The organism is Shewanella sp. MBTL60-007 (genome assembly GCF_019654915.1).
Taxonomy (GTDB): Bacteria; Pseudomonadota; Gammaproteobacteria; order Enterobacterales; family Shewanellaceae; genus Shewanella.
In genome coordinates this window covers 1-55,182 of sequence record NZ_BPET01000028.1, presented here as the reverse complement: position 1 = coordinate 55,182, position 55,182 = coordinate 1, and the positions used below count along the sequence as shown (strand labels likewise).

69 protein-coding genes (1 of these 69 only partly in view) are annotated in these 55,182 nt (G+C 45.7%); 19 read left to right on the top strand and 50 right to left on the bottom strand.

All coding sequences use genetic code 11. The annotated features are described in order from the left end of the window. The 28 genes from K5Q92_RS12350 to K5Q92_RS12215 all read right to left on the bottom strand — a co-directional run. A protein-coding gene (locus K5Q92_RS12350) for a tape measure protein (protein ID WP_220769301.1) crosses the window boundary here: on the bottom strand, positions 1–299 show its 5' end (the start). The gene continues 3,160 nt to the left of window position 1, outside the view; 299 of the gene's 3,459 nt are visible here — the first part of the coding sequence; its start codon is at positions 297–299; its stop codon lies beyond the left edge, outside the window. A gap of 98 nt (positions 300–397) precedes the next feature. After that, the gene (locus K5Q92_RS12345; protein WP_220769300.1) at positions 398–1,117 is read right to left on the bottom strand and encodes a hypothetical protein; all 720 of its coding nucleotides are present in this window, start codon (positions 1,115–1,117) and stop codon (positions 398–400) included. Next, positions 1,114–1,545, bottom strand: a complete 432-nt coding sequence (locus K5Q92_RS12340; RefSeq protein ID WP_220769299.1) for a hypothetical protein — start codon at positions 1,543–1,545, stop codon at positions 1,114–1,116. The genes K5Q92_RS12345 and K5Q92_RS12340 overlap by 4 nt, the downstream gene beginning before the upstream one ends. 29 nt (positions 1,546–1,574) lie before the next feature. Further along, on the bottom strand, positions 1,575–2,141 hold the full coding sequence (locus tag K5Q92_RS12335; RefSeq protein ID WP_220769298.1) for a hypothetical protein: 567 nt from the start codon (positions 2,139–2,141) through the stop codon (positions 1,575–1,577). 18 nt (positions 2,142–2,159) lie between these two features. Beyond that, positions 2,160–2,492 carry a hypothetical protein gene (locus K5Q92_RS12330; protein WP_220769297.1) on the bottom strand — a complete coding sequence of 111 codons (333 nt, stop codon included), beginning with the start codon at positions 2,490–2,492 and terminating at the stop codon, positions 2,160–2,162. Next, positions 2,485–2,805 (bottom strand): DUF2190 family protein, encoded by a 321-nt coding sequence (locus K5Q92_RS12325; RefSeq protein WP_220769296.1) that lies wholly within the window; start codon positions 2,803–2,805, stop codon positions 2,485–2,487. The genes K5Q92_RS12330 and K5Q92_RS12325 overlap by 8 nt, the downstream gene beginning before the upstream one ends. Before the next feature lie 110 nt (positions 2,806–2,915). After that, positions 2,916–5,006, bottom strand: a complete 2,091-nt coding sequence (locus K5Q92_RS12320) for a ClpP-like prohead protease/major capsid protein fusion protein (RefSeq protein WP_259649563.1) — start codon at positions 5,004–5,006, stop codon at positions 2,916–2,918. Further along, entirely contained in the window at positions 4,912–6,474 is a 1,563-nt protein-coding gene (locus tag K5Q92_RS12315; protein WP_220769295.1) for a phage portal protein, read from the bottom strand. Before K5Q92_RS12315 ends, K5Q92_RS12320 begins: the two co-directional genes overlap by 95 nt. Before the next feature lie 25 nt (positions 6,475–6,499). After that, a complete protein-coding gene (locus tag K5Q92_RS12310) occupies positions 6,500–6,703 on the bottom strand; it encodes a hypothetical protein (protein WP_220769294.1) in 204 nt (67 codons plus the stop codon). Next, the gene (locus tag K5Q92_RS12305) at positions 6,700–8,715 is read right to left on the bottom strand and encodes a phage terminase large subunit family protein (protein ID WP_220769293.1); all 2,016 of its coding nucleotides are present in this window, start codon (positions 8,713–8,715) and stop codon (positions 6,700–6,702) included. The genes K5Q92_RS12310 and K5Q92_RS12305 overlap by 4 nt, the downstream gene beginning before the upstream one ends. Beyond that, positions 8,690–9,223: a terminase small subunit gene (locus K5Q92_RS12300; protein ID WP_220769292.1), complete on the bottom strand. Its 534-nt coding sequence runs from the start codon at positions 9,221–9,223 to the stop codon at positions 8,690–8,692. Before K5Q92_RS12300 ends, K5Q92_RS12305 begins: the two co-directional genes overlap by 26 nt. 25 nt (positions 9,224–9,248) lie before the next feature. After that, positions 9,249–9,512, bottom strand: coding sequence for a holin (locus K5Q92_RS12295; protein WP_220769291.1), 264 nt, complete (start codon positions 9,510–9,512; stop codon positions 9,249–9,251). Positions 9,513–9,614: 102 nt separating this feature from the next. Then, positions 9,615–10,118, bottom strand: a complete 504-nt coding sequence (locus K5Q92_RS12290; protein WP_220769290.1) for a hypothetical protein — start codon at positions 10,116–10,118, stop codon at positions 9,615–9,617. Continuing rightward, complete coding sequence (locus K5Q92_RS12285; RefSeq protein WP_220769310.1) at positions 10,096–10,596, bottom strand: lysozyme; 501 nt, start codon at positions 10,594–10,596, stop codon at positions 10,096–10,098. The genes K5Q92_RS12290 and K5Q92_RS12285 overlap by 23 nt, the downstream gene beginning before the upstream one ends. Before the next feature lie 303 nt (positions 10,597–10,899). After that, entirely contained in the window at positions 10,900–11,229 is a 330-nt protein-coding gene (locus K5Q92_RS12280) for a DUF4406 domain-containing protein (RefSeq protein ID WP_220769289.1), read from the bottom strand. A gap of 240 nt (positions 11,230–11,469) precedes the next feature. Further along, complete coding sequence (locus K5Q92_RS12275; RefSeq protein ID WP_220769288.1) at positions 11,470–11,889, bottom strand: hypothetical protein; 420 nt, start codon at positions 11,887–11,889, stop codon at positions 11,470–11,472. 283 nt (positions 11,890–12,172) lie between these two features. Next, on the bottom strand, positions 12,173–12,652 hold the full coding sequence (locus K5Q92_RS12270; RefSeq protein ID WP_220769287.1) for a hypothetical protein: 480 nt from the start codon (positions 12,650–12,652) through the stop codon (positions 12,173–12,175). Further along, positions 12,640–13,110 (bottom strand): ATP-binding protein, encoded by a 471-nt coding sequence (locus K5Q92_RS12265; protein WP_220769286.1) that lies wholly within the window; start codon positions 13,108–13,110, stop codon positions 12,640–12,642. The genes K5Q92_RS12270 and K5Q92_RS12265 overlap by 13 nt, the downstream gene beginning before the upstream one ends. A gap of 306 nt (positions 13,111–13,416) precedes the next feature. Beyond that, positions 13,417–13,716 carry a hypothetical protein gene (locus K5Q92_RS12260; protein ID WP_259649562.1) on the bottom strand — a complete coding sequence of 100 codons (300 nt, stop codon included), beginning with the start codon at positions 13,714–13,716 and terminating at the stop codon, positions 13,417–13,419. Between the two features lie 13 nt (positions 13,717–13,729). Further along, the gene (locus K5Q92_RS12255; protein WP_220769284.1) at positions 13,730–14,089 is read right to left on the bottom strand and encodes a hypothetical protein; all 360 of its coding nucleotides are present in this window, start codon (positions 14,087–14,089) and stop codon (positions 13,730–13,732) included. Further along, positions 14,079–14,297, bottom strand: a complete 219-nt coding sequence (locus K5Q92_RS12250) for a helix-turn-helix domain-containing protein (RefSeq protein WP_220769283.1) — start codon at positions 14,295–14,297, stop codon at positions 14,079–14,081. The genes K5Q92_RS12255 and K5Q92_RS12250 overlap by 11 nt, the downstream gene beginning before the upstream one ends. 55 nt (positions 14,298–14,352) lie before the next feature. Continuing rightward, positions 14,353–15,603: a tyrosine-type recombinase/integrase gene (locus K5Q92_RS12245; RefSeq protein ID WP_220769282.1), complete on the bottom strand. Its 1,251-nt coding sequence runs from the start codon at positions 15,601–15,603 to the stop codon at positions 14,353–14,355. A gap of 2 nt (positions 15,604–15,605) precedes the next feature. Further along, positions 15,606–15,836, bottom strand: a complete 231-nt coding sequence (locus tag K5Q92_RS12240; RefSeq protein WP_220769281.1) for a hypothetical protein — start codon at positions 15,834–15,836, stop codon at positions 15,606–15,608. Further along, positions 15,826–16,497, bottom strand: a complete 672-nt coding sequence (locus K5Q92_RS12235; protein WP_220769280.1) for a replication protein P — start codon at positions 16,495–16,497, stop codon at positions 15,826–15,828. The genes K5Q92_RS12240 and K5Q92_RS12235 overlap by 11 nt, the downstream gene beginning before the upstream one ends. Further along, positions 16,494–17,237 carry a helix-turn-helix domain-containing protein gene (locus K5Q92_RS12230; RefSeq protein ID WP_220769279.1) on the bottom strand — a complete coding sequence of 248 codons (744 nt, stop codon included), beginning with the start codon at positions 17,235–17,237 and terminating at the stop codon, positions 16,494–16,496. The genes K5Q92_RS12235 and K5Q92_RS12230 overlap by 4 nt, the downstream gene beginning before the upstream one ends. A gap of 111 nt (positions 17,238–17,348) precedes the next feature. Further along, positions 17,349–17,531: a hypothetical protein gene (locus tag K5Q92_RS12225; RefSeq protein WP_220769278.1), complete on the bottom strand. Its 183-nt coding sequence runs from the start codon at positions 17,529–17,531 to the stop codon at positions 17,349–17,351. Next, a complete protein-coding gene (locus K5Q92_RS12220; protein ID WP_220769277.1) occupies positions 17,515–17,730 on the bottom strand; it encodes a hypothetical protein in 216 nt (71 codons plus the stop codon). The genes K5Q92_RS12225 and K5Q92_RS12220 overlap by 17 nt, the downstream gene beginning before the upstream one ends. Beyond that, positions 17,723–17,932 (bottom strand): Cro/CI family transcriptional regulator, encoded by a 210-nt coding sequence (locus K5Q92_RS12215; RefSeq protein WP_220769276.1) that lies wholly within the window; start codon positions 17,930–17,932, stop codon positions 17,723–17,725. Before K5Q92_RS12215 ends, K5Q92_RS12220 begins: the two co-directional genes overlap by 8 nt. A gap of 121 nt (positions 17,933–18,053) precedes the next feature. Here K5Q92_RS12215 and K5Q92_RS12210 point away from each other — a divergent pair, with 121 nt between their 5' ends. Then, entirely contained in the window at positions 18,054–18,521 is a 468-nt protein-coding gene (locus K5Q92_RS12210) for a helix-turn-helix domain-containing protein (RefSeq protein ID WP_220769275.1), read from the top strand. A gap of 49 nt (positions 18,522–18,570) precedes the next feature. Here the strand turns inward: K5Q92_RS12210 and K5Q92_RS12205 are convergent, their stop codons facing one another. Genes K5Q92_RS12205 through K5Q92_RS12195 form a run of 3 tightly spaced genes read right to left on the bottom strand, consistent with a single transcriptional unit; the run spans position 18,571 to position 19,806 of the window. Further along, a complete protein-coding gene (locus K5Q92_RS12205) occupies positions 18,571–18,888 on the bottom strand; it encodes a hypothetical protein (RefSeq protein ID WP_220769274.1) in 318 nt (105 codons plus the stop codon). 16 nt (positions 18,889–18,904) lie between these two features. Then, positions 18,905–19,381, bottom strand: coding sequence for a hypothetical protein (locus tag K5Q92_RS12200; RefSeq protein ID WP_220769273.1), 477 nt, complete (start codon positions 19,379–19,381; stop codon positions 18,905–18,907). Positions 19,382–19,431: 50 nt separating this feature from the next. Continuing rightward, complete coding sequence (locus K5Q92_RS12195) at positions 19,432–19,806, bottom strand: hypothetical protein (RefSeq protein ID WP_220769272.1); 375 nt, start codon at positions 19,804–19,806, stop codon at positions 19,432–19,434. 57 nt (positions 19,807–19,863) lie between these two features. Between K5Q92_RS12195 and K5Q92_RS12190 the strand changes: the two genes are divergently transcribed. From K5Q92_RS12190 to K5Q92_RS12135, 12 genes are read left to right on the top strand one after another with little or no spacing between them, the layout of a single operon-like run. Next, positions 19,864–20,172 (top strand): hypothetical protein, encoded by a 309-nt coding sequence (locus K5Q92_RS12190; protein WP_220769271.1) that lies wholly within the window; start codon positions 19,864–19,866, stop codon positions 20,170–20,172. Between the two features lie 29 nt (positions 20,173–20,201). After that, positions 20,202–20,450, top strand: coding sequence for a hypothetical protein (locus K5Q92_RS12185; RefSeq protein ID WP_220769270.1), 249 nt, complete (start codon positions 20,202–20,204; stop codon positions 20,448–20,450). Between the two features lie 3 nt (positions 20,451–20,453). Further along, on the top strand, positions 20,454–20,705 hold the full coding sequence (locus K5Q92_RS12180) for a pyocin activator PrtN family protein (RefSeq protein WP_220769269.1): 252 nt from the start codon (positions 20,454–20,456) through the stop codon (positions 20,703–20,705). A gap of 33 nt (positions 20,706–20,738) precedes the next feature. Continuing rightward, positions 20,739–21,050, top strand: a complete 312-nt coding sequence (locus K5Q92_RS12175) for a hypothetical protein (protein WP_259649561.1) — start codon at positions 20,739–20,741, stop codon at positions 21,048–21,050. Positions 21,051–21,055: 5 nt separating this feature from the next. Then, positions 21,056–21,586: a hypothetical protein gene (locus tag K5Q92_RS12170; protein WP_220769267.1), complete on the top strand. Its 531-nt coding sequence runs from the start codon at positions 21,056–21,058 to the stop codon at positions 21,584–21,586. Next, complete coding sequence (locus K5Q92_RS12165) at positions 21,583–22,116, top strand: hypothetical protein (protein ID WP_220769266.1); 534 nt, start codon at positions 21,583–21,585, stop codon at positions 22,114–22,116. Before K5Q92_RS12170 ends, K5Q92_RS12165 begins: the two co-directional genes overlap by 4 nt. Next, positions 22,113–22,415 (top strand): hypothetical protein, encoded by a 303-nt coding sequence (locus K5Q92_RS12160; RefSeq protein WP_220769265.1) that lies wholly within the window; start codon positions 22,113–22,115, stop codon positions 22,413–22,415. The genes K5Q92_RS12165 and K5Q92_RS12160 overlap by 4 nt, the downstream gene beginning before the upstream one ends. An 11-nt stretch (positions 22,416–22,426) precedes the next feature. Then, entirely contained in the window at positions 22,427–23,707 is a 1,281-nt protein-coding gene (locus K5Q92_RS12155) for a phage N-6-adenine-methyltransferase (protein ID WP_220769264.1), read from the top strand. After that, complete coding sequence (locus K5Q92_RS12150) at positions 23,704–23,934, top strand: hypothetical protein (RefSeq protein WP_220769263.1); 231 nt, start codon at positions 23,704–23,706, stop codon at positions 23,932–23,934. Before K5Q92_RS12155 ends, K5Q92_RS12150 begins: the two co-directional genes overlap by 4 nt. Next, positions 23,931–24,203 (top strand): hypothetical protein, encoded by a 273-nt coding sequence (locus K5Q92_RS12145; RefSeq protein WP_220769262.1) that lies wholly within the window; start codon positions 23,931–23,933, stop codon positions 24,201–24,203. Before K5Q92_RS12150 ends, K5Q92_RS12145 begins: the two co-directional genes overlap by 4 nt. Then, positions 24,203–25,750 carry a DNA cytosine methyltransferase gene (locus K5Q92_RS12140; RefSeq protein ID WP_220769261.1) on the top strand — a complete coding sequence of 516 codons (1,548 nt, stop codon included), beginning with the start codon at positions 24,203–24,205 and terminating at the stop codon, positions 25,748–25,750. The genes K5Q92_RS12145 and K5Q92_RS12140 overlap by 1 nt, the downstream gene beginning before the upstream one ends. A 10-nt stretch (positions 25,751–25,760) precedes the next feature. Next, on the top strand, positions 25,761–26,045 hold the full coding sequence (locus tag K5Q92_RS12135; RefSeq protein ID WP_220769260.1) for a hypothetical protein: 285 nt from the start codon (positions 25,761–25,763) through the stop codon (positions 26,043–26,045). 37 nt (positions 26,046–26,082) lie between these two features. Here K5Q92_RS12135 and K5Q92_RS12130 read toward each other — a convergent pair whose 3' ends face one another. The 3 genes from K5Q92_RS12130 to K5Q92_RS12120 all read right to left on the bottom strand — a co-directional run bounded on the left by K5Q92_RS12130 (position 26,083) and on the right by K5Q92_RS12120 (position 28,858). Continuing rightward, positions 26,083–26,364: a hypothetical protein gene (locus tag K5Q92_RS12130; protein WP_220769259.1), complete on the bottom strand. Its 282-nt coding sequence runs from the start codon at positions 26,362–26,364 to the stop codon at positions 26,083–26,085. Positions 26,365–26,946: 582 nt separating this feature from the next. Then, positions 26,947–27,897 carry a LysR family transcriptional regulator gene (locus K5Q92_RS12125; protein WP_220769258.1) on the bottom strand — a complete coding sequence of 317 codons (951 nt, stop codon included), beginning with the start codon at positions 27,895–27,897 and terminating at the stop codon, positions 26,947–26,949. Beyond that, complete coding sequence (locus K5Q92_RS12120) at positions 27,881–28,858, bottom strand: LysR family transcriptional regulator (protein WP_220769257.1); 978 nt, start codon at positions 28,856–28,858, stop codon at positions 27,881–27,883. Before K5Q92_RS12120 ends, K5Q92_RS12125 begins: the two co-directional genes overlap by 17 nt. A gap of 435 nt (positions 28,859–29,293) precedes the next feature. On the opposite strand from K5Q92_RS12120, the gene K5Q92_RS12115 reads away from it, so the two are divergent. Beyond that, a complete protein-coding gene (locus tag K5Q92_RS12115) occupies positions 29,294–31,465 on the top strand; it encodes an OmcA/MtrC family decaheme c-type cytochrome (protein WP_259649560.1) in 2,172 nt (723 codons plus the stop codon). 134 nt (positions 31,466–31,599) lie between these two features. Here the strand turns inward: K5Q92_RS12115 and K5Q92_RS12110 are convergent, their stop codons facing one another. The 3 genes from K5Q92_RS12110 to dnaB form a co-directional block, all read right to left on the bottom strand. Continuing rightward, positions 31,600–32,898, bottom strand: coding sequence for a hypothetical protein (locus tag K5Q92_RS12110; RefSeq protein WP_308443586.1), 1,299 nt, complete (start codon positions 32,896–32,898; stop codon positions 31,600–31,602). Positions 32,899–32,969: 71 nt separating this feature from the next. Then, positions 32,970–34,046, bottom strand: coding sequence for an alanine racemase (gene alr, locus K5Q92_RS12105; protein ID WP_220769255.1), 1,077 nt, complete (start codon positions 34,044–34,046; stop codon positions 32,970–32,972). Between the two features lie 92 nt (positions 34,047–34,138). Then, a complete protein-coding gene (gene dnaB / locus K5Q92_RS12100) occupies positions 34,139–35,545 on the bottom strand; it encodes a replicative DNA helicase (RefSeq protein WP_220769254.1) in 1,407 nt (468 codons plus the stop codon). 123 nt (positions 35,546–35,668) lie between these two features. Between dnaB and K5Q92_RS12095 the strand changes: the two genes are divergently transcribed. Next, positions 35,669–37,888, top strand: a complete 2,220-nt coding sequence (locus K5Q92_RS12095; RefSeq protein WP_220769253.1) for a S46 family peptidase — start codon at positions 35,669–35,671, stop codon at positions 37,886–37,888. A gap of 283 nt (positions 37,889–38,171) precedes the next feature. Here K5Q92_RS12095 and rplI read toward each other — a convergent pair whose 3' ends face one another. Genes rplI through rpsF form a run of 4 tightly spaced genes read right to left on the bottom strand, consistent with a single transcriptional unit; the run spans position 38,172 to position 39,616 of the window. Continuing rightward, complete coding sequence (rplI, locus tag K5Q92_RS12090) at positions 38,172–38,624, bottom strand: 50S ribosomal protein L9 (RefSeq protein ID WP_220769252.1); 453 nt, start codon at positions 38,622–38,624, stop codon at positions 38,172–38,174. 27 nt (positions 38,625–38,651) lie between these two features. Next, a complete protein-coding gene (gene rpsR / locus K5Q92_RS12085; protein ID WP_005497284.1) occupies positions 38,652–38,879 on the bottom strand; it encodes a 30S ribosomal protein S18 in 228 nt (75 codons plus the stop codon). Between the two features lie 11 nt (positions 38,880–38,890). Then, a complete protein-coding gene (priB, locus tag K5Q92_RS12080) occupies positions 38,891–39,196 on the bottom strand; it encodes a primosomal replication protein N (RefSeq protein WP_202721069.1) in 306 nt (101 codons plus the stop codon). 6 nt (positions 39,197–39,202) lie between these two features. Next, entirely contained in the window at positions 39,203–39,616 is a 414-nt protein-coding gene (gene rpsF, locus K5Q92_RS12075) for a 30S ribosomal protein S6 (protein ID WP_028766438.1), read from the bottom strand. A gap of 335 nt (positions 39,617–39,951) precedes the next feature. Between rpsF and K5Q92_RS12070 the strand changes: the two genes are divergently transcribed. Then, positions 39,952–40,695, top strand: a complete 744-nt coding sequence (locus tag K5Q92_RS12070) for a YdiY family protein (RefSeq protein WP_220769251.1) — start codon at positions 39,952–39,954, stop codon at positions 40,693–40,695. A gap of 69 nt (positions 40,696–40,764) precedes the next feature. Here the strand turns inward: K5Q92_RS12070 and K5Q92_RS12065 are convergent, their stop codons facing one another. The 9 genes from K5Q92_RS12065 to zapE form a co-directional block, all read right to left on the bottom strand. Continuing rightward, on the bottom strand, positions 40,765–42,852 hold the full coding sequence (locus K5Q92_RS12065; protein ID WP_220769250.1) for a prolyl oligopeptidase family protein: 2,088 nt from the start codon (positions 42,850–42,852) through the stop codon (positions 40,765–40,767). Between the two features lie 222 nt (positions 42,853–43,074). Then, on the bottom strand, positions 43,075–43,815 hold the full coding sequence (rlmB, locus tag K5Q92_RS12060; RefSeq protein WP_220769249.1) for a 23S rRNA (guanosine(2251)-2'-O)-methyltransferase RlmB: 741 nt from the start codon (positions 43,813–43,815) through the stop codon (positions 43,075–43,077). Beyond that, complete coding sequence (gene rnr, locus K5Q92_RS12055) at positions 43,816–46,296, bottom strand: ribonuclease R (protein WP_220769248.1); 2,481 nt, start codon at positions 46,294–46,296, stop codon at positions 43,816–43,818. A gap of 41 nt (positions 46,297–46,337) precedes the next feature. Beyond that, positions 46,338–46,961: a tetratricopeptide repeat protein gene (locus K5Q92_RS12050; protein ID WP_220769247.1), complete on the bottom strand. Its 624-nt coding sequence runs from the start codon at positions 46,959–46,961 to the stop codon at positions 46,338–46,340. Positions 46,962–47,148: 187 nt separating this feature from the next. Continuing rightward, the gene (locus K5Q92_RS12045; RefSeq protein ID WP_220769246.1) at positions 47,149–48,444 is read right to left on the bottom strand and encodes an adenylosuccinate synthase; all 1,296 of its coding nucleotides are present in this window, start codon (positions 48,442–48,444) and stop codon (positions 47,149–47,151) included. Between the two features lie 66 nt (positions 48,445–48,510). Further along, the gene (locus K5Q92_RS12040; RefSeq protein ID WP_220769245.1) at positions 48,511–48,699 is read right to left on the bottom strand and encodes a DUF2065 domain-containing protein; all 189 of its coding nucleotides are present in this window, start codon (positions 48,697–48,699) and stop codon (positions 48,511–48,513) included. A 402-nt stretch (positions 48,700–49,101) separates the two neighbouring features. Next, positions 49,102–49,494, bottom strand: coding sequence for a 30S ribosomal protein S9 (gene rpsI, locus K5Q92_RS12035; RefSeq protein WP_012156791.1), 393 nt, complete (start codon positions 49,492–49,494; stop codon positions 49,102–49,104). Positions 49,495–49,508: 14 nt separating this feature from the next. Next, entirely contained in the window at positions 49,509–49,940 is a 432-nt protein-coding gene (rplM, locus tag K5Q92_RS12030) for a 50S ribosomal protein L13 (RefSeq protein WP_028766446.1), read from the bottom strand. Positions 49,941–50,305: 365 nt separating this feature from the next. Beyond that, entirely contained in the window at positions 50,306–51,415 is a 1,110-nt protein-coding gene (gene zapE / locus K5Q92_RS12025; protein WP_220769244.1) for a cell division protein ZapE, read from the bottom strand. A 161-nt stretch (positions 51,416–51,576) separates the two neighbouring features. Between zapE and K5Q92_RS12020 the strand changes: the two genes are divergently transcribed. From K5Q92_RS12020 to degS, 3 genes are all read left to right on the top strand, one after another. Next, positions 51,577–51,933 (top strand): ZapG family protein, encoded by a 357-nt coding sequence (locus K5Q92_RS12020; protein ID WP_220769243.1) that lies wholly within the window; start codon positions 51,577–51,579, stop codon positions 51,931–51,933. 179 nt (positions 51,934–52,112) lie between these two features. Then, positions 52,113–53,468: a DegQ family serine endoprotease gene (locus tag K5Q92_RS12015; protein ID WP_220769242.1), complete on the top strand. Its 1,356-nt coding sequence runs from the start codon at positions 52,113–52,115 to the stop codon at positions 53,466–53,468. 133 nt (positions 53,469–53,601) lie between these two features. After that, positions 53,602–54,684, top strand: coding sequence for an outer membrane-stress sensor serine endopeptidase DegS (gene degS / locus K5Q92_RS12010; RefSeq protein WP_220769241.1), 1,083 nt, complete (start codon positions 53,602–53,604; stop codon positions 54,682–54,684). Positions 54,685–55,182 lie beyond the last annotated feature (498 nt).

Sequence of the window (55,182 nt, the reverse complement as noted above, 5' to 3'; positions counted from 1 at the left end):
TCTTTGTGTGCATTATCGAGTTGTTTAACGGCGGCAACGGCTTGCTTTTGTTCTTTTACTAACTTATCGAGCGCAACACTGTTAGCGGTATAGGCTGACTCACCTTTACTGATCGAGCGGGTAAGCTCATCGACAGCACCAATTGAGCCTTGCAGATCTTCAAGCTCTTGCAGGCGTTCGGTTAAGGTTTCACTTTGCTGGGCAAGTCCTGCTAATGCCTTTTCTGATTTTTTGGCCTCAGATGAAAATAGGTCTTTGCCCTTGATGATCAGGTTAATGACTTGATCTTTAAAGCTCATCTAAACACTCCAATACCGCGAAAACAGGAAATAAAAAAGCCGTCACCACCTAAGCAGTAACGGCTTTACATTGCAGAGCAATCACTAATAGCTAGTGATTAAGCTGCACTACGAACAAAGAACTTAGATTTACCCGTGGCAACGATTGACGGGTCAGCAAGCACACCGCCCTCGATATCGAACGAGCCGAAATCATCACCAATCAGATCAAGGCCTGATGTTGGGCTGGGTTTCCACTTGTAAAACTTAAGCACCCAAGGTTTACCCGTGGCATCGTTAACGCCATCAATAACAACCTTAAGCTCTTTACCCGATTCGACCAGCGCTTGCAGTGCATTACCAGCCTTTGAGGTGTAACTCACCTTTAGCGCTTGATCGGCAGTAATAGCGCCCGAACTTAACGGGCGAATACCGCCAGCACTGACAATGTAATCAGCATCAACATCAAAGGTTGTCGCACCATCGGCAGTCTTAACCACTGGCGGCACAGTCAAATCAATCATCTTAGCCGTATCACATAAGCCATCAAGCACAGCTGTGATTGGCTCATCAACAATTGGCTCCGCAGTCAACACATCAACTTTACCGCGCAAGGCCAGTGCCATATTGGAGTTGTTAAAGTCGTTTAGCGTCATCGACAGCTTAACCGCTTTAACCTTGGTGATTTCAGCAGCGTTGCCACCGCCGCCACGGTTATTAGGCAAAGACTTAGTTTCTTGCTCAATATCAATTTTCACGCCTGAGGCGTTACCCACATCGCGCCCATCGGCGTAAACGATGCCCGAGCCGATATAGCTCTCGGTTGTTATTTCACTCATACTTTTTCTCCAAATTCCACGGTTTGAGTTATTGAGAGGGTGATCACCGCTAAGCCATGTTTCTCATTAGCTTCGGGCATAATGTATTTACAGGGTTCGACTTCTTTAAGGAGCACAAGCGGCTTATCTTTAAGCCAGCTAGGCTTGCTGGCATCGCGCTCGCCTTTATAAAAAGCTGTTCTAATCTCATGCACCAGGTTAAGCAGATCACTTGTTGGTGTTTCTGCTCGGGTCAACTGAATACCTGCAACCACCTGCAAAACTAAGTCGTCGCGATATTTGCCATTGCCATTGGTAGCGCCAAACTCATCGGTATAGGGCTGCAAGAATATGAACTTTTGCTCTTTAGCAACTGACTGCGCATAAAAGCCCTCGCGCACAACTGCACCATCAACCATTTTTAAACGGTCTAATATTTTTTTAATCATGGTGTTACTCGCTGATATATTGAGTGGCGTTATTTGGCGTGTTGCCCGTAACGCTTACGCAGGTGAGCGATAATTGGCGCCTCTAGATCATCACGCATAAATGCAAAGCTGCCGCCAACAGAGGGACCATACAAGGCTTTAACCCCTTGCGCCTTAGCCTCTTTAAAGCTGCGCCAACTGTTATCACCTTTACTGCGTGAATACATAACTTGGTTGCCGTTCTTACCGATAAAGGTAAACGCGCCTTTAAGCCAAGTGGGCTTATTGCGCAGCGACTTAACCACCTGCCCGCTTGCCACTCGCTGCGAACGCTTACCAACCTTGTGTTTAGGCGTGGCAAAACGAGTCAATGAGCTAGGGCGATAACGGGCGCTAATATGGGCGGTTAAGGTCTTAGGGTTAATGCTTAGGCTGAAATTTTGCTCAATATAGGACTTAGACTTAAAGCCATATTTATTGTAAATCTCATCAATCGCTAACTGCTTACCAAACTTAGCCGCATCATTTACCGCGCTGGCAATGGCTGGGGCCTGAGCCTCACGCATTCGCTTAAGCTCTTTGGCTACCGCATCAAAGCCAGAAGTGTCGAGCCACATAGCGCCACCTTTAAACAGTTAATACGCGATATAGATATAGCTAACGCTCACTTGGTCCGACTCATAGAGCTGAGTCAGTTGGTATTGCTGAGCTGGGTTTTCAGCCAATGGCAGTTCAAACAGATCACCAGTATTAACCGCGCCATCAGCCTTTAAAAACTCAGCCACTTGCACAGGTTCAGGCACATATTCTGCACTGCCATCACGCTCGGTTTGCTGCAGACTAACGCCGCGCTGATATGGGGCCGCACCCGAGGCGCTAATAAACTGGCATGGTTCTGCCAGTTTATTAAAGGCTCGCCCAAGCTTGCGGGCGAACCTTTCATTGGCGGCTGATGCCACGTTAGGCATTCACTTTTACCCAAACAGTATCAGATGGGTTGCCAGCCGCAGCCCATGCTTTACCTGCTAGGGCGTTACCCGATGCCGTGGTGGTAATATTACCGTCAGCCTTTAAGTAAACTTGTGTGCCTTGGCCGATATCATCAGCCGCCACTTTAGGCAGATCAAACACCCCCGTGGGCACAAAGGTTCCCTCAGTGTTAGCCGCTACATCTCCCAGCGCCACACCAACCAAATTACCAATTAAAATCGCTTCACCACTTTTCACATCAACAGTCGGCGTATGGTTAATGGTGTTACCATCACAAATCTGATTTTTCATCGCTTGATTCCTAAACTAATAGTCAAAATTCGAAAATAAAAAGCCGCCCTCACTGCACTAATTCAATGTAATAGTGCAGTGTAAGAGCGGCGCTATACGTTACCGACAGTTTACGCAGGCTTACCCGTAGACTTAGCCAAGCCACGGTGATCAAGCGGTGCCACACCTGCATCGATGCGCACTTTAGTTGCCACACCATCGATATTAAAGCCGTCTTGCTGCTCAATATAAGGCGTGTCGATACCATCAAGGTATGCCACTTCGATAGTGTCACGACCTTGACCGGCTGCAAGGTAAAATTCCTCCTTGCTGTGCTGACCAAGACGCGCCTCGGAGATCACCTCTGCAAAGTCTTGAATTGGGTTAGCAATACCAGAGTTAGCATCAGCGCCGCGTACCGAGCTAGACTTGATGATCTGCGTAACAGAACGCTTAAGGTTTGGCGGCACAAGGGCGAATTCAGGCATGATGTTAAGCGCTCGTGGGCTCTTGCCGCCTGTTGTTTGGCTTTCCATCAGCTCAGCCAATGCACCTAATGATTCAACGCTTGGTACACCAGTGCCTAAGTTGCCATGATTAGCATGGAACAGCGCCTTGCCATCACTCATGTTTGGATTCTTGGTTAGAATCGCATACACCAGATCAGCAATAGTCGCTTTTGCCGCTGCGCCCATCTTCATAGGAATAGAGGTGAGCATATCCATATCATCATTGATGATGCATTGGCGAGTAATAGAGAAAATCTCACCGTAGGTTGCCAGCGCAATATCAGAGCCGCGATCACCTAGAGTCACATACTTATACTCGGCACCTGCACGAACTTCACGCAAGCTACCAAGCTCATCTAAACCAACACGTTTAGAGACTTTAAAGTCACTAAGTTGGCCTTTCTTGGTCCAACGCTCAAAGGTTTCTGTCGCGGTTTCCCAGCCAGCCAATACCGACTTATTAGCCACATCTAGCAAGATGTTACCAAAGTCAGATGAATCATGGGTAAAGGCTAAGCCCACCATCTGCATCTGGTTTAGGCCAGCAATACCGATACCGCGATCTTGCAGTGATGCGCGAGCTAGCTCTTTAAGGTTATAACTTGCATAACCGTTATCCGCTTGGCGCTCTGCATGACCTGCTTTTGCCATTAGGTGCGCGCTAATTGAATCACCCACCAAGTTACCGTTACCCACATGAATAATCGGGCTAGCTGGCTGAGAGCCTGCAGGCTCAGTGCCTTGTCCTAGCGAGGCTAAAATCTTATCTTTAGCAGATTCAGCGTTAACGCTGGCATCGGCAATACAGCTATTTCTTAGCTCACCTAATTGCGGGAACGCAGCGAAAGCGGCATTAATGCCATCGATACGCTCTTTGTTCATTGCTGTTGCAGCTGCGGCAATGTCAGCCTGTGACGGCTGATTAAGTGCTGCAGGTGCCGAGGCTGGCGCAGGCGTAGCAGGTGGATTAGTTACACCAGGATTATTACCCTGCGGTGTGAACAGGTTTTTTAGAGATTCAGGCATATTGGTAAAGTCCTTAAGCCGTTTTGAGCAAAGTGATGCTGCCATTTGCAGCGGTTCGGTTACAGTGTCAGCAAAGCCTTTCTCAAGCGCTTCACGACCAGTGAGCCAAGTTTCACTGGCGAGTAGTGAGTGAAGTTCATCATCGCTAAGGCCCGTTTTTTGGGCGTAAGCGCCAACAAGATTACCCTCAACTTTATCTAGCAGATCGGCATATTTGCGCATGTCATCGGCATCACCCAAGGTGCCACCCCAAGGCTTATGCACCATCATCATCGCGTTCTCAGGCATAACAACCTCATCAAACGCCATGGCGATAACTGAGGCCATTGAGGCGGCAAGCCCATCGATATGACAAACTTTTTGAGCAGGGTGGCCCTTAATGATGTTGTAAATTGCCATCCCCTCGAATACATCACCACCAGGGCTATGAATACGAGCTGTGATCGATGAAACCTTACCAAGCGCTTGCAGATCACGAGCAAACTGTTTGGCGGTCACTCCCCAACCTCCAATCTCATCGTAAATCATGATCTCGGCGTGGCCGTTCTGCGCTTTTAGCTCATACCAGTTTTTATTTGGGGCAGACTCGTTATCAATCGCCTGACTCGCCATCCCTTGCGGCGCGGTCAGCGCGGTGCTGACGGCGAGCGCGGCGAGCGTTGTTGCTGCTAGCGTTGTTTTTTTCACTGTTGGATTCTCCATTAGTGGGTTCGGGGTCGTTATCTGTGACCATTTGATTATCGCGGTTGTATTCCACCTCGCGCTTACGCTGGCGTTTTACTTCCGCAGGGTTACGGCCACGAGCGCGAGCCCACTCGGCCTCGGTTGCAGCATTACCCGATATCATTGCTTGCCACCCTTTAGCCTCTTTATGGGGGTCAATCCATGGCATAGTTGGACCGTAATACACGGCATCAAACAGGGTGTTGATATCAAGGTTTTCAGGCAGCACCAGCGGATCAACTTTGTTAAGCTGCTCCATAGTGAGCCAGTTGCGATAAACAGGCCGCGACCACCCAGCACAAAACCATTGCTGCATAATGCGGTTAGATTCATCTTGCTCAACTAGCTCTTGGCGCTGACTTGAATAACTGCCTTTGTAATCACGAGAGATTGAGGAGTAGCTGCCACGGGTACCGGCTGCGGCGGCTTTTAGTTGACCGTTACGAAAATCAACCAGATGCACATTAGGGCGGTTAGATTCTAGGGTGTCGATAGACTCACCAGGCGCTAACGTGGTGGTCATGCCCGGGCTAAATTTAATATCTTGGTCTTTGCCACCAGAGGTGTAATCCTCTGGGCCACCACGCTTAATCACAAACGCCAAGGCGGCTGATATACGCGCCGCGACTCGCTCAGATTCTTCATAATCTTTGATGTCACCGAGGCGGGTCATAATGCCGTGAAACAAGCTAATACCGCGCAACTGATGCAGGCGTTTAAACAGGCCTAAGTGCAGCATTTTGCTTTTAGCAATGGGCTTAGTCTTATGGCGAAAGCCTTGCTGATCAGCAGGGTGATCAAGTAGCACATGCACGTTAACCACTTGGCCCCAAGCGTTAACCTCTAGACCTTGGCGAATACGCTTAGCCACATCGTTAAGCTCAAACGGCACAAAATCAGGCTCTAATGCCTCGATTGAGTACGGGGTGCCTTGCTCGTTTGGGTGAATAAGCTTTGGCACTCGACCAAGCACATGCTGACCGAAACACTCACCATCGCGCAGCGCCGTTCGCAGCACTAAGCGCTCAAGCTCGGGGCGTGAATAGCGCCCTGTTACATCGGGCTTTAATGACCAGTTACCAAAGCGGCGTTGCAACTCATTGGCTAAGTCATCGAGAATATTGCCGTCTAGATCACGGGGCTGAGGTTCAACCACAATCCCCTGTGAGCCCACCACGCGCTCCTCCATTCGGTCGAGTATGCCAATGCTCAAATCGTGGTTTTCATCGAGCCAACGGGCTTGCTCGCGCAGGCTTTTACCCGCAGCAAATACCGCTTGGTTAGCCCCGCGAGACTCTTTATGCGCCTTATGTGTGCGGCTTTTTCTTGCAGCGTCATAGCCCTTTATGGCGTCAAAGCTCTGCCTTGCGGCCTCACGCTTAAGCGCCCAATTGGGCGCAACTGTGGCGATAGCGTTATTTAACCAACTCATTAATAATCCTTAGCTCAAACAGTGATTAAAATTGCGCTTGACCAAAACCAGCGTTAGGGCTTGAGTATGCATTTACACGCCGCTCCCACTCCAAGCGGCCTGCTCGAATAGCCTGTAAATCTTCCGTTCCCATGGTCTTACCGTTAACAGTGACGGTTTTGCCATCTAATACATCAAGCTCGGCGGCAATATAAGCATCTACCATTTTTTGCGCTTGAGCTTTGCTCATAACCAACCTCCTGTGCCGGTGTCACCGAGCCAACTGTTTGTTGAGTCGCTGCGTGATTCTGAATGGGGTTTATTGGGCTCGGTTTGAGCCGTGTCTTGTTCGTTTTCATCGTTGTCACTGTCATTGGCGGCAACGGTGGTTTTAGCCAGCTTTTCTAAGTCGATACCAAAACGCTCTTGGGCGATATACAGCGCGGCCAATGCGTAAACCAAGCAGTCGAGTGCTTCGTTACGGCGACCTTGCTCATCCCAACGATAAACAAGACGGCCATTGCGGCGCTTAGGAATTTTTCGCTCTGAGGTAAGCTGCTGCAGTTCGGCATCGTCACAAATCGACTCGTTAAGCGGCAGATGAATGGCGCCAGGTTTACGAACGTGCGGATCGGGGGCAATGCGCAGCATCGACATAATCAATTCTTTGGCGTTATCGGTACCCACCTCGGTAAGATACACACCTTTGCGGCTTTTCTTTCTCGGGAAATTGGCAATCGGTTTGCCGTAAACGTTTGCTCCTTTAACGGGGATCACTTTCATCACCCCAAGCTTTTTACTCATCGAGTAAACCGTATCGGCATAATGACCTCCCGAATCCCAAGCTACGATGCCCAGCTCTAAGCGAACGCCATCGGCGCGAATATAGCTTTTTTGCAAACGCTCACTGACTTTATCGAGCAGCACTTGGCTTGCTGGGTCGCCGTTGAGAATAAAGCGATCAACCAAGCAAAGCTCTTTACCTGGTCCCCATCCCCAAACACGGCCCTCATATCGATCATCCTGTGTATCGATACCGGCTGTTAAGTAAACCACCCAATTAGGCAGTTTATTGTCGGGGTACATTTCGCGGCGTCTTGCGAGTTCTTCCCACTCTAGACGCTCACCATTGTCGTTATCCCAAGGCAAACCAAGCTTGGTATTAACAAAGGTTTGCATCTTCTCGCGATCACCTTTGGCCTTGTAAAACTCTGTAACCAGTTTGGCCCAACTATTTAGCGAGTTGTAACCCGACCAAATATGAATCGAGACATTAGCGGGTGTGGTGATATCGTTGCCATCGGCATCATAAAAGTCGATGTAATCAGTGGTGCGAATACCTGTGTTTTCACAAATCCAAATAGCTCGCGGATCAAGCTCCATGTCATCGAGCTGATTGTTCTCGATGCAGCAAGCACAATGCTCACATAAGTAATAAGCTGTGCTTGGGTCCTGATTGCCATTGCTATCGCGCAGCCACTTAATACCAAAGCTTTCATCTGCACCGCCCCAGCGCAGTTCTTGCAGCTCACCGCAATGTGGGCAAGGTAAATGAAACTTAAAAAAGTGTGGGCTTTCACTGCAGGCCTTTTCCATCTGGCAGGTGCCAAGCACTTTTGGTGTTGAGCCGCGAATCGATTTGGGGAACATCGACAGCTCAACACGGGTATCACCTAATGATGTGGCGTTACCCTCATGCTCAATGGATTCGTCAAAACCTGCTAGTTCGTCATAAATAACATCGTCAGTGGATATTTCACGGTAATTGGCGGCGGCTGTACCACCACGCACCATAAAGGTTTTACCGTTACTAAAAATCTTATCTTCAAGTGTGCTGTCTTTATGCTTACGCCCAAGCCACGGGGCCAGCTTTCGCCATGCGGGAACATCGCGGATAGCCGTTTCAACGTGCTTTTTCATAAAGGTCTTAGCTTGACCATCGCGAGGCTGATAAACCAACACGTTACGTTTTTTATGCTCAACCTTGTAAGCGCCGTTCGCCATCAGCATTTTGGTATAACCCACACGCGCCGATTTCATTAAATTCAGCGTGGTGATCTGGTCATTACCCATGGCATTAAGAATGCCTATTTGAAACGGCAGGCTTTCCCATTTACCCTCGGTATAAGAGGATTCTGACGACATATAAAAATTAGCGTCAGCGTATTCAGAGCAGGTTAATATCGGTGGGCGGTAGAATGAACGTAAACCCGTTGCAACGGCGGCTTTCAGATTTTTAATCTGCGCTGCCGATATATTCATCTAATAAATCCTCAATCATTTCTGCCAGCTCTGAAACTGTGTTTTGACTCTTGATCACTTCACCTTTCAGCGCTTCAAGGAACTTGTCTGAAACATCAGGAAACTTACGTTTCATGCGTATATGAATTTGGTCTAGAACGGGGGCGACTTGGGCTGAAATGCGGTTAAGCACAAAAATATTAAAACCAACGTCAACCACCTCTTTACGTGATTGCTCGTTTTTAAGCTCTTGGCCGTCTGCCTGCGCCTTGGTTAACCTATAGCGCTCATAATCGAGATTAGGTTTCTCGGGATCAAAATCTTCGCTAGCCGACTGTTGCTTGCTGCGCTCATTACCAACTCGGTTAGCAACCACATCGCTCATGGCATAAAGACACTCGCGGCCTTTCTTGCTGTGAACGGGTACCGCCCATTTATCAAATGCCGTGGTACTGATGCCAAGGCTGCGGCAAAGGTCGGTTTTATTTAACAGCAATGGCTCTGTTTTTTGCGCCTTTATCTGAGCCATACAGCACCTATTGATTTAAAAACAATTATGTTTCTTCTAACTTATCCATTTTGGCTTTAATTAACTGAGTCTCTAACTCATGCAAATCAGCATCTCGTTTGTTCTTAGCAGCCTGATAAGCCCAATTAACGACAAACGTTAACGCCGCAAACAATATGCCTATCCATAGCGCTATCTGATTCACTGATACGGCTCCCCCTGCAGCGGTAGTGAACGAGGCACTATAAGCCGCTGTTGAAATTCCTTTTTGGACATTCGGATCATTAATCATTGCTTTAACTCCCGCCATTGCCGCAGCCTTAGCCAATCAGCCTCACACTTGGCAATCACATTCAGCAGCAACATGCTGTATTCAAGGTGTAAATCGTTAGGGGTGTTTTCAGTAGGGGAGTTAAAAGGCGGCGGTAGGCACTCGCTTATCATTTCGTCTGGCGCTAATACATATTTCGTCTGAGTAGTGATCAGGGTGCGCACAATAGGCGGCTTGCTTGAGCAAGACCACAGCATCGACAGGCATAGCAGTATCAGCCCAAGCTTTAACGTTTTCATCTGGTGATCCCCGAATCTTATCTAACAAACGACTTTGGTGGCGAAATGCAGTTTCTATTGCCGTCTTGGCCTCGGCGTTCTGCCGGTTTAACTTTGAAACCTGCTCAGCCTCTAATCGTAAACTCAGCTTTTCCGCTTCAATTTGCTCAACCTTGTTGGCGATAGCATCGAGATCACTACGCAACACTGCTTTTGCTAATGTCAGCGTTTCAATCTCTTGTGTTTTTATCGCGACCTCAGCCCGACTAAATTTAAGCGCGGTACCTAAACCCACTAAAGCAATAATCAGCAAACCAATAAAATACAGGTGGAACGAGCCACCACTAGAAATCAGTCGTTGCCACATTGGCGATCTCCTTTAAACAAACTTTAAGCTCCGCATTACGGCGCTTAATTAATCCTGGTAACTTCTGACCTTTGGCATAAACCCAACGAGGCAACTCGTTACAGGCGCCAACCCGATCAGCGGCCAATAATTTTTTTCGTAAGGTTGAGGTTCTAAATGCCCCAGCCCCAACGTTATAGATAAAACTTAAATAGGCGGCGTGTTCACCCTGAGTCAATTCGACAGGGTGCGTTAAGCGCCGCAGCTGCCGATCAAACATAGATAAGTCATCAGCCAGCGTTTCTAAACACTGTTGCTCAGTAAAAGCTTGGTTAGGTTTTAGCTCGGGGCCAGTGTGACCATAACAACTGGTAAGAATGCCAACGGGATCAACATAGGTCCCTAAGACTTGCCCCTCATGGGGAATGACCAGCGTTGCACCACCAAAGGCGGCGGCAGCGGCTAAACCCATAGCGGCTAATTTTTGAGAGAGGTTCATAATAAGCTCACTTAATATTTTGGCCTTAGCGCGGCCAACGGCTAGATCACCATCGAGAGCCATGGCTATAGCAGCTGATGTTATTAGTGCCTTTCTACGCCCTAAACCAAAATGTGAGATTTAGGTAACACAAGCCCACCGTCAGCTGGGGTCGTCTACAATTCTTAGCTACTTATGCTTTAATCGGGCGCAAACCGAAACTACACCATGCCGCCAAATTTGAGGCTAGCCACCTTTCGCTGGTTACGTTGCAAAGCGAACCGTTCTTAACTGATAACACTTAGGAACCACTAAGCGCGGCCATTAGGCCGACAAACCTCTCAGCGTTATTTCATGATCAATACCCTCTTGGTAAACGATTTTGAAATCGAGTTTTTGCGCCATTGCAAGCTCAGCCTTGGCCCCGTCCGATTGCTGCCAACCATCTAGCAAGTAAATCTCATCGCAGCACATCAACATTGCAGTACAAATCTGCATGTATTCATGCTCGGCTAACCCAGCGGGTAAAGTTGCTGGGTTCAAGACGATATGGCCTAACGCACGATGAACATCAGCAGCAAGATGAAAAGCACCACGATTGCAATCAGGCAAGCCCGACATAGGACCAGCGATATACACCTTGCGTTTAATCATCAAGCCACCAAATTACAGCCAAAAAAAATGGCCCCGATAAAGGAGCCAAAAGGACAGGAACGCCAAGTACCCTACAAACAAGACGTTATTAAGCGTATATAAATTTACCCACTTTAAAGGGCTTTAAAAAGGCACTATTCGACCTTAAAGCGGTAACAATCGACCTGAAATGTTAAAGTGGTGGTATTCACGTTAAATAGTTATCACATAACTGATTCGCTATAAGCATTTAGTTATCGCTTAACTGATTTTCGCATCTTTAAAATATAACCATGGACAATGCCCAGGCCGCTGTTGACCATCAGCTTTAAACCCATTGCTTACGGATTGAAAACCTAGCTCTCTGACATTAAGAAATTTTTGGTACTTAATTTCCATGTTCCAGAACTGGAGGACGGCGTTCGGCTGCAGATGCTTTTCTTTAGAATGGAAAATTAAAAAGTTCTCAAAAACACAATCGTTCTCACCCTCTCGAATATTCAACAGGCGATCATGAAATTCGATAACCCCAAGCTCAAAAGACCAGTAACGCAGTTTTGAATCATAACTTAGCAACTGAATATCTTTCTGTTGTATCCCTGCGGCCACATCCATTTGCAGCGAAACCAATTCTGAAACACTGCCAAACAGCCTCTTTTCATCAATTGACCATACATCCATTTTCACAATCCCCTTTCAGTCAGACAGCCTTAAATATAAGAGTCACTATCGAAAGGATCAAAAGTTGGTGTATTGGATCGAATTTAAAAGGCGAAAACGAAAAATAAAGCGATAAGTAAAAAAGCAAGTAAATTCAGCAATTAAAGCAGTTTTTTGGCGGTGCGATTTTCATTTGGGGCGACTACTGCCAATAAAACAACAACCAACCCCAGAAAAATCTCACATGTAGTGAAGCACTGCGAGTCCCCGCCCCCGCAGTGAGTCGAGCCAAAAGGACCCGTGATTAATTTTGTAGCACATGATCGCGAGGCATTGAGCCCGCACGAGGACCAAAAGCTTTTTGAATCGCACTGCTCAGCGGCGTTCGCGCAGCCCAACACTCAATCGGTGCACCGCTATCTCTCATCATTTTTCTAGTCATCATCATTTGCAGGCGCGTCATTCCTACTTGGCGAGACTTCATCGCTATAAGGTTCGCTCTAGCGTCTATCGACTCTAGCCTGCACTGCTCACGATAAGAAAACTCCCAAGATTGCACCTCTAACTCTAAACGTTTAGCCGCAACATCTACACCACTACACTTTAGCCTTGATTCTGAACAGAACTCATCAGCCATCCAATCTTTATCGCCACACTTAACGCAGGTAGACAGATCATCATTCCATAAGTGCGATGGCTTAAGCTGTAGATTCCAGTTGCTCACCTTACCCAATATCTCACCATTCAGATACAACTCACCTGTTCCGTTGATTACTTTACCCATGGCAGCATCCCCTTGATAGCGTTAATGATAGCGCGGCCAAACGCTCTGCAGGCATCAGTGAATGAGGCCGCTTGTGACACAAAAGAGTCGCTAGCACCAGTTTGAGTCGCCACTACAATAAGACTTGTATTAATTGGCATATAGATTGATTCAATCAAATTCAAAGGGTGGCCCTCTCTAGATGCAAACCTATCAAGATCATCCAATAGAATTACGTCTGGCAATGTAGATCTAATCATTCTGCTACGACCAAACGCTTCATATTCGCTAATAACCATGATTCCATCCTTTAAACTAGCGCGATGGCGGCGCTTAAAATCTTCTACATCAGATTTAAATGACAACACTATTGCAACACTGCGGCGGCGCTGTACATACCCCAAGGCCATGCTGATTAACATATCCGTCTTGCCTGTTCTGGGTTCTGCAGTAATGATCTGTTTTAAAACTTGATTCATGTTCCCTCACTTATTCCGCTGTTTGCCACACTGATTACACTCTAATTCGAACTCACTTAAATCAACGCGAAACCCTGAAATTAAAGCGATAGCGCAGTCCTGAAAAAATGTTCTTTGCTTAAGTTCTGAGTGTTCGGTTGCTTGCTTACACTGACTGCAGTAACGATTCATGAGCGCCCCGACTTTTTAGGTTTATTGTTATCCTTACGCCATTTAATAAAGCATATGTAGTTTACCAACAGGTTAATTAGCCCTATAACCAAGAGCACCCAAATGTAGAAATGTATATTGCCCATTACATTAACCTCACTTAAGTAATTGCCACTTATGGCCTTGCTGACATACCGCACGTTTTGAACCTGAGCGAGTCTGTACTAACAACCCGCCACACTTGCCACAAGTCACATCATTGCACCGCTTCATCATCGCTTGGTTAATAGCAGCGTTCTTGGCTGTTCGGTCTGGTCCATAGCCCAATGCTTTAGCCACTTTTGCATAATCTTTGCGAATCCATTTACCACCAGGTTCATCGGCCAAGCCATCACCAATCATATCGCCCAGCTTGATTAGTTGATTTTGCAGATGCTTCTTGGTTTCCTCTGACAAATTAGCCACCATCCTATCCCCCTAACAGCGCTATCTCTGCGCGTCTTAACCAAAATAAAAAGCTTTTCTTGCTATCGAATCCAATCAACTGCCATTGCCCTTTGCAGATGTATTGCGCCCGTAATGCTCGGCGGCAATCATGGGCTAAACACCAAACTTTCATATCGTAACGATTGATGTGATCAGGCGGCATGTGGTCACGACTACCGCCGCAGCTGCTAGCAATGAACGGTTCGCCCAACCTATCGCAAGCACTGCGACTGCTATAACCTTGCCCAACTTCTTGCTTAGCCCAATAGCGGCCCCAAGCCTTAAGCTCAGAGCGCAGCTGTTTGATATTCATCATCGACTCATGCTGTGCATCATGCGGCATGGCTGGCGACCTCCGTCACTGTGGCTAACGGCATGTGAAATACCTGCTCACAAAGTGCTGATAGGTCATCGTATGAAACCGATGTATTGCCACGTTCCCAATTGCGGTACGTTTTAGGGCTTACGCCATAGGTTTGAGCCACTTCATCTTGGGTAAACCCTCTGATCATACGAGCCGTTTTAAGTAAATCAGCGCCACGTTTAGCCATTAAATCCCCCAAAATTCTGTAATTGCATACTCTATTAGTAATGATGCAGTCATTATTAAACCCAACCACTTGCCATAGGCGTTTGAGCATTCCCGTGATCAACAACCGATCTAGGTAATATCTCTGGCGCAACAGAAGAAAAACCACGTTCAATCAAATAAGCGTGATACTGCTCTAACGCTTGGCTCATACCCTTATCTAAGGTTGACTTAACATAGGTACGCAAAAGCACAGGCAAGGCATGGTTAACCAATCGCTCACCAATCATGGTATCGACACCCAAATCAGCCAGCATGGTTCTAAATAAAATCCGCAGATCATGGCTAGTGAAATGCTTAAACCTAATTTGAGTATTCCAATCATGAGCAGTGCGGATCGAGATAGGACCTTTAACACCCGGGAACAGATTTGAACGCTTGCCAACATGCTTAAGCTGCCACTGACGATAATGGTTAATCAGAGCCTTGGCCGAATCGGTTAATGGCATTCTATGCTCTTGCTTATTCTTGGCATGGCTCGCGGGGATCACCCAAGTATCACCGGCAAAATATTCCCAACGTGCTTGGCGAGTCTCGTTGATACGGGTACCAAACATCATCATCAGCACAAACAACATAGTCACAGGCATGGCCGAATCACTTAAGCGATTAAAAAGCTCAGCCAAATCCGATTCAAAAAGCCGAGTATCTTTGGCGCCACTCAGCTTTATAGAGTCCGTCACTTGATAACCCGCAATTGGATTGGTGCCAATCAAACGCAACTTAGCCGCAGCAGAGAACGCCACTTTTAACTTGTTCACTGCCTCACGAATGTAATTAGGTGCAAACTCATCGTTAAGCATGGTTTTAACCAAACGCGCATCGATTTCAGCAAAGCTCACCGAAACCAATGAAAGAGAGCCCAATCGAGGCAATAAATGACACTTGATCAAAGAACTCACGTTACTGCGCCAACTACTGCTATAAGTCGAATTGTTCTTAATGTGGGACTGATACCAGGCAAGCAAACAACCCACTGTGCTAAATTGACCTGTCACCATGTTGCCAGCGCTCCTTTTAGCCAGCATCACAGGCAACTCAAGAGATAGCGTTTTAATACAAACACTCGGCCAAGTGGCAATTTTCTCCCAGCCCGTTTCACCGCCAGCATTCAACACCAAAAACACAGAGGCTTTTGCGCGGCCAGCTCTGGCACGTAAACGCAACTCAGGAAAGCGTGGATCGCGATAATCACGAGTCACCCCATCTTTAAGCCATCGCTTAATCGCTGCATCATTTAATCTGCCGTAATCAACACCGCTAGCCATACTTACCCCACCAACCGATATTCAAAAGTATTGCGTGTACCATCACGCTTACGTTTAACTCGGTTATCCAAAGGAAACTCACGCCAGCGAGCAGATAAAGCCGTTTCACTATCATGGGACTGAAACCGAACAAGGCACTCTTGCTGAATTTCAAACAACGACCAAAAGCGAGGGCCGGTGATGATCTGCTGCAGCCTTTGCTTTTGGGTTAACTTTTTAGTATTAGCTTTCATTGCAACCTCTCAATCCAAATGAGCGACGTAAATCACTAATCTTTGCCTTGGCCCGTTCTGGCGGCGTTGGGATACTGCCACCTTGAGGTAAGGCTTTAGGCAACTCGATATCAAAGATTTCACCAGACATAAATCTACGAGTTAACGCGATATAGTTTCGAGTAAACACCTCAAGCACCTCTTTCTGGCTACCACGGTTAAACAACCAATAACCTGTTTCTCGATAAGCCAACCACACAACCTCATGGCTCCACTGGTGTCTTGCAGCGTCACGATAATGTTTTAGCGCCTCACGAAACGCCTCCTCATTGCTAGGTAATCCAGACTCATTAGCGGTGGGAACACACCAAGCGCAAAATTGGCGTGGTGTCGGCCAGAATTGCCGATCACCAACTTCACGCCGCGCACGATTCAAACCGAACTGCACCTGTTCACGACTCCGAACGCCTTGAGCCGCGAGCGTTTTTAGCCACTCAGCCTTATATATTGCGGTCGCATCAGCCTTTGGCGCTCCAATTGGGAATAAAATCCTTAGTTTCTCGAACACACTATCAACAATCGCAATATCGGTGTCTGATGGACGAGGGGAATCATTAATTGAACCGCCACAACCAACAACACGAGATTTATTCAAGATTGTTTGTAAGCTCTTTGTAGTCATATCAGCGGGTCCCTTTCATCAAACACGTTACCAGCCCAATCGCTATACTCATCAGCCGCATTAGTAGGACTAACCCCCGCATTAATTAACCACTTAGCCTCAAAGCCTACCCAGCCACGAGTGGCACAAGTTGCAATGCAATCCTCTACAGAGAAACCAGCGTTAACAGCATCATGCAGATGCTTAGCAAGTCGGTTAATCGCCGTTTGGTTTAGCTTTGCTTTCTTGTCTTTACGCATAGCAATCCAATCATTAAGCGTTTGCTCAGTTGGCATTGCAGGCCAGCTAGAAAAATCAAACACCTCTTTGCGAGACTTTTTTGGTTTATTATTTAAAGGTTCATTGACTGGTTCTATAGAGTGACTGGTTCTGGGTGCAGCAGATTCACTAGGGGGTAGTGCAGCAGATTCACTAGATGGTGCAGCAGGTTCACTAGGGGGTGCAGTATATTCACCAGCCTTTTGTTGCTCAGCCTTAGTAATGCTTAAGTGAAAAATATTGCTCGAATTACCCTTTTCACCTTTACGGTACTCACGCTTTAAAAACCCCTCTTGCTCGAGTTGTTTAACGTGGTTCATCACACTGCGGCGGCTAATTTCACACTGATCCGCAATATGACGGTAGCTGGGCCAACACTCACCCGTATCACTGGCATTATCAGCAAGCTTAATCAGTACCAGCTTACGCAGTGGATTACCTACTTTGGTTTTTAGCGCTTTAACCATCAGTTCCATACTCATGCAGGCTTACCCCGCACATTGATGAAATTGACGAAACATACTTGTCTAAGTAACATGATCTAGCCTCTCTAGGTATTAAGCCCGTTCGGTCGCCAAACTCAGCGGGCTTTCTTACATTTCAGGGAAACACACACCAGCTTCATACAAAGCGGTGCAAACTCCCTCTGCGCTTTGTGTTTTGCTCGTTCTGGCGATAGCCGCCATTTTTTCTACTTGTTGTTGCTTGGTTAAGCGTTCGAAAAACTCTTTTTCTTCACTGGTTTCTATAGAATTGTTATCACTTAACTGATTCATAGCGCCCTCGCCTTACTTCTATTGATCCGCTCAAAATCATCCCGACAATCCGCATCACAAAAAGCCAGCCCATCAGCAAGTGGAGCATCGCAGTAGAAACAGCGGCTTTTGGGGTTAAAGTGTTTCTGGGTCTATTTTTAAGCGCCGCTTGCAATTCAACCTCTGCAAACTTGGTCGCCATATCGACTTGATCAGACATTGGTATTCTCCACCGTGGGGTAAACTTGTGGGTTGAGTTTGTGCAAGGGAATACCTGTTACAGCTTTTACAGTTTGGGCTCGCTTTGCGGGGATAAGACCAGAAACAAACCATTGAGAAACAGCTTGTTGAGTAACATTGCAAGCCTTGGCAATGTCAGCTTGTGAAACCCCGTCAGGGATAAGTTCAACCAATTCTTTCATTATTAATCGACCCGTCAATTTCAAGTAATTCTTGCATTTCCATAAATACTTGCACATACCGATTGATTTGACAAGTTAAACTTGTAGTGCATAATAAAGTTAAACTTGTACTATTATTCGAATGGAAGATAGAATCTTGATTGGTCAACGAATTAAGTCGGCACGAGAAAAGCAGAAACTCAGCCAAGAGCAACTTGGTAGTTTAATGGGTGTTTCTTTTCAGTCAGTGCAGCAGTGGGAATCGGGTAAAACCACCCCGCGATCTGCTCGTGTTCGCAAGTTAGCTACCGTACTAAAAACAACGCCTAATTGGATTCAGTTTGGTATGGGAACGGCCACCTCAGAGAACTTGGACGACATTCTTAAAACGGTACGTTCCGATGAGTTCAGGCATCAGATGTGTGACGCCTTTGCCAAAACAATTCAAAGCAGCATGAATATGGGCTGGATCAACATTTCTAAGCCTGATGTATCAATGGCGATACTTGCTGATCTGTATTATTCAAAAGTTTTAGAGCAGTATGGCCTAGAGCCAAACGGTGATAAGCAAACAGAGCAAGAGCCACTGCAACGGGCCGATAAAAGCTAATAAACACAACATCAAAAAAAAGTGCCTTTATTGGCACTTTTTTTATTCTCTAAATTAATTTAAAAGCTGTCACGTTCGGCTGTTCTTGTTCTATTTCTTCGAGCCTTTCCAGTAACTGTTCACACAACAAATCTTGGTTATCAATTAATGCCTGCAGTTCTGCAGGGGTTTGCTGCTCAATGCTCAGCTGCCTAAACTGATATTGCTCCATCGCTAATTTGATAAATGCAGAGCCCATTTCAGACTCAGCATCCGACTTTAACTTAGCAACACTAGCAGCCTTATTAAACGCAGAGTCTGTCGCCCAAAAATAATAAATAAAGACGATGGCTAAACAGATAGCGACCAAACAATATAAATAATTCATTCCAAATCCTTTTGCTTTAATTCTTTTTACTTAAACTAACTGCTGTGGCTGACGCGACAACAATAACCATAATGGCATTAATAGATGGAATAGCCACCTGGTAGATACTTCCAAGCACATCAAGAACATGCCGATCAAAAAATCGCACAACTTGAATAATCGCCAATAGTTGCAGCATCCTAACGCAAAACACCGCCACCTTATCAAACTCAACAGACAGCTTTATATGCAATTTATAAATAGCCATTATCGCAAGTAGATCAACCGCTGCGAAACCGAAGTACCACACCAGGCGAGTAAATCCCACACTGTAATCAGCCAGCTCGTTGATCAATCTATCACTGATAAAAATACTGATCAGCAGAACAAACAGCACCCCCCAAGCGGCAATACCTGTCGATGACGGCTTACTAAACTGCGTAATGTTTAATACTGCAAACACTAGCAAGACAACCATAGTGGCAATCTCTAACTTGCTTAAGAAAATATCCATATACACCTCAATAGCGAGGATTCGCACCCCCGCTATTTACTAAGTTCTATTTAAAGAGGCGGTTCCTTGCCGCCACCATTTTGAGTATCCACCGCTGGCGGCTCCTTTCCACCACCATTTTGAGTATCCACCGCTGGCGGCTCCTTTCCGCCGCCGTTCTTTGCTTCAATATCTTCTTGTTCAACTAACTGGTTTTTATCACTCATAACTAACATCCATCTATTAAGTAAATTGGCACTGGCAATACTACCAATGTAAATGAGTAAAACAGCAAAACATGATAAAAAGTAACAAACTGTAACGCTTTCACAACCTGCCACCTTAAGACCCAAGCAAAATATTCTCCGAATAAATCGGCTTACTTTGCCAGCACCTATATTAATCAAAAAACCAAAACTTATACAAGTTTTTCTTGCTTTTTCCATTTTAACTTGTATCTTGTAATACAAGTTTTACTTGTAGAGATTAAAGAGGCAATCAAAATGGTACTTACAACAACCCCACGAACAAAGAAAGAAAACATCGAATTTAGGCTACTCATAGCAATCCGCTTTGCCTGCTTACTAAGTCAGCATAAAGACCCAATGAGCTGCCCTAGAGTGAATAACCGCCTAGCAAAGCTAGAGCGCTACTTGCAGTACACCCAGCCATCACAGCTATTCATTAAAACCTACTGCATTAGAGCAGGTGAACTTGGGCAATCATTTAGCCTGCGCGTTGATGAGGCAACATCATCAATAAGGCTTTATCGCAACACTGAAACTAATGTGGCTAAGCTAATTACTGTCTGAATATACAGTAGTCGAAAAGGGAGGTAAATATGAATTCACTCGAACAACTTAGGCAATATCACGCCCTACTAAAAGCCAGTGTAAGCATCAAGCCTTTTATTAACTGGTTTGATTCACAAATAGAAATTCACCAGCAAGCCATAGAACGCTGGCCTCACGAACGCAGCACATTTGAACGACTAATTAGTCAGTGTGAACAGGCTAAACAAAAAGTGATGCGTGATCACCAAGTAGCAAATCAGCTTGTAGCACTGCAGCTACAGCACCAAGAGGGCTAGCCCATGAACACCACCTTTTTGCTTATGGCTCAATTTAATAAAGCGGTTATTCCACTAGAAGATATCTGCAAGGAGTTCTTGGGGCTTGAAACTCGAACCGCACTTAACTACGCCAAATCAGGCCGCTTGCCAATTGCAGCGTTTCGCACCAGCAACAGCAATAAAGCACCTTGGGTGGTTCATGTAAGTGATTTAGCCGATCACCTCGATAAACAGCGCGATATTGCCAAGCAAGACCTGATCTGCGCGGCATAAGGGGGAGTTATGTTTTTTGTCTATGGCGTAAACATGAGTATTGCAAGAAAAGCGGCCTTAAAGAAAGTGCTCACTTATGAGGGCTCTGGCGATAACAGGCGCGAACTTTCTCAAGAAGAATACGAGAAACAGGTTAAAGAGCAAACTCAGGCCAATTTTAACAAGATGAAGCCGCAGCGCCTCAGTCACTCTTTATCAACACCTAACCTTTGCGCTGAGTTTATCGAACTCGCCAATACCCAAGAGCAGCATAAGCACCTGCAGATCCGATATAGGAAACCAACAGGGAAGTTGAACCCAAAAACCAAAAAGCCACAGATGAGTTGGGAAGTTTACACAGGATAATCGCCATGAAAATAGAACAAAGCTCAGTCACCAAATTGACTCTTACCGAGATAGAGGGCTTAGACCCTGTAACAGTGATTTTAGAAAACTATGCACCAGGTAAGGGGAAAATCATCATCGAGTGTTATGGCGAAAGTTGGTCAAGCTACTGGGGGGCCATGAGTGGTGACTCAATAGAGCAGTTCTTTATTCGAATCAATCATCACTATGCCGCCACAAACCTCAGCACAATAAAAAGTGACATTGATTGTGATTCAGAAGAATTTGCCGCCAAGCTGCGCAAAGAGATAGTCAGTAGCAGAAAACAAGGGGAATTTACTAAAGTCGAAGCCAGAGAACTATTCAATGACGCCGAACATTTTGAACTTGAGCAGCCTGATCACGCTCTAGCATCGCGAGTGTTTGGCCCTGATTGGTGGTACAGCATTCCGCAAAAGCCAAACCCAGATTATCAATACCTTTGCCGCATCATCGACAACGTGCAGCAAGGCCTAAAACTCTACATTAACAGCAAAACAGACAAGGACGCAGCATGAGCCAAAGAATTGAATGTAGTAAACGCCAATGCCGATGGACAGGAACTTTTTCAACAGCACATCGCCGTGATGATGGTTTTATGAAAACAGCCATTTGCCCACGCTGCAATTGTGATTCTTTTTACGATTTACCGAACCCCGTTAAATCCGAGCGAGCTGAACAAGCAAACGCACTTATTAAAGCAATATCAAGTCATGGCCGTAAGTTTTTTGACTATAAAGGCGAAGTTTCAACGATAGAGGTAGATGCCAAAGGCAAAGTTTGGTTTGTAGACAGTTACACCAAACGCCGAATCTATACCCATTATCAAGGGCGCTGGAGCGGCTTTAGCAATGGTGGCACATTGCGCGACCTCGTTTGCTGTATGCGCAACTACATCACTAAAGGTCACAAAATACCGCTCGCATGGATAGCACCAACGCGCTTCAACCCTGAGAACGGTGATATTTGGGGTTATGGGCAAGAGGCCGCTGCAGACTTACGTAAAGAAGTGGCCTTACTCGACATTATTGATGAGAGCAAAGCATGAACTACCTACTACCAGGCCACGAATCATTAGAGCGCATGCAGCTGCTGATCAACGAGTTCACCAAGATGAACTCAGAGCCACAAAAAAACGCCTTGATTGAGCATTACGTTAATGGCCTGCCAGTTGAACGCGCCGCCGCTCGCTTTGGTATCGAAGTTTCAAACCTAGTCAGAGCCCAAGAACGCCTCGAACAAGTGGCGAGTAATATCGAAAAGGTTAAAGAGCTGGATTGGGCAAGGTTTGGCTATAGCAGCAATTCAAATCAGTTAAGCGATAACAAAACAGTAAGCGCAAGCTAAGGAGCAGCACCATGACAGATAAACCAACCCCCATCAGCTATGCGCAAAAGCTAACTGAATTAAAGCAGCAATCAAAGCACCTACTCAAAGAAGTGGGCGACCAATGGCAAACCCCGCCTGCGCTTTTCTGGGGCGTGTTCGCCAAGTTTGGCCCCTTTGTACTCGACCTGTTTACCGATGGCAGCAACAACAAATGCCCCAACTTCTACACAGTAGAAGATAACGCCCTCACTCAAGATTGGACTGCCGATCTAAAAGGTGGCAAAGCCTATGCCAACCCGCCCTATTCACGCGCCTGTATCGAAGATGGTCAAGCCGTCACAGGTATGCGCAGCATCATTGAGAAAACCATGATTGAACGCGATAAAGGCGCCAAGATGGTTTACGTGATTAAGTCTGCCACCTCAGAAGTGTGGTGGCCCGAAGATGCCGACCACGTTTGCTTTATTCGTGGCCGTATCAGCTTTGATCTACCCGCTTGGTTTAAACCGGCTAATAAAAAACAAGAGGCCTCAAGTGCTGGTTTTGCCTGTGCCATCGCCGTATTTGATAAAGAGTGGAAAGGCGAGCGTATGGGTTACATCAACCGCGATGATCTACTGCAAGACGGTCAAACCATGCTTGATATGGTTAACGCTGCAGCGCACAAGCTGCAACCAGCCTCACAGCAAGAGACTGTTCAAGAACTAGCACAACAATTAGATCAAGAGCCTAACCAATCCCCCACCACGCCCATCGCCTCCGCGAGTACCATTACGCGCTGCTCAATGAATGCCTGGTCACAATACCGAAATGGCCCAAGCCGAATCGCAGATACCGACCGCATTAACGAGGTAGACAAAGCCCATCAAAGCGAATTTGAGTCATACGCCAATTACTGCTTATTAAATGGCGACAGTGAAGCAGAAGTTACCCAAAGCCTATTGGCTAGAATAGAGGAATTAATGACGCCTGATGAGCTAGAGAACAGTGCAGGCCAGCAAATCGATATAGAGGAGCAGATAGCCCGTAATCAACCACAGTCAGCAGAGAAAACAGTGGAATCAGCACAGGCAACCAGTGACGAATCACCCGCTAGCGATCAACAAACCAAATCAGTTTGGCCTAGCGAGGTGTTTGATTTAGTCGATAAGGCTTTCCAAGCCCAACCAGACAAAATCAATAATCACCGCTGGACTGTTCTTTGCGCCCTCGCCAATACCTTACTGCTAGAGCAAACAGCACATGATGCCGTATTAGCCGAGTTAACCGCTAGGCTCGAAAAGTGCGAACCTATGGGAGACGTGGCATGAACACTTTCACTACCCCGAAAGGCAAGGTCTGTTTATCAGCACCGTTCGCCTCAATCCATCACGATAAAAAGCAGGTGCAGATCACCTATACACCAGACAACTATCACGGGTGGGGAATATCGCACAGTCGCAACGCCACCGAGCTTTGCCACTTTAACCAAACTGACGCCGAGGCATTTGCCCTAGACGCCGAAACAAAACTGAGAACGCAAGGAGCAGCGGTATGAGTAAATATCAAGATGGTGAACATATAGCATTGCACTTAGATGATCCAAAAGAGCAATTCGTAAAAGGGTGGGTGAAGCTTGAACAAGCCCAGATAGCCATTGATCAAGCTTTTGGTGGTGATCTGCAAACTGTATCAATTAAACACGAATATGCTTTTTGGGGCGTAGGTATCGATGAGTGTGGCGAGCCTGCAACAATGTTTTACTCACGCACAACACCTGGTCGCGGCCGCTTCAAAGTAACGACGGTATTAGTGAGGGAATCATAATGAATGGGTTAATAGTCGATAACTTTGCAGGTGGCGGCGGCGCTTCTGAGGGGATTAGCTGGGCATTAGGCCGCAGTGTTGATATCGCCATCAACCATGATCAAGACGCCATTGCCATGCACTCAGCCAACCACCCAACCACCTTGCACTATTGCGAGTCAGTGTTTGACGTTAACCCCATTCAAGCCACGGCAGGTAAACCCGTTGATTTGGCATGGTTCTCTCCAGACTGTAAGCACTTTAGTAAAGCCAAGGGCAGCAAGCCAGTAAGCAAGCAAATTCGTGGTTTAGCTTGGGTGGTGATCCGCTGGGCGCTACTCACTCGCCCAAAAGTGATTATGTTAGAAAATGTAGAAGAATTTAAAACGTGGGGGCCAGTAATTGAATGCGAACAAACGCAAACGGCCAAGCCATGCCCAGAACGCAAGAGTGAAACCTTTAAAGCGTTCGTTAATATCCTCTCAACAGGCATTAATGCCGATCACCCCGCATTAGCAGAATGCATCGATGTGCTAGGCCTAACCGACATTAGCCAGCTTATCAAAGGCTTGGGCTATAAAGTTGAATGGCGCGAAATGCGCGCTTGTGATTATGGTTCGCCAACTATTCGCAAGCGCTTATTTATGGTGGCCCGTTGTGACGGCCAGCCGATAGTTTGGCCCGAACCGACCCACGGCGCACCAGACAGCGAGCAAGTTAAAAATGGTGAACTGCAGCCATACCGAACCGCCGCAGAATGTATCGATTGGTCACTGCCATGCAAATCAATCTTTGGCCGTAAAAAGCCACTGGCTGAAAACACCATGAAGCGAATAGCCAAAGGCATACAGAAATTTGTTATCGATGCACAGCAGCCTTTTATTGTACCTGGTAATAATGTAGCACCTTTCATCACCGAACACGCCAACGCCAGCAGCCAACGCAACATGCCAGCAAATGAGCCACTGCGCACCATTTGCGCCGAGGTTAAAGGTGGTCACTTTGCCGTAGTTCAACCGACTCTAAAAGCCGCCAACATCTGCAAGCATTACGGCGGCAATTACTCGGGACCAGGTGACAGCTTAAGCAATCCACTGCCAACAGTCACAACCGTTGATCACAATGCCCTAATAACTAGCCACATGATAAAAATGCGGGGTACGAATTTAGGTCATGCAACTAGCGAACCCGCCCACACCATCACCGCAGGCGGCTTGCATTTAGGCGAGGTCAGAGCTTTTTTCATCAAATACTATGGCAATGAGCAAGACGGCGTTGCCTGTGATCAACCGCTACACACTATCACCACCAACGACCGATTTGGCCTAGTGATGATAAAAGGCGAACCCTATCAGATCATCGATATTGGTATGCGCATGTTAGAACCCCACGAGCTATTTGCCTGCCAAGGCTTTAACCCTGAATACATCATTAAAGACTACAACGGTAAAACCACCAAAAAGCGCCAAGTCGCCCGAGTGGGTAACAGTGTACCGCCACAATTTGCCGAAGCGCTCACACGCGCAAACCTACCTCACCTCTGCATCAAAACCGCAGCTGCAGCTTAAGGAGTTAGCAATGAGTAACAACCAAGGAAAAAATATTTTAGCAGAGCTCTATTTATCAGGCTTAAGCATTAAAGCGGTAGCAGAACATACGGGGCAATCGGAGTGGACCGTTCGCCAAACAATCAAAGTTATGGGCATTGTTCGCAAACGCTCAAAAGCTATATCAATAGGCAAAAGGCAAAGCCAACCAAAACTAAGCTATCAAGACCTACTTGAAAGAAAAGAGGCGGCGCCACTATTCAAAGCAATGCACATGCTAAATAGCCATTACCGCGATAAACAAGCTAGCTTGTAATCATTTGGGTGGCGTAGACTCTGCGCCACCCAGTGAGCTAAACATTAGCGATCAACCTATCAATTGCGAACGCAAAGCCACGCTTAAACCCCTCATTATGATTGTTCATCGCAATAAAGATATCGGCCAACGTTAGATCATCATCGTACCGGCCTTTTTTAAAATCCAAATACTCACGCCCATACTGCTCACCCAAAGCGCAAGCCTTGGCATAATCCGCCGTATCTGACACAGCCCAATAATTATTGCAGTGCGTCCCAATCTCAACGAACGATGGCAAACCACCTAACTCAAAATCAGATCTAGAATGAGTAATCATTTATCTTCCTTAAACCAATGCTAAAAGACAGCCAAACATCACTTGGCATTGGTGGTGATCATACCCAATAAAATACGCCAACTAGCTAATTGCAAATTTGAATTTAAAAAGGTGAACTTTCGATATTCTTAAACATTTTTAAGGGGGTTTCTGTTAGGGGCAACAGGCATTGATGAGTGAGAGAAAGGCGGATCATTGTGAGTAAAGTAGGGGTACCCCGAAGTAAAACAAAAAAACGAGGCACCCAATAGGCACCCTTGCAGAATAATTCTAGATATAAAACATCAACTTAATCTTAAATCGCACCAATCCAGCATGGGCGCAATTGAGAAGGTACGATTGATCTGTCTAACTGACATAAACTAATTATCCAACTTAAAATAAAGACATGCAGCCCTCTAGGCTTAAGTGTCTATTTGAAAAATACCCGACTTCTGCCCAAGCCATATAAAGTGGCTAGCAATATCTGCAATCTAGGAAGATAACAATTGGCGAAGTGCAATAATCGCGCATTATAGCACTACATCTGGCTTGAGGAGAAAGCCATGCGGTGAATGTTTAACAAATCACAAGCCAACGCGACTATTTATGAGCATTGATGATATAGGACTCAAGCGTTTGTTGTAGCCAGAAGGGGGCTAGGACTTTGCCATCGAGGGAACGTCTTAACCATAGGTAGACAGTCGGGTGTGAAAAGTCTTGCAATAAAAGCTTATCTTGGGAGTAATCAATCTTACTCGCTCGCAACCCCTTAATGCTTGCCAAAAAATCCACTGCGCCTTTAACACCAACAATCATGAAGGCATTTGAATTCAGTAGACTACTCGCTGCACTACCAAGATCGGGGGCCGTGGCATAGACCGGCACAGATTTACCTTTCGCCTTAGCATAGACACCAATGGGAGACTTATTTGCAGGAAACGGCATAGTCACTAGCTTCACAATAGGATAATCAATCATATTATCGATCGTTGGAGACTGCCAAATGGGGTGACCTTCTCGAGCGATAAGGTATCCACCTCTGTGTTGAATAATCGATTTCGATAATAGCTCTTTTCTCATTGAAGGCATAAAGCTGATCACCGCATCCACTTCTCCATCAATCAGCTGTTGTTCACTTCTTTCTGACCAGGCCGATGTGGAAATAGCAAGAGTTGAGTTAACACTATTGTTCTGCGCCTCATCAATCACCTGTTGAGCTAAACCGATCTCTAACTGTGGCACAGTACATATCACCATTGGTGGCTCAGGAACATTCGTACGATTAATGGCGAGCCCCTCTATCGAATCTGCACAGCTGAGTATTTCAGAAAAGGATTCATACAGGGCATGGGTCAACTTAGTAGCAACCAGTTTATTGTTCTTTCGAATGAATAGAGGGTCATCAAATACATCCCGCAATGCATTCAGGGCTCGGCTCACTTTTGGCTGTGATAAGCCTAAAGCCACTGCCACATCCTTGGTACTATTCTTGTGATATAACAGGCATAAAATTTCAATCGTACTGAAATTAATACTAGGCAACTTTTTCATCTTGCCCTCCCTTTTCAGAGATCATATTTGACGCGATGTAATTTCGGATCTCCTCGGCAACCCAGCCGGAGTAATTTTGATCTTTTCTCATCTGAGTCAGATAGAAATGATATTGCCCATTTCTTTGGTTGATCTGGTGGCTTAACTCATCGTCGAGTTGAAATGAGGCAATATTCCCTCTTTGGCACAAAAACTCAATTGCATCTTTATGGCTTAACAAAGCAACAGCATCGCTTTGCTCCAGTTGCAACATCAGATCGGCGAGGAAACATACTTTCGCAGTAATATTGATCTCCCGCCCACTGTCGAGTGCATAGGATTCTAGCGGATCCATAGCATCATTCAGCTCATTGCCAGAAAAACTGATATAGGGATAACCAAGAATTTGCTCTATATCCGTCACCCTATCCACGGTGAATATAGGATGCCCATGCTTAGCAACTAACACATAAGCTCCCGATTTATCGATAAGCTCAGACCATAACTGTTCGGTGTTATAAGCACTATAAGTGACCGCGATATCCACATGCTGCTGCTTTATTAAATCAGCAATATTACTGGTGCAAGATTTAAGGTGAAATAGATATTGATGCGACTCTTCACTGGCTTTTTTTTGCAAATGGCTTAACAGGTTCAGCGACAATGTCGGCGGGCAGGCAATGACAATTTCTTGAGATAGAAAGCTATTATTATCTAACTCAATTCTTTCACAATATTTAGCTAAATCGAGTATCCGTTTCATTTTGGGATAAATATCATTAGCTAAATCACTTCTTTCAAACCCCTGCTGTTTACGGAAAAAGAGTGGTGCATTCAATGAATGTCTAAGCGATTTTAAACTTCGACTGATCTTAGAGCTCGGCACGCCAAGTGTTTGACTCACTGCGGTAGCATTGAGTGATTCATACAATAAAACGAACACTTGAATATCGAAGAGGCTATTAGTGCTTAAGTTATTCATTCACCCTCAAATCAAACGCTTAAATAAAACTAACAAATTATATATAGGTAATCTAAACCAATCCTAAAACCTTAGGTATACAAGAGGTCAACTTTCTTGAATCTAATATTAGCTAATACGCAATTTTGTGACTTACCCATAATATTTACCTGCAGAAAAACACCTCATTTTTTAGATTTGCAAAATCCGAATTTTACATTTCTACTTATTAATAACTTACACTAACCACTATAAAACCCCGCAATCACAAAAACAAAAGACCACAAGAGCAACCCCATACAACACAAACAACTAACACACAAAAATCTTTCGAAATATAAACCCAAAACAACAACAATCAGCAAGAGTGATCAACTTCATATCAAAGGTAAAACAAGATTAATAATATTTTAACAACCAAAATTGGTTACCTTTAAGGAACGTATGATGATGATAATGAAAAGAAAAACATCGTTAGCCCTGTTGATTAGTTCTGCATTTATAATCTCTGGCTGTTCAGATGGTGAAGATGGAAAAAATGGTGAAGACGGCAAGCCAGGCGGCGATGGTGATCCAGGTACCTCCGGCTTACATATTGATATGGCAAGTGAAGCGATCGCGCATATCAACAATGCAAGCTATGCCGATGGTATTATTACAGTCAATTTCGAACTCGAAAATAAACAGGGTGTTGGTCTTCATGGTTTAAGCCCTGAAAATGAATACCACGACTTCCGCTTCTCTTTAGCTCAACTAAAAACCAACCAAGGTTCTGATCTAAAGCAGTGGATCTCACTACTTAATGATACAACCAATGATGCAGGTACGACATTCGAGCAAGGCTTCGAAAAAATTAAAGACTGTGCAGAGTGTTTGGAAGATCATAAAGACGGTACTTACACCTATACATTCAGCACAAACCTAACCACTGCAACCGATCCCGCAGGTGTGGTTTTCGATCCAAGCTTAACCCAGAGAATTGCTATCGAGATGCAATTCGAATACGCCTCGGGACATGAGTTAGCTGAAAATGCCCATTATGACTGGATCCCAGCGACAAGTTCGACGGAAGGTGTTGAGACTCGTGAGCTCGTTACGCTAGAAACTTGCTATACCTGTCACCAACCAGATAGCCTTAAGGCTCACGGTGGTCGCCGCTTAGATATGGAAAACTGCCAATCCTGCCATAACGGAATCGTGACCGATCCTAATGCAATTTCTGTTGAGCTTGGGCACATGGTTCACGCAATTCATATGGGACCAAATCGTGAAGGCAAAGACGCCGAGGGCAATGTGGTTCCAATGCCATATACCATTGCTGGCTATGGTGGCGATCACGCATTCGACTACCCAGCATTCCCGACTAAACCCTTTATGGACTGCGCGACGTGTCACGTAGATGACGAAACACTTGCCGACAAAGATCTGTGGCTGGCTAATGCTAACGCCAATGCATGCTCAGGCTGTCATACTGATTCACCAGCACAGCACAAGTCAGATAAAAACCCAGAGTTTAGCTGTACAGATTGCCACAGCGCAGCAGTACATACAGATCATAAGAAGCCTTATGAAGCTGCTGAAAACTACAGCGTCGAAGTCAGTAAGGTAACCATCGACTCTGCAAACCTGATACAGTTTGAAACCAAAATTATGGACGCTAATGGCGAGCTAGTGACTAAAGATGAAGTCTACAAGCAAGGCTATAGCAAGCCCTACATGGTTGTCAGCTGGGATGTAGAGAAAGACTACCCTGATTACAATCAAGCTCCTTACAGTCAGCGTCGAATTGACTTAAAAGATGAGACTAAAGCCACTTGGAATGCCGATAACACTGTCAGTGTAGCGGTAACGATGAACTTCCCAGCGGATATCGCCTCTCGTTCTTTAGAAGTGCTGCCTGTACTTAAAGTCTGCTTCGAAGAGGGAACGGCTAATCGCACCACATGTGATGCGGACAATGCCTACCCAGCCTACGTACAGACCGAAGCTTATCGTGCTGTATTAGGCAACCCAGATGCTGTCGTTGCAGAGCGACGCTCTATCGTTGATACAGCGACTTGTTATGGCTGTCACAGCAAGGAGTTCTACCATGATTCAAATGGGGTGAACTGTATTGCCTGTCATACCAACGATAAGAGCCTCAAAGGAAATGGTGAAGCCGACAACGGCGTTGCATTACTGAAATCGACTAGCTTCATGTATAAGGCTCACAAAGCTGAAGGTCATGATAATGGTCACGGCGGAAGCGGCACTATCCTTAAGACAGATTGTACGACTTGTCACTCAGCAGTTGAAGGCTGGGGTGGTCTAGCCTACGGCTTCGAGTTGGGTCGCAATGCAGGTCAAGCCCATGCTATTCCAAGCACACAGCGCCCAGCTACCGGTGAAGTGGTTGAAACATGGTACGCCTCTTCTGATGCTGCGGCATGTATGAGCTGTCACCAGAAGTACATGTCTGATGCTGCAATGTCGCACATTAGAAGCAATGGCGGTTACTTCGGTGCCAATAAAGATGCTGACCATATTGTTGATGTGAATGATGCGGGTAATGCAAAGGATGCTAAAGAAGCGTGTGCAACCTGTCATAGCCCACAAAAAGTCATGGAGCATCATGGTTTTAGCTTATAGCTTTAACTTGTAGTTCCCCCTGTAAAACCCAGAGGTGCTACTTTGTCCCTAGCACCTCAATAAGTTCCATCCCCTGCAAAAGTCAAAGGCACCGTAAGGTGCCTTTTTTGCGACTTCAACAAGCCTAACTAAAACTAGAATGGCTGGTTCACCATGATCCAGAATTGATTCGACTCTGCGCTAAAGGCCAGCTCCGCGCGCACAACGATACTTTCGACTTCAAATCTCGCGCCAAAACCAGCCGACCACTTTAAGTCTTCGTGCAGTGCGCTGGCACTAAACTCATCACTGACCTGTCCCGCCTCTGCAAAAGCCACCCATTGCCACCAAGGCACATCGTATAAGTTAAATACCGGCCACTCCTGTAATGGTTGCCATCTTGGCTGTACCCGATACTCTGCGCTATAAAGCACGGCTGAACGACCAGTATAACGCTTGCTGGTGTAGCCTCTAAGGCGCTCAAAGCCACCTAAACTCACACCAGCGAAACTAGGCGGACGATGGAAGTCGCCCTGAGAGTCAGAGGTCCAAGTTGGGGTATCAGCGAGGTAGAAATTAAAGGCCAAAATTTGCTGACCAAACCATTCATTGGAGTCGATAGAAACAAAGGCGCTTTGCTCAAACTCCCAAGTGGTCCAGCTATTGCGCGAGCCACTACCGAAATCACGAGTCACCTTAAAGCTAGTTTGCCCGCCTTGAGTACTGTTTTTACCGTTATCACGGTTATCCCAATCGAGTTCTACGGCAAGCCCCTTTGCTTCCTCTGGTAAAAACTCAAAGCCCTCTAGCTCTCGGCTATGAGTAAAAGGACTGAATTTAATACTGCTCACACCAGACTCGAACGGGTTCCAACTGATATCGCCCCTTGCACGGCCTAAACTGTTTAACACGCCTTGGCTTCCACGGCCTATGGGTAAAATATACCTAGCATGTAACTTAGTGAACGACTCATCACCGAATGCTATGACGCGCTCGGTATCACCGTAGGGGTCGTTTTGGCTAGGAACATAATAAACCCCCTCTTTAAAGCGAGCCTGATAGGTTTCGGCAGAAAATAACCACTGCTCTATAGAGGGAATTTGATAGTCGTTAAATCGCAGATATCCAAGCCAGCTATTGTTAGTGCTATATAAGCCAATACCCAATATAGAAGACTGGATCTGACCTGCATGTTTAAGTACACCTGCACCACCAAAGGCTGTGCTTAAGCTTTCACTGGAAAAAGCAAAAGGTACGGCTGCAAACTCGGCTTGGTAGTTCAGCAACTGCTCTTCGCCCTGATTAGACTTTTGCTTAGTCTTGGGTGAAACAGACTCGATAATAACTATCTCTTCACCTGACTGACGGTCTTCAGTCATCTCAGTAGAAGCGGCAAACGCCATTGGCGATACGAGCCCCAATGCGGTAAAAGCACGCAGTAAATAAGTTTTCAATTTAAAAGTTCTTCATTCTGATGAAGGGCATCCTGCCTCTATCACCACTACAGAATAAGTTAATTATTTGCTCAATCTAGGCAAACTGCGACTCGTGGAGTTAATTTAGTCACAAGCTCATAAGCGATGGTTCCGATATGTTCTGCAACCTCCTCGACTGGAAGGTCCTTTCCCCACAGCACGGCTTTATCACCGACACAATCTTTAGCGTCCGCACCAAGATCAACGGTTAACATATCCATCGAGACTCGACCTACAATAGGAGCGAGACGACCGTTAATCAACACTGGCGTGCCTAACGGGGCATTTCGTGGATAGCCGTCACCATAACCGATAGCAACCACTCCTAATTTTGTGTCTCTATCGGCAACCCAATGACTACCATAACCAACTGGTTGACCCGCTTTATGGTCACGTATGGCAATCAGTTGTGATACCAACTCCATCGCGGGAATAAGCCCGTGCTTAGTGCCAAGATCGCCAACAACTGGTGAGACCCCATAAAGCGCAATCCCAGGACGGATCCAGTTTGCTTGGCTCTGTTGCCAAAACAGGGCACCAGCTGAGTTTGCTAAGGTGCGTTCGCCCGGTAAGTCTTTGGTTAACTCTTCAAAAACAGATAGCTGTTTAGCGGTATAATCATTGTCTGGCTCATCGGCACAGGCAAAATGGGTCATTAAATTGATCGGTTTAGCGATATTGCCACAGGCCAACAATCGCTGGTAAACCTCGTGAAATTCATCGGGAACAAAACCTAAGCGATGCATACCTGAGTCAACTTTCATCCACACGCTCACCGGCTTATCAAGCTCTGCCTGCTCCAGCATCTCGATCTGCGACTCATGATGAACTACGGTTTCAATATCATGCTCAACTAAAGTCGCCAAATCGGTAGCACGGAAAAAGCCTTCCAATAATAAAAGCTTGGCCTTTACACCACCGGCACGGAGCGCCAGTGCTTCTTCTAAGCGTGCTAAGCCAAAACCGTCAGCATTATCTAAACATTGAGCGACATTAAGTAGCCCATGGCCATAGCCATTGGCTTTAACAACCGCCATCACCTTGCTCGATGGGGCAAGTTCATGCAGCCGAGCCAGATTGTTCTTCAATGCTTGGCGACTAATTTCTGCTCGTGGGAATGGTTTCACAACTAACCTTGTTATATCTATTAAAAAGTAAGAGCCTCTATGAGGCTCTATTGTAATTAATCATGGTCCCTAAATGACTTTATGGACAATAATTAATCCTCTTCGAATTGTGGGCCAGCGTAGTTATCAAAACGTGAGAATTGCCCTTGGAAGGTTAAGCGTACACGCCCAATCGGGCCGTTACGCTGCTTACCAATAATGATTTCAGCAGTGCCTTTATCTTCAGAGTCATCGTTATACACTTCATCACGATAAATAAACATGATCAAATCCGCATCCTGCTCAATCGCGCCCGATTCACGCAGATCCGAGTTAACAGGGCGTTTATCGGCACGTTGCTCAAGCGAGCGGTTAAGCTGTGATAGTGCAATAACCGGGATTTCGAGCTCTTTCGCCAAAGCTTTAAGCGAGCGCGAAATCTCTGAGATCTCCAAAGTACGGTTATCTTTTAGTGCGGGTACCTGCATCAACTGAAGGTAATCGATCATAATCATCGACAGACCGCCATATTCACGGGCAATACGTCGTGCACGGCTTCGAACTTCAGTAGGTGTTAGGCCTGAGCCGTCATCGATATACATCTTACCCTGCTCTAGCATAATGCCCATGGTCGATGATACGCGCGCCCAATCGTCATCATCTAGCTGACCGGTACGAATTTTGGTCTGATCGACACGGCCTAAAGAGGCCAACATACGCATCATGATCTGTTCTGAAGGCATCTCCAAGCTGAAGATGAGCACGGGTTTGTCTTCGTGTAGCGCCGCTTGCTCACACAAGTTCATCGCAAAGGTGGTTTTACCCATAGATGGACGTGCCGCGACAATAATCAAGTCACCAGACTGGAAGCCTGCGGTCATCTTATCTAAGTCGCCAAAGCCACTCGACACGCCCGTTACACCACTGGTTGGGTTGTTATACAGCTCTTCAATCTTATCAACGGTCTTTTCTAGAATCGCTTTTATGCCCTCAGGGCCTTCGTTAGCGTTAGCGCGCTGCTCGGCAATTTTAAAAACTTTGGTTTCAGCTAAATCAAGCAGTTCACTTGAGTTACGCCCTTCAGGATTGAAACCTGCATCAGCAATTTCGTTAGCCACCTTAATCATATCGCGTACCACCGCACGCTCACGTACGATATCGGCATATGAGTGAATGTTACCGGCACTCGGCGTGTTTTTAGCGATTTCACCGATATAAGCAAAGCCACCCACATCCTCGAGCTGATCTTCAAGCTCAAGCTGCTCAGATACGGTAATTAAGTCGATCGGTTGACCGGCGCTGATCAAAGATTCCATCGCAGTGAAAATAGTGCCGTGGGCACGCGAATAGAAGTCTTCTTTTACGACGGCCTCAGCCACTCGGTCCCAAGCGTCAGAGTCCAACATCAAACCACCGAGAACCGATTGTTCAGCTTCAATTGAATGCGGCGGCATCTTCAGCGCGTCCATCTGAAGATCTCTTGGTTTCTCTTTGCCCTTAAAGGCGCGTTGTTGTGACATTAAATCTCCAAATTTCCAACGTTTAAGCAAAATGTGGTATAAAACTGGGGTCAAGCAAAGCAGGTATTTAACATCTAACGACCTGCACTAAGAAAAATACTATAACAATATTAAGGAAAGAACATGCGCAATGCATTGATCGCCGCCATCGCTCTCTCTACAGGGATGCTGCCATCAGCTGTGGCATTGGCCGATGAAGGACAATGGCAACCCTATCAAATGCCGTCTATCGCCGATAAGCTCAGCGAGCGTGGCATCGACATTCCGGCTAAACAGTTAGCGGACTTAACCAGCTACCCAATGAATGCTGTAGTTGGACTGGGCTATTGTACCGCCAGTTTTGTTTCGCCCCAAGGCTTAGTTGTCACAAACCATCATTGCGCCTACCGTGCTATTCAATATAACAGCAAAAAAGAGCATAACTATCTTGCAGATGGCTTTTTAGCAACCAGTAAAGATAAAGAGCCTAGCGCCGGCCCTAATGAGCGTTTATATATTACTGAAGCGGTAACCGATGTATCGGAGCAGGTAAAAAAAGATATCGGTGAAGACCCTCTTAAACGTTATGAGAACATTCAAGCCAATCGCAAAGCACTAATTAAAGAGTGTGAAAGCGATGATAACTATCGCTGCTCAGTAAGAAGCTTCCATAATGGTCTTGAATACTACCTAATTAAACAGTTAATTATTCGTGACGTACGCCTAGTGTACGCGCCACCTGAAAGTGCAGGTGCTTTTGGTGGTGATATCGATAACTACGAGTATCCACGTCACTCAGCAGATTTTACCTTCTTACGTGCCTACGTAGGTAAAGATGGTAAGCCAGCAGCCTACGCTGAAGATAACGTACCTTACGTGCCTAAGAGCTATTTAAAAGTTAATGCCGACGGCGTTAAAGCAGGCGATGGTGTGTTTGTAGCGGGTTACCCAGGTTCAACCAGTCGCTACCGTTTAACCAGCGAGCTTGAGTTTGCCAGCGACTGGCTATACCCAACTCTTGCTGAGCGCTACCAGCTTCGTATCGACACTATCGAAGCCATGAGCGCGAACGATAAAGACGTTAAGATCAAATATGCAGGCACGTTAGCAGGCATGGCCAACCGGATGAAGAAATACAACGGTTTGCTTGACGGTTTTAAAGCCACCGATATTACTGGCATTAAGCAAAGCCGCGAAGATGATTTCCTTGCATGGTTAGCTAAAGATGCCGAGTACCAGTCATTTCAAGCGCAATTTGACCAACTAGAAACGCTACTGGTTGAGCAGCGCAAGCAACGTCAAGGTCGTTACTACTTTAATAATGCCCAAAGCAGCGAACTGCTGGCCACAGCCAATAAGCTATATCGCTTAGCCAAAGAGAAGCAAAAAACCGATGCCGAGCGTGAGGAAGGTTATCAACAACGCGACATGAAAATGTTTAAGGCTCGCCTTAAGCGCCTAGATTCTAGTTTTGCCATTAGCGTTGATAAAACCCTATGGATGCAAGACTTAGAAGCCTATCTTGCCCAAGATAATCGCGTAGCAGAGCTTGATGCGATACTTAACGAAGGCGACAGTGAAGTCAGCTTAAGCGAAAAACTTGATGCCTTGTACGCTCTTAGCTCGCTAACCGATAAACAAAAACGCCTAGCTTGGATGGACGCTGACGCAGAAGCCTTTGAAACTAGCGCCGATCCCTTTATTCGCCTTGCAGTAGCGCTTTACCCGCAAAATATGCAGGCAGAGAAAGATGCTAAGACCTTAGCAGGAAAGCTGTCTAAAGCGCGTCCTGACTATATGAAAGCCATTATCGCTTACAACAAGGCCAATGGCTGGCCAGTATACCCAGACGCTAACGGTACGCTGCGTATTACCTACGGTATGGTCGATGGTTATCAATCTGCAGATGCACTATACAAGCAGCCTTTTACGCGCTTAGAAGGCATTACCGCAAAACACACTGGCGTTGAGCCATTTAACGCACCAGCTAAGCTATTAGAGGCCATTAAAGCTAAGCGTTACGGTACTCATGCCGTTGAAAGCGTATATCAAGATCCCGCGTCTTGGTTATGCCGCTTGTTCTCTTGCTTAGATAAGCCAGAAGAGTTTGGCTCGGTACCGGTAAACTTCCTATCAAGTGTTGACACCACTGGCGGCAACTCAGGATCACCTGTGTTTAACGGCAAAGGGGAGTTAGTGGGTCTAAACTTCGACTCGACTTACGAAGCCATTACTAAAGACTGGTTCTTTAACCCAACCATCACCCGCGCAGTACACGTGGATATTCGCTATATCCTGTGGATGATGGATGAAGTGGATAACGCCCAAAACCTAATTGAAGAGCTAGATTTAGTGAACAACTAATTCAGATCTACAAGTAACTAAAAGGCATATTAGTTCGCTTATATGCCTTTTTATTTGCCCTTTAAATGAGTCTGGCTGCCCTATTTTCTTCATCTTGATATCTAGGTCAGTAATAAGCTTACTTTGCCAATAATACTGACGGGCTAAAGCCCGACCTACAATAAAATAGCTTTCCCTGCTTTCCCTGCTTTCCCTGCTTTCCCTGCTTTTTAGGCATAAAAAAACGCCGCACTAATAAATTAGTACGGCGTTTCTAATTAAAGCATTTGCTTAGAGCAAATTATTAAGCTTCTGCAACTACAGATAGTTTAACGATTGCTTTAACTTCAGTGTGAACTTGAACTTCAACTTCGAATTCACCAGTAGTGCGGATAGCACCTAGTGGAAGACGAACTTCGCTCTTAGCTAGTTCAACACCTGCAGCTGTAACTGCATCAGCGATATCACGGTTGCCAATTGAACCGAATAGCTTGCCTTCGTCACCAGCTTTAGAAGCGATAACAACAGACTCAAGAGCGTTGATTTTGTCAGCGCGTTGAGTAGCAGCAGCTAGATCAGCAGCTAACTTAGCTTCTAGTTCAGCACGACGTGCTTCAAAAACTTCAGTGTTAGCAGCATTAGCAACAACAGCTTTACCTTGTGGTAAAAGGAAGTTACGTGCGTAACCAGCTTTTACAGAAACTTGGTCACCCAAGTTGCCTAGGTTAGCGATTTTATCAAGTAAAATAACGTTCATTATATATTCCTCTGAATTAATGCAGTATTACTGATGTAGATCAGTGTACGGCAGTAGAGAAAGATAACGAGCACGCTTGATAGCGCGAGCTAGTTGACGTTGATATTTAGCATTTGTACCAGTGATACGACTAGGAACAATTTTACCACTTTCAGTGATGTAGTTCTTCAAAGTAACGATATCTTTGTAATCGATCTCGGTAACGCCTTCTGCAGTGAAACGGCAGAACTTGCGACGACGGAAATAACGTGCCATGTGACAGTCTCCTAAGTTTTCAATTCGACATTTTCAGCGTGTAAAACCAGACGATTTTGACCATTTCTGCTCTGTTGCAGATTAATGAAGCCTTCGACCTGTATTTCAACGCCGGCTTTTAAGTTTTTTGCAACACTATTAAAGCGTTCACCACTTAACACAACTTGGATTTGGCAATAAACGTTGCGTAACATTCCTGCTTCGTAACGCTGCGATTTGTGTTCCAACATCACGACCGTATGGGCAATGCCTGCTGGACTATCAAACTGCCTAGAACGCGTAATGGTTCCTGCTAGTACCAAATTGTTCGTGGTCAAAAAAACTTACTCAGCAGTGTTTTCAGCGCTTTCTTCTACTTCTTCAGCAGCTTCTGCACGTGGTGCACGCTCTTCAGATGAACGACGTGTGTCGCGCTCGTCTTTAGCTTTAGCCATTGGAGATGCTTCAGTGATGGCAGCTTTAGTACGCATAACCATGCTACGCAAAACAGCGTCGTTGAAACGGAAAGCTGTTTCAAGTTCTTCAACCGCTTCTGCAGTAGTCTCTACGTTCATAAGAACATAGTGAGCTTTATGCAATTCGATGATTGGGTAAGCCAATTGACGACGGCCCCAGTCTTCTAAACGGTGGATTTGACCGCCAGCTTGGGTAAGAATACCCGTGTAACGTTCGATCATACCTGGCACTTGTTCACTCTGATCAGGGTGAACTAAAAATACGATTTCATAATGACGCATTTTTTGCTCCTTACGGTTATCTAGCCTCGTTGTTGGCTCAGTCAGACCTAATAGAGGCAAGGAACTAATTAAAGTGACTGAATTAAGCCGCGGAATATTACATAAACTCAAGCTAGAATTCAAGCAATTATTAACCAGTCTAGTAACGCTGCTCCTTGATGCAAAAAATACTCGAGAAACAATGCATCTGCCTCACATCTGTCCTAGATCCCAATAACCCCGATATAAGCTGTAAAGCTAATACAATCTAGTTTGCGCATAAGCTGATTCTAGGTATTATGTCGCTAAGACAAAAATGATGCTCCTCACTCCAAACAACATCAAGAATAAGAAGAATGCTAAAAACTCTCATTATTGTATTTGGTCTTTTGTGCTCACAGTTCGCCTTCGCCTTAGTCCCCCCTGATTACCAAGAGCCCCCTAGCGACATTACTGCCGAAATAGAGGCGGGTTTTCAGCTCAACACGGGAAATACAGAGTCAAGTAGCTTTAACGGTAGAACCAAAGTCGTATATGACACCAACCAAATGAGGCAAGAGGGAACGATTCGAGCCTATTTCGCTGCCGATAATGAAAAAACGACCGCCGAAAAATATGATCTGCAATTGCAGTCTAGCTATAAGATAAACCACGGTTACTTTTTTGGACGTGGCGATTTTACTTGGGATCAATTTGGTAGTTATACCCGCATCTCTACGGTTTCTGGTGGTTATGGTTTCGATGCTGTAAGTACCTCTAAAACCAAACTCAGTTTAGAAATCGGTCCGGGTTATCGATATAACTTACCGATAGCGACAGACGATGCCCCCATCCCCGAAGCCAATAAAGACGTTATCCTCCGTACTGCCGCTAAATTTGAGATGAAGCTGCAGGAGTACACTAGCCTTAATGCCGATCTTACTGCCGAAACCGGTGAAGACAACAATACGCTAACGCTAGATACCAGCTACAAGAATACCCTCTTCCAAGACTGGGCATTTAAAATCGGCGTCAATGTAAAATACACAGAAGTGGTACCAGAAGGCTCCAAGCAAACCGATACCATCACGACCTTTAATCTGCTCTATACCTTTCAATAGCCGCTGAAGTTAAAATAAATAAGGGCAAACTCCGCAGAGCCTGCCCTTCATAACCAATACAGCAAATGGCTACCTGAGTTGCTGCATTAGATAAGCGTAAACCATAGATTTAAGCTCAGCAGCTTGATTATTATCAGCCGCACCTGCATGTCCACCTTCGATATTTTCATAATACAAAACATCAATTCCCATGCCTTCCATCTTAGCTACCATCTTACGTGCATGAGCCGGGTGAACCCTATCATCGCGGGTGGAGGTGGTAAAAAACACTTTCGGGTATGCTGTATTCGCTTTTAGATTATGGTAAGGCGAAAATGTCTTAATATAATCCCACTGTTCAGCAATATCAGGATCCCCGTATTCCCCCATCCAACTGGCACCAGCCAAAAGCTTGTTGTAACGCTTCATATCCAGTAACGGTACCTGACAAACAACCGCACCATAAAGCTCTGGCTTGCGAGTAAAGGCAGCCCCCATTAACAAGCCGCCATTACTGCCACCTTGGATCCCTAGATGTTCACTTGAGGTAATCTTTTTAGCTATCAAGTCTTGTGCAATCGCTTCAAAATCTTCGTAGGCTTTATGCCGATTTTGCTTTAGCGCCGCTTGATGCCAAGCAGGACCATATTCCCCCCCACCTCGAATATTCGCCAAAACATAAACCCCGCCCTGCTCAAGCCAGTTTTTACCGATTGTTGCAGAGTATGAGGGGCGTAACGAAACTTCGAAACCACCATAGCCATAAAGCAAGGTGGGGTTGTTACCATCACGTTTAAGCTCTTTGGCCATCACCACGAAGTAAGGTACCTTGGTACCATCTTTTGAAGTAGCAAAATACTGCTTAGTTTCAAACTTTTCGGCATTGAACTGCTGCTTCATGCCTTTAACCTTTTCGGCTTTCATGGTCACAGCATTAAAGCTATATAAACTCGAAGGCTCTAAGAAACTGGTGTAATTTACAAAAAAGTCATCACTATCACGCTCAACATCAAACACACTAATGGTGCCATTGGCATCAAAGGGCGCTTGTGCACTTTTCCACTGGCCATCTTTAGCTTGGGTGTAACGTACCAGTTTGCCTTTTACGTTATCTAACCAAGTAACGAAAATTGCACTCTTGGTAAATTTAACCTGTGAAATGGATGCGGTTGCCGAAGGCTCCACTAAGAGTTGAAACTGCGGCTTTTGATCAATAAGCGTGTCTACAGGAGCATAGACAATGCTGCCTTGCCTAAAGCTCTCATTGCCAGTTTTAAGATCGCTTTTTAACTCGATATAAAGCTGACCATTAAAAAAACCTTTCAGCTCTGCATCTTTTGGTAGAGGCAGTAGAGTGAGCTTGCCCTCGCGGTAAACATAATGCTCAGCGGTATAGAAAGTTAACGCCTCAGAAACTAACTCTAAAGAATTATCACCGTCAAACAGCACATAGCCAGAAACGGCTACCGAAGCCTTATCACCGCTGAAAACAGTTTTGGCTTCAGACAAGTTAGTACCACGCTGCCAAAGCTTAACCACCTTAGGGTAACCAGAGTCTGTCATGCTATTTTCACCAAAGTCGGTGCCAACAAACACGTTATTTTTATCTATCCAGCTTAGACTCGACTTTGCCTCTTTGAGAAAGAATGCTTGCTGCTTGCTATCAACGAAGGAAAGGCTATTGAGGTCAAATTCGCGTACCTCGGTTGCATCAGCGCCGCCACGTGACAAAGAAACAAAACAGCGATCATTTTCAGGGTAACGACAGTTAAAACCTTTATAGACCCAGTTGACTCCCTCATCTTTGCCTAACTTGTCGATATCTAACACTGTTTCCCACTTGGGTGAAGCCTTTTTATACTCTTCCATAGTGGTTCTGCGGTAGATGCCTCGAACGTGGTTCTCGTCCTTCCAGAAGTTATATAAGTAATCGCCAATCCGACTTGCGTAAGGAATACGTTCTTTGTCATTCAAGATAGCCAGACTATTACTCACTAACTCATCAAAGTCTTCATATGCCTTAATCTCTTGGGCAGAAGCTGCATTTTGCTGCTTAACCCATTCCATTGGCTTTGCCCCTTCAACATCTTCAAGCCAAAGGTACTTATCCTCTTCTGCGCAAACTGGCGCAGCAGTAACAGCACCTAGAACACACAAAGATAAAAGTTGATTACGCATGTAAACATCCTGTTATTAGAATTTGTCAGCTTAAATTACTGTATTTCGATAAATAATTGAATAGCAGATAGGCGTGGACACCTTTTATGGTGTAACAAAGGGTTTCATTTAAGCTTTCAAAGTCTGTGAAACGCGATGATAAATAATTACAGCTACAAAAATGCCGATAAGGTTTCCTTATCGGCATTGTTTTATTGCTTGGCGTAAAATCTAGCGTAACAACTAAGCTAGGCGTTGACGTACAGCTTCAAACAAGCAAATACCAGTTGCTACAGAAACATTTAAGCTAGAAACGCTACCTGCCATTGGAATCGACACTAGAGTATCGCAGCTTTCACGTGACAAACGGCGTAAACCTTTACCTTCAGCGCCCATAGCGATAGCAAGCGGACCTGTTAGGCTAGCTTGATAAAGCTCACAATCAGCTTCACCGGCAGCACCAATAATCCACACGCCTTTCTCTTGCAGGCTACGCATAGTGCGCGCAAGATTAGTCACTTGATATAGCGGTACCACTTCTGCTGCGCCACAAGCCACTTTGCTCACCACAGGCGTTAAACCAACTGAGTTGTCTTTTGGCACAATAACGCCGTGTACACCCGCAGCGTCAGCATTGCGTAAGCACGCGCCTAAGTTATGTGGATCGGTCACGCCATCTAGAATTAGCAAGAAAGGCACTTCAGTCTTTTCGAGCATTGCAGCTAAATCATTATCACTAAGGATCTTTGCAGGTTTAACTTTAGCCACAACACCTTGATGCTGACCACCATCAGACTTTTCGTCCAGCGCTTTACGAGAAGCATACTGTACAGACACGCCCCACTGGGCTGCAATTTCAAGGATTGGGGTTAATCTTGCGTCATCACGACCTTGCAGTACCCACATTTCAATCACACGCTCTGGGCTGTTTTTTAGGACCGCTTCAACAGCGTGTAATCCAAAGGTCATATCTTGCTTTTTCATCTATTTCTTACTCGCTTTACGCTTGGCTGACTTAGCTTTATTTGCTGAAGATTTTTTTGCCGAAGCTTTTGTCTTAGTCTTTTTAACTGCAGCGCTGCTGCCGCTCTTAAATTTACCACCGCTAGACTTAGCGCCTGAACGGCGAGGCTTGCGCTTTTTCCCAGACTTAGACTCAGAGTCACCCTCTGCGCCTTTACCTCTAGAAGATTCACGCTTTGCAAGTTTTGCACCTTCGCGATTTACTCGTTCACGAGCCGTCATTGGCTTGGTGGGTCTGCGGCGTCTACCGCCTGCCGAATCGCCTTCCATCATCAAGTCAATTTGACGATCATCAAGATTCACGCCTGCAACTTTTACCGTTACCGTGTCACCTATCTGATAAACCTGACCCGAAGCTTCACCGACTAAACGCTGACGCATATTATCATATTGGTAGTAATCACTGCCTAAACTTGAAATATGCACTAGACCATCGATAAAGAGATCATTTAGACGCACAAACATGCCAAAATGAGTCACTGAAGCAATCACAGCTTCGAAGGTATCACCCACATGATCTTGCATAAACTCGCACTTAAGCCAGTCGCTTACATCACGAGTTGCTTCATCGGCGCGGCGCTCTGTAGTCGAACACTCCTCACCTAACAGATCTAGCTCTTCGATCTGATAATTAAAACCACCATCGGGTGTCCACTTGTCGGTTAACTCCGCCGACTCTTGCTTGGCAAGCAGGTAACGAATAACCCGGTGCAGAATCAAGTCAGGATAACGACGAATTGGCGAGGTAAAATGAGAGTACGCCTCTAATGCCAAACCAAAGTGACCTTCATTATCAGGCGTGTAAGTTGCCTGACGCATAGAGCGTAACAACATTACCTGAATCAACTCTGCATCGGCTCTGTCTGCGATCTGCTCCATCACAGCTTGATAATCTTTAGGCTCAGGCTCTAAACCACCTTCCATCGTCAAGCCGCGCTCTTTAAGGAAGTCCTTAAAGTTTGTTAGCTTCTGCTCCGATGGTGCCTCGTGCACACGGTACAACACTTCACCTTTGTGCTTCTTCACAAACTTAGCCGATGCTACGTTTGCCAAGATCATGCACTCCTCGATGATCTTATGTGCCTGATTGCGGTTACGCGGCACGATCTTATCGATCTTGCGCTGCTCGTTGAAAATAAACTGCGTCTCTGTGGTTTCAAACGCAATTGCTCCACGCTCAGCACGGGTTTCTTCCAAGGTTAAATACAGTGACTGCAGAGTCTGTAGGTGTGGGAACAGAGGTTTAAGCTCTTCACTCACCTCACCGCCCTCAAGCATATCAGCAACCTGGGTATAGGTTAAACGCGCATGGGAGTGCATCACTGCTGGATAGAACTTATAGCCCGATAACTTGCCTGCTGCAGAGATAGTCATCTCCGCCACCATGCATAAGCGATCGACCTTAGGCATCAACGAGCATAGGCCGTTTGAGATCTTCTCTGGTAACATTGGGATAACTTGCGATGGGAAATACACCGAGTTACCACGAGCGCGGGCTTCTTTATCCAGTGCCGACTCAGTGCGAACATAATGGCTCACATCGGCAATCGCTACCCATAGACGCCAACCGCCAGACTTTTTCTGTTCGGCGTAAACGGCATCGTCGAAGTCACGTGCATCTTCACCATCAATAGTCACTAATGGCAAATTACGTAAATCAACGCGGCCCTCTTTATCGGCCTCTGTTACTTCATCAGGGATCTTACGTAGCTTCTTCTCAATCAAGCCAGACCAAGTATGCGGCAAATCGTAATTGCGCAGCGCAATCTCAATCTCCATGCCAGGTGCCATCTCTTTACCTAGCACTTCAGTCACTTTACCTGCAGCTTTAACGTAACGACCAGGTCGGCGGGTTAGCTCAAGTACCACAATATCGCCCTGACGCGCGCCCTTACGGTCCTCTTCTGGTACCAAAATTTCTTGGGTAATACGACGATCATCGGCAATCACAAAACCCATGCCAGCATCTAGGTGAAAACGGCCAACTAAGGCTGCACTGCGCTCTTCAATCAAACGTACAATACGTGCTTCACGGCGGCCTTTGCGGTCGACACCGGCTTTTTGTGCTAGCACTTTGTCACCGTGAAAATACATCAACATGTCACGGTTATTGATATAAAGGTCGTCGCCGCCCTCTTCTAACTTTAAGAAGCCAAAACCATCGCGGTGGCCAATAACGGTACCCGTTAGCAGATCCATACGCTCTGGCAATCCGTATGACTGGCCACGAGTAAAAACAAGTTCACCATCACGCTCCATTGCACGCAGACGACGGCGGATAGCTTCTAACTGCTCTTCACCTTCAATTTGCAGTGCTGCAGCAATATGTTCACGGCTTAACGGGGACTTTTGTGAGCGCAAGTATTCCAAAATATACTCACGACTTGGGATAGGGTTTTCGTACTTCTCTTGTTCTCGCTTAAATTGCGGATCTTTTATCATTCACTTTCCAAATTAGTGACATGACCATCTCTGGGCCATGCTTATTGTGGCGTTCTAAGGTGCTCTTTCTTTGCCCTAGCAACAGCGCTGGGCGGCATCTTTGCCTCTAACACCTTTAACAAGTTAATTGCTTCGGCTTGCATGGTTTCATCGCTAAAGACTTCGTTATAGAGCCAATGAAAACCCACTTCGTAATCTCGAGGACTACCATAGCCCTCACCAAATAACCGAACCAACATCATCCGTGCAGGCAGATCGCCTGTCGCGGCAGCAGGCAATGCATACTGCACCGCCCTTTGTTTATCTTCGATGACAAACTTACCATCGTGATAATACTCAGCCATTCTCACCATGGCTTCGGCACTCCCCTGCTCAGCAGAGGTTTTTAACATAGAGATCCCACGGGGCGGATTCGCCTTCACGCAGATCCCATAATTGAGCATTTCCGCCCAAAGATACTGATACAAAGGCTGTTTTAGTACCTCAGCCCTTGCTTCAATATCCTGTACTATTTGACAGTCATCGCCCTTAACTTGCGTCAAATAACGTTTAGTTCGAATCAGATCAACCAATTGCTCTTGAGTATAGACATCAACGGCCTTGGTGGTCGCAAAGCTCGGTAGAGCAGATAACGACAAGATTGTAATCAATACATAACGCAGCATAAGGGTTCTCAATGACAGTAAGGGTTATCAAATAGCCGTTTTATCCAATTACCCATAATAAAGGATAACTCGAATATACTATGTCATCGGCAGTATAGCGTATTTCTTGAGTTCAGCTCTCAGGAACTTCGTTTTTACTCTGTCATATTAAGCCAATAAAAAGGCCGCTTATCGCGGCCTCTTATTATTAACTAAACGGATTCACTAGAATCATGGTCTCGTTTCTATCGGGACCCGTTGAGATAATATCGATTGGCGTTTCTAGCAACTCTTCAAGACGCTTAATGTAGTTCAATGCCGCTTGTGGCAATTGCTCAACAGAAGTCGCGCCGAAAGTTGACTCGCTCCAACCAGGCATAGTTTCAAGAACAGGCGTTACCTGCTCATAACCTTCAGCAGCTAAAGGAGTCGTTGTTGCTACAGTGCCATCTGGGTACTGGTAGCCAACACAAATCTTAACTTCTTCTAGGCCGTCTAGAACGTCTAGTTTAGTTAAGCAGAAACCGCTTACGCTGTTAATTTGAACTGCACGCTTCATAGCGACAACGTCTAACCAACCTGGACGACGTTTACGACCAGTAGTCGCACCGAACTCGTGACCCTTAGTACCTAAGTAGTCGCCGATTTCGTTTTTCAATTCAGTTGGGAAAGGACCTGCACCAACACGTGTGGTGTAAGCCTTCATGATACCCAAAACGTAATCTAGGTGACGTGGACCGAATCCTGAACCTGTTGCAACACCACCAGCTGTAGTATTAGAAGAGGTTACGAACGGATAAGTACCATGGTCAATATCTAGTAACGTGCCTTGAGCACCTTCAAATAGAATTGGTTCGCCAGCTTTACGCGCCTGATCAAGTAGCTCAGATACGTCTGTGCACATGCTCTTCAAGTAGTCAGCGATTGCTAGAGCATCTTTCAATGTCTCTTCGTAATCAACAGCATCACACTTGTAGTATTCGGTTAGCATGAAGTTATGGTAAGCCATGACTTCTTTCAGTTTAACTGCAAACAATTCTGCATCAAACAGATCGCCTACACGTAAACCGCGACGAGAGACTTTGTCTTCGTATGCTGGACCGATACCACGACCCGTTGTACCAATAGCATTATTGCCGCGAGCTTTTTCACGAGCAATGTCTAGAGCACAATGGAATGGTAGAATTAGAGGACATGCTTCAGAAATTAGTAAACGTTCCTCTACAGGTACGCCACGCTCTTTAAGCATGTTAATTTCTGCCATCAGTGCGTCAGGTGCAAGCACCACGCCGTTACCAATAATGCACTTAACATTATCGCGTAAGATCCCTGATGGAATAAGATGAAGAACGGTTTTGTCGCCATCGATAACTAGAGTATGACCCGCATTGTGGCCACCTTGGTAACGAACGACATATTTAGCCTGTTCGGTAAGAAGATCGACTATCTTACCCTTTCCTTCGTCACCCCATTGGGTGCCGAGAACTACAACGTTTTTGCCCATTATTTGCTGCACGGTAGTGGTTAAAACGGGATTTTAGCAGATCTATGGGGGCTATAGGCAAGTAATTTATGAAAAAATAATCAACAACACCACGCCAATAGCGACTAAGGAACCACCAAGCCTTTGCAAAAGTTGCTGATTTTGATTAGAAATCTCTTTCAAATAGGCCCTCCAACGATTTGGAAACAAAAGTGGCCCAATTCCTTCAATTATTAGCACCAAACCTAACGACAGCATGATTAACTCAAAAGACATAACTATGTGTTCCCTTAAGTGAACAATCTAGCGAAAAAAACCTTAATGGTGAAGCTAAGTAGTTCAAAACAGCGCTCCCCTTTCTCAGATTAGATAGAGCAAAAATGGCTAAATAATCTCAATCTACTCGACATAATTTTTAAATTATACCAATTAGTATGAGAAGTTGATCGACTCAGAGCGTTTTAGCAGCCCCGGCATAGTGTTAACAAGCTCAATCCTAGTTCAACTATGCTCTTCACTCGTTGCGAGCAGCAAGGGTTAATGCACAACGATATGAATATAAGAGGTACGAGACCAAGAACGGTCGAAGATAGAATAATCCGGGCGTGGTAAAAAGCAGATTTTAGATAAGAAAAAACCCAGCATATAGCTGGGTTTTTTGAACTCTGAAAGCGAAAATTAACGCTTAGAGAATTGTGGCTTACGACGTGCTTTACGTAGACCAACTTTCTTACGCTCAACTTTACGAGCATCACGGGTAACGAAACCAGCAGCACGTAGAGAAGGACGTAGAGACTCGTCAAGTTCCATCAACGCACGGGTGATACCGTGACGGATTGCACCTGCTTGGCCAGTGTTACCACCACCCTTTACAGTTACCATGATGTCTAACTTCTCAGTCATTTCAACTAGCTCTAGAGGCTGACGAACAACCATGCGAGAAGTTTCACGACCGAAGTATTCGTCTAGAGGTAGCTTGTTAACGATGATGTTACCAGTACCTACTTTAGCGAATACGCGAGCAGTAGATGTTTTGCGACGGCCAGTGCCGTAGTATTGAGTTGCAGCCATTGCTATAATCCCGTTTAGATATCAAGAACTTGAGGTTGTTGTGCAGCGTGGTTATGCTCTGAACCAGCGTAAACTTTAAGCTTACGGAACATGGCACGGCCCAATGGACCTTTAGGTAGCATACCCTTAACAGCCTTCTCGATGATCATTTCAGGCTTATGGTCTTGTAGCTTCTCAAAAGTGATCTGCTTAATGCCACCGATGAAACCAGAATGTGAGTAGTAAACTTTGCCTTTAGCTTTGTTACCAGTCACAGCAACTTTCTCAGCGTTAATAACGATGATGTAGTCACCAGTATCTACATGAGGCGTATACTCTGGCTTGTGCTTACCACGTAGACGTGTAGCAATTTCAGTAGCGATACGACCCAAAGTTTTACCTTCGGCGTCAACGACGAACCAATCACGAGTGACTGTTTCAGGTGTAGCAGTAAAAGTAGTCTTCATTTACAAAAACCCAATGTTAAAATTCTGTCTCACATGTTTATGCCATCATTGGCAGAAACACAAAAAGTGCCATTCCCCGCCCCTTCGAGCAAAGAATAAGCTTTACAACTTCCACCTTATTGGTGGATAACGAGGGCAGGTTGCGGATTATAGACAAAGCTGAGTTAAAAATCACCTAATTTTTTAGTTTAATTCTTATCAGTTTTAATTCATTCCGCCCTTTTGCTCCCTCAATTTCAAAAAAGAACCAACAAAACATTGCCAAAGATCGCCATAACTGGGGTCTTTCAGCTATTTGAGGAAAATTTTGGTGGCGAACAATAAGCGATCCCGCCCAAGTTTTCTATTAATTTTACGCTAAAAATCTACGGGATATGCTCCAAAGCCAGATAATCATGAGATTGCATCTCTGTGAGCCTAGAACGACAGCGCCTAAATTCGAAGCTCAATAAGCCTTCAGTATAGATCTCCTCAAGAGAAACCGCCGATGAGATAATGAGCTTTACGTTGCGCTCGTAAAACTCATCCACCATGGCTAAGAAGCGGCGCGCGATATCATCACCCGTTAACTGCTCCCCCATCTGCTCCACATTACTCAGCAGCACAGTGTGGTAAAGCCGAGCAACCTCCATATAATCCCGCTGACTTCGCGGACCATCGCACAGGGCTCGAAAATCGATGAGTAATACTCCCTGAGCCTGCTGGCGAATATCAATCACACGGCCATCGATTTCCAACCCCAGCGTCGAAACCTCCGACTCAGGTGCTAGCTTGCTAAAATACTCAGCTAAGTTTTGCTCAGCTTTGGCATCGAGTGGCGAATGGAAGATCTCAGCTTGCTCTAATGTTCTCAAGCGGTAGTCGACGCCGGAATCAACGTTTAGGACATCACAATGCTTATTGATAGCCGCTATCGCAGGTAAGAAGCGCGCACGCTGTAAACCATTACGGTAAAGCTCATCAGGAATGATATTCGAAGTTGCTACCAGTGCGACGCCTTCGGAAAAGAGTGATTCAAACAGGGTGCCGAGCAGCATGGCATCAGTGATATCTGACACAAAAAACTCATCGAAGCAGATCACCTGATATTGCGCTGCCATTCTCTTAGCAATAATAATTAACGGGTCTCTTTGCCCCTGAAGCTCAGCAAGATCAATATGTAGCTGATGCATGAAACGGTGAAAGTGCGCCCGCAGCTTCTTTTCCCCCGGCAGAGCATCGAAGAAAGTATCCATCAGATAGGTTTTGCCACGGCCTACCCCTCCCCATAGATACAGGCCTTGTACGCCCTGTTTACGCTTTTTGCCAAATAGAGAAAATAACTTGTTACTTTTACTCTGGTTATCGTTTAAAGCGATCAAATCGTCATAGACCCGCTGCAATTGCTTTACGGCCTGCTCTTGAGCAGAGTCATGGGAAAAATCATCTCGAGTTAAATCTTGCTGATAATGCTGCCAGGGAGTTAATTGCGACACGTAAATCACTCTCTATTTGTAAGGTGTGGACACAAATCGGCTCAAATAGAACCGCTTGACGAGTTATTCTCTGTAATTTTCTGATTAAATGGTACCACGCTACAAAGCTGCAATGTATATTTGGCTCAATCAGCATCATATAAGTTTATTTAGGAGTCTATATGGAGTGGGCATTAACCCTTGCCGCGTTTGTGATTGGTGGCGTCTTTGGCTACGTAGGCCATACTTTATTAGCTAAAAACAATCGTCATAAAAGTAATAATGAGCAATTAGAGCAAACACAGCTCGAACTCAGTCAATACAAGCAGGAAGTATCAGATCACTTTGATGACCATTATAAGCAACTTGCAGAACTGACTGCACAGCTAAATAGAGTCAATCAGCAGTGGAATGCATCTGCAAGTTTATTCACATCACCAGTGACAGATAAACAGCTACCAGAGTTGAGGGTCCAAAACACAGAAAAGAGCGAAGAGGAAGTTGAGCTTATTGAGAAGAAAGAACTAACTACGGCCTAGAGCCATGGGGATAAATTAACCTTTGTTAATAATTGATGAACTTTTTGATACTCACTTGAGTCCGAACCAATATGAATGAAACTGCATACTAACTATATGTACCTTGCGCAGTACTAACCGTACGCAGCTATTCGCATTGGTTTAAAGATTTTTGTTTTGAAAATTGGAGCAACATATAAATGAAGACTAAATTATCCTTACTTTCAGCAGCGATATTAGGCGCAACCCTGACGCTAGCCCCAGTAGTCTCTCAAGCTGCAATTCCTTTGGCCGTCGATGGGCAAGAGCTACCGAGCTTGGCCCCAATGCTACAAGAAACGACTCCAGCAGTTGTTGCCGTAGCGGTTTCTGGCACCCATGTTTCTAAACAAAAAGTACCGGATGCTTTCCGATACTTTTTTGGCCCCAATGCTCCTCGTGAGCAAGTGCAGGAACGTCCATTTAGAGGACTCGGCTCCGGCGTCATCATCGATGCCAAAGAAGGCTATATCGTCACTAATAACCATGTGATTGAAGGTGCAGACGAAATCCTTATCGGCCTACATGATGGCCGTGAAATAGAAGCCAAACTCATTGGTAGCGATGCCGAGTCAGATATTGCATTACTGCAGATCAAAGCTAAAAACCTTACAGCACTGAAACGTGCCGATTCTGACGCACTCCAGGTTGGCGACTTTGCAGTTGCAATCGGCAACCCATTTGGGCTTGGCCAAACGGTCACTTCAGGCATAGTCAGTGCTATGGGCCGCAGTGGCCTTGGCATCGAGATGTTAGAAAACTTTATTCAAACCGATGCTGCGATTAACAGCGGTAACTCTGGTGGTGCATTGGTAAACCTCAACGGTGAGCTTATTGGAATCAATACCGCGATAGTCGCTCCTGGCGGCGGTAACGTTGGTATTGGTTTTGCGATTCCAGCGAACATGGTCAACAACCTAGTTAAGCAGATCATCGAGCACGGTGAAGTTCGCCGCGGCGTACTTGGCGTGATGGGACAAGATCTCAATAGCGAGCTTGCAAAAGGCTTCGGGATCGAAACCCAACACGGCGGCTTCATTAACGAAGTGATGCCAGATAGCGCCGCAGCTAAAGCCGGCATAAAAGTTGGCGATATTATCGTCAGTGTTAATGGCCGTAGCATTAAGAGCTTCCAAGAGTTACGCGCAAAAGTGGCAACCATGGGCGCAGGAACAAAAGTCGAATTTGGTTTAATCCGTGATGGTGATAAAGAAACTGTTACCGCCATACTCGGCGAATCAACTCAGGCTGCCGAAGCGGCAGCAGGTGCGGTGCATCCTATGCTACAAGGGGCAAAGTTAGAGAATGCCAGCTCATCGGGCGTAGAACTCACAGATGTTGCTCAAGGCTCACCCGCAGCGACGAGCGGCTTAATCAAAGGCGACATCATAGTCGGCGTTAACCGTACTAAAGTTAACAACCTTAAGGCTCTTAAGTCGGCACTTAAAGAACAGAAAGGCTCTGTGGCATTAAAGATTAGACGCGATAATACCAGTCTCTATTTAATCCTTAGATAGCTAGCCCAACAGTCTAAACTGAAAGCCGAGCGATATGCTCGGCTCTCTTTTAGAGTTTAAGGCGCTTTTCATTACGTACAATTTAGTACAAACATGTTAATATAATTCATCTTTTCAGCACTTATTCTCAGACATGATTATCAAAGACACACTTATATATGTCGGTAAAGCCGTGTTATTCGGCCTTATCATGGCTGTAGTGATTATTTTTGTTCTTCCACTCATTACTGGTCAAAGCATTACTAACGGGATCAGCAGTCGGGTATCGACCAGTAACAGCGAGCTATCATTTTCTACAGCTGTACGCCGAGCCGCGCCTGCCGTAGTGAATATCTATAGCCTGAGCATAGATCAATCTAAGCCATTAAACCCTGGCTCACTGCAAGGGCTTGGCTCTGGCGTGATAATGAGTAAAGAAGGTTACATTCTTACCAACTATCATGTAATTAAACGCGCCGATGAGATCGTGGTTGCTCTGCAAGATGGACGTAAATTTACCTCGGAAGTTGTTGGTTCAGACCCTGAAACAGACTTAGCCGTACTTAAGGTCGAGGGTGACAATCTCCCTATCGTGCCAGTAAACCTCAACGTACCCGCACGGGTTGGTGATGTCGTATTGGCTATTGGTAACCCATATAATCTAGGCCAAACTATCACCCAAGGGATTATCAGTGCGACGGGCCGTAACGGCTTAAGCTCTGGTTACTTGGACTTCCTGCAAACAGATGCCGCTATTAATGCCGGCAACTCTGGTGGCGCACTGATCGACACCACTGGCCAGCTTATCGGTATAAATACCGCAGCTTTCCAGATTGGTGGTGAAGGCGGTGGTCATGGTATCAACTTCGCTATTCCCATTAAGCTTGCCCATAGCATTATGGGTAAATTAATTAAAAATGGTCGAGTCATTCGTGGTGCCCTTGGTATTGGCGGCGAAGCTGTTGGTCCTGTGATGGCCCAGATCTTAAACCTGCCAGATCTCACAGGCGTCGTCATTACCAGCATAGACCGTAACGGCCCAGCAGCGCAGGCCAAGCTACAACCCCGAGATGTGATCACCAAATACGAAGGTGAGTCAATTCCAGGTGTTGAGATGCTGATGGATAGAATCGCAGAAACGACACCAGGGAAAAAGGTGATGATGACAGTGATTCGAGATGGTAAGTCTTACGAAGTGCCTGTCGTTATTGCAGAGAAGCCTGTTCATTATAATTAGGTTCTAGGTTCTAGGTTCTAGGAAAGCAGAGACGAAAAAGACGATACAAGATAAGACGGTAAAAGACGGAAAAGCAAAGGCTGAAAGATAAGAGCGAGCACCGCTTTCTGATTGTGTCCGCTCTAGCCGCGAAGCGTTCTCGGTGCTAGGTCAGAGTGTTAGTTGATTCTAGCTGCTAGCAAAACATAAAACGCGAAAAGGCAAAACAGGTTCAACTGTTTTGCCTTTTTCATTTAATTCGGCTCTCTTGCTAAAGCGACTTTCAGCAGCAACGCATCAGCCCTTGCAGCTTTTCCGTCTTAGCCCTACCATCTCAGCTTTCCCGTCTCAGCCTTACCGTCTCAGCCTTACCGTCTTAGCCTTACCGTCTTAGCCTTCCCGTCTCAGCCTTACCGTCTCAGCCTTACCGTCTCAGCCTTACCGTCTTAGCCTTACCGTCTTAGCCTTACCGTCTTAGCCTTACCGTCTTAGCCTTACCGTCTTAGCCTTACCGTCTTA

Bases quoted from the DNA above. Each gene is read 5' to 3' on its own strand.
- K5Q92_RS12345 (WP_220769300.1), bottom strand. From the start codon at position 1,117: ATGAGTGAAATAACAACCGAGAGCTATATCGGCTCGGGCATCGTTTAC.
- K5Q92_RS12340 (WP_220769299.1), bottom strand. From the start codon at position 1,545: ATGATTAAAAAAATATTAGACCGTTTAAAAATGGTTGATGGTGCAGTT.
- K5Q92_RS12335 (WP_220769298.1), bottom strand. From the start codon at position 2,141: ATGTGGCTCGACACTTCTGGCTTTGATGCGGTAGCCAAAGAGCTTAAG.
- K5Q92_RS12330 (WP_220769297.1), bottom strand. From the start codon at position 2,492: ATGCCTAACGTGGCATCAGCCGCCAATGAAAGGTTCGCCCGCAAGCTT.
- K5Q92_RS12325 (WP_220769296.1), bottom strand. From the start codon at position 2,805: ATGAAAAATCAGATTTGTGATGGTAACACCATTAACCATACGCCGACT.
- K5Q92_RS12315 (WP_220769295.1), bottom strand. From the start codon at position 6,474: ATGAGTTGGTTAAATAACGCTATCGCCACAGTTGCGCCCAATTGGGCG.
- K5Q92_RS12310 (WP_220769294.1), bottom strand. From the start codon at position 6,703: ATGAGCAAAGCTCAAGCGCAAAAAATGGTAGATGCTTATATTGCCGCC.
- K5Q92_RS12305 (WP_220769293.1), bottom strand. From the start codon at position 8,715: ATGAATATATCGGCAGCGCAGATTAAAAATCTGAAAGCCGCCGTTGCA.
- K5Q92_RS12300 (WP_220769292.1), bottom strand. From the start codon at position 9,223: ATGGCTCAGATAAAGGCGCAAAAAACAGAGCCATTGCTGTTAAATAAA.
- K5Q92_RS12295 (WP_220769291.1), bottom strand. From the start codon at position 9,512: ATGGCGGGAGTTAAAGCAATGATTAATGATCCGAATGTCCAAAAAGGA.
- K5Q92_RS12290 (WP_220769290.1), bottom strand. From the start codon at position 10,118: ATGTGGCAACGACTGATTTCTAGTGGTGGCTCGTTCCACCTGTATTTT.
- K5Q92_RS12285 (WP_220769310.1), bottom strand. From the start codon at position 10,596: ATGAACCTCTCTCAAAAATTAGCCGCTATGGGTTTAGCCGCTGCCGCC.
- K5Q92_RS12280 (WP_220769289.1), bottom strand. From the start codon at position 11,229: ATGATTAAACGCAAGGTGTATATCGCTGGTCCTATGTCGGGCTTGCCT.
- K5Q92_RS12275 (WP_220769288.1), bottom strand. From the start codon at position 11,889: ATGGATGTATGGTCAATTGATGAAAAGAGGCTGTTTGGCAGTGTTTCA.
- K5Q92_RS12270 (WP_220769287.1), bottom strand. From the start codon at position 12,652: ATGGGTAAAGTAATCAACGGAACAGGTGAGTTGTATCTGAATGGTGAG.
- K5Q92_RS12265 (WP_220769286.1), bottom strand. From the start codon at position 13,110: ATGAATCAAGTTTTAAAACAGATCATTACTGCAGAACCCAGAACAGGC.
- K5Q92_RS12255 (WP_220769284.1), bottom strand. From the start codon at position 14,089: ATGCCGCATGATGCACAGCATGAGTCGATGATGAATATCAAACAGCTG.
- K5Q92_RS12250 (WP_220769283.1), bottom strand. From the start codon at position 14,297: ATGGCTAAACGTGGCGCTGATTTACTTAAAACGGCTCGTATGATCAGA.
- K5Q92_RS12245 (WP_220769282.1), bottom strand. From the start codon at position 15,603: ATGGCTAGCGGTGTTGATTACGGCAGATTAAATGATGCAGCGATTAAG.
- K5Q92_RS12240 (WP_220769281.1), bottom strand. From the start codon at position 15,836: ATGAAAGCTAATACTAAAAAGTTAACCCAAAAGCAAAGGCTGCAGCAG.
- K5Q92_RS12235 (WP_220769280.1), bottom strand. From the start codon at position 16,497: ATGACTACAAAGAGCTTACAAACAATCTTGAATAAATCTCGTGTTGTT.
- K5Q92_RS12230 (WP_220769279.1), bottom strand. From the start codon at position 17,237: ATGAGTATGGAACTGATGGTTAAAGCGCTAAAAACCAAAGTAGGTAAT.
- K5Q92_RS12225 (WP_220769278.1), bottom strand. From the start codon at position 17,531: ATGAATCAGTTAAGTGATAACAATTCTATAGAAACCAGTGAAGAAAAA.
- K5Q92_RS12220 (WP_220769277.1), bottom strand. From the start codon at position 17,730: ATGTCTGATCAAGTCGATATGGCGACCAAGTTTGCAGAGGTTGAATTG.
- K5Q92_RS12215 (WP_220769276.1), bottom strand. From the start codon at position 17,932: ATGAAAGAATTGGTTGAACTTATCCCTGACGGGGTTTCACAAGCTGAC.
- K5Q92_RS12210 (WP_220769275.1), top strand. From the start codon at position 18,054: ATGGAAGATAGAATCTTGATTGGTCAACGAATTAAGTCGGCACGAGAA.
- K5Q92_RS12205 (WP_220769274.1), bottom strand. From the start codon at position 18,888: ATGAATTATTTATATTGTTTGGTCGCTATCTGTTTAGCCATCGTCTTT.
- K5Q92_RS12200 (WP_220769273.1), bottom strand. From the start codon at position 19,381: ATGGATATTTTCTTAAGCAAGTTAGAGATTGCCACTATGGTTGTCTTG.
- K5Q92_RS12195 (WP_220769272.1), bottom strand. From the start codon at position 19,806: ATGGAAAAAGCAAGAAAAACTTGTATAAGTTTTGGTTTTTTGATTAAT.
- K5Q92_RS12190 (WP_220769271.1), top strand. From the start codon at position 19,864: ATGGTACTTACAACAACCCCACGAACAAAGAAAGAAAACATCGAATTT.
- K5Q92_RS12185 (WP_220769270.1), top strand. From the start codon at position 20,202: ATGAATTCACTCGAACAACTTAGGCAATATCACGCCCTACTAAAAGCC.
- K5Q92_RS12180 (WP_220769269.1), top strand. From the start codon at position 20,454: ATGAACACCACCTTTTTGCTTATGGCTCAATTTAATAAAGCGGTTATT.
- K5Q92_RS12175 (WP_259649561.1), top strand. From the start codon at position 20,739: ATGAGTATTGCAAGAAAAGCGGCCTTAAAGAAAGTGCTCACTTATGAG.
- K5Q92_RS12170 (WP_220769267.1), top strand. From the start codon at position 21,056: ATGAAAATAGAACAAAGCTCAGTCACCAAATTGACTCTTACCGAGATA.
- K5Q92_RS12165 (WP_220769266.1), top strand. From the start codon at position 21,583: ATGAGCCAAAGAATTGAATGTAGTAAACGCCAATGCCGATGGACAGGA.
- K5Q92_RS12160 (WP_220769265.1), top strand. From the start codon at position 22,113: ATGAACTACCTACTACCAGGCCACGAATCATTAGAGCGCATGCAGCTG.
- K5Q92_RS12155 (WP_220769264.1), top strand. From the start codon at position 22,427: ATGACAGATAAACCAACCCCCATCAGCTATGCGCAAAAGCTAACTGAA.
- K5Q92_RS12150 (WP_220769263.1), top strand. From the start codon at position 23,704: ATGAACACTTTCACTACCCCGAAAGGCAAGGTCTGTTTATCAGCACCG.
- K5Q92_RS12145 (WP_220769262.1), top strand. From the start codon at position 23,931: ATGAGTAAATATCAAGATGGTGAACATATAGCATTGCACTTAGATGAT.
- K5Q92_RS12140 (WP_220769261.1), top strand. From the start codon at position 24,203: ATGAATGGGTTAATAGTCGATAACTTTGCAGGTGGCGGCGGCGCTTCT.
- K5Q92_RS12135 (WP_220769260.1), top strand. From the start codon at position 25,761: ATGAGTAACAACCAAGGAAAAAATATTTTAGCAGAGCTCTATTTATCA.
- K5Q92_RS12130 (WP_220769259.1), bottom strand. From the start codon at position 26,364: ATGATTACTCATTCTAGATCTGATTTTGAGTTAGGTGGTTTGCCATCG.
- K5Q92_RS12125 (WP_220769258.1), bottom strand. From the start codon at position 27,897: ATGAAAAAGTTGCCTAGTATTAATTTCAGTACGATTGAAATTTTATGC.
- K5Q92_RS12120 (WP_220769257.1), bottom strand. From the start codon at position 28,858: ATGAATAACTTAAGCACTAATAGCCTCTTCGATATTCAAGTGTTCGTT.
- K5Q92_RS12115 (WP_259649560.1), top strand. From the start codon at position 29,294: ATGAAAAGAAAAACATCGTTAGCCCTGTTGATTAGTTCTGCATTTATA.
- dnaB (WP_220769254.1), bottom strand. From the start codon at position 35,545: ATGTCACAACAACGCGCCTTTAAGGGCAAAGAGAAACCAAGAGATCTT.
- K5Q92_RS12095 (WP_220769253.1), top strand. From the start codon at position 35,669: ATGCGCAATGCATTGATCGCCGCCATCGCTCTCTCTACAGGGATGCTG.
- rplI (WP_220769252.1), bottom strand. From the start codon at position 38,624: ATGAACGTTATTTTACTTGATAAAATCGCTAACCTAGGCAACTTGGGT.
- rpsR (WP_005497284.1), bottom strand. From the start codon at position 38,879: ATGGCACGTTATTTCCGTCGTCGCAAGTTCTGCCGTTTCACTGCAGAA.
- rpsF (WP_028766438.1), bottom strand. From the start codon at position 39,616: ATGCGTCATTATGAAATCGTATTTTTAGTTCACCCTGATCAGAGTGAA.
- K5Q92_RS12070 (WP_220769251.1), top strand. From the start codon at position 39,952: ATGCTAAAAACTCTCATTATTGTATTTGGTCTTTTGTGCTCACAGTTC.
- K5Q92_RS12065 (WP_220769250.1), bottom strand. From the start codon at position 42,852: ATGCGTAATCAACTTTTATCTTTGTGTGTTCTAGGTGCTGTTACTGCT.
- rlmB (WP_220769249.1), bottom strand. From the start codon at position 43,815: ATGAAAAAGCAAGATATGACCTTTGGATTACACGCTGTTGAAGCGGTC.
- rnr (WP_220769248.1), bottom strand. From the start codon at position 46,296: ATGATAAAAGATCCGCAATTTAAGCGAGAACAAGAGAAGTACGAAAAC.
- K5Q92_RS12050 (WP_220769247.1), bottom strand. From the start codon at position 46,961: ATGCTGCGTTATGTATTGATTACAATCTTGTCGTTATCTGCTCTACCG.
- K5Q92_RS12045 (WP_220769246.1), bottom strand. From the start codon at position 48,444: ATGGGCAAAAACGTTGTAGTTCTCGGCACCCAATGGGGTGACGAAGGA.
- K5Q92_RS12040 (WP_220769245.1), bottom strand. From the start codon at position 48,699: ATGTCTTTTGAGTTAATCATGCTGTCGTTAGGTTTGGTGCTAATAATT.
- rpsI (WP_012156791.1), bottom strand. From the start codon at position 49,494: ATGGCTGCAACTCAATACTACGGCACTGGCCGTCGCAAAACATCTACT.
- rplM (WP_028766446.1), bottom strand. From the start codon at position 49,940: ATGAAGACTACTTTTACTGCTACACCTGAAACAGTCACTCGTGATTGG.
- K5Q92_RS12020 (WP_220769243.1), top strand. From the start codon at position 51,577: ATGGAGTGGGCATTAACCCTTGCCGCGTTTGTGATTGGTGGCGTCTTT.
- K5Q92_RS12015 (WP_220769242.1), top strand. From the start codon at position 52,113: ATGAAGACTAAATTATCCTTACTTTCAGCAGCGATATTAGGCGCAACC.
- degS (WP_220769241.1), top strand. From the start codon at position 53,602: ATGATTATCAAAGACACACTTATATATGTCGGTAAAGCCGTGTTATTC.